Annotated in this window: 51 protein-coding genes and 1 tRNA gene (2 of these 52 only partly in view); 37 read left to right on the forward strand and 15 right to left on the reverse strand. The window is 67.6% G+C overall.

Translation table 11 applies throughout. The annotated features are described in order from the left end of the window. On the reverse strand, positions 1-280 hold the 5' end (the start) of the coding sequence (locus KHB019_RS12335; protein ID WP_337459097.1) for a GNAT family N-acetyltransferase. 323 nt of this gene lie to the left of the window's left edge; the window shows 280 of its 603 coding nt (coding positions 1-280); its start codon is at positions 278-280; the stop codon falls past the left edge of the window. 36 nt (positions 281-316) lie between these two features. Here KHB019_RS12335 and KHB019_RS12340 point away from each other — a divergent pair, with 36 nt between their 5' ends. After that, the gene (locus tag KHB019_RS12340) at positions 317-691 is read left to right on the forward strand and encodes a PLD nuclease N-terminal domain-containing protein (RefSeq protein ID WP_337459098.1); all 375 of its coding nucleotides are present in this window, start codon (positions 317-319) and stop codon (positions 689-691) included. A gap of 2 nt (positions 692-693) precedes the next feature. Then, positions 694-1,686, forward strand: coding sequence for an epimerase (locus tag KHB019_RS12345; protein WP_230103496.1), 993 nt, complete (start codon positions 694-696; stop codon positions 1,684-1,686). Here KHB019_RS12345 and KHB019_RS12350 read toward each other — a convergent pair. Genes KHB019_RS12350 through hrpA form a run of 4 tightly spaced genes read right to left on the reverse strand, consistent with a single transcriptional unit; the run spans position 1,667 to position 8,498 of the window. Continuing rightward, positions 1,667-2,614, reverse strand: coding sequence for an NYN domain-containing protein (locus KHB019_RS12350; RefSeq protein WP_337459099.1), 948 nt, complete (start codon positions 2,612-2,614; stop codon positions 1,667-1,669). The two genes, KHB019_RS12345 and KHB019_RS12350, sit on opposite strands and share 20 nt — an antisense overlap. Then, the gene (locus KHB019_RS12355; protein ID WP_337459100.1) at positions 2,607-3,602 is read right to left on the reverse strand and encodes a Gfo/Idh/MocA family protein; all 996 of its coding nucleotides are present in this window, start codon (positions 3,600-3,602) and stop codon (positions 2,607-2,609) included. Before KHB019_RS12355 ends, KHB019_RS12350 begins: the two co-directional genes overlap by 8 nt. A gap of 48 nt (positions 3,603-3,650) precedes the next feature. Further along, on the reverse strand, positions 3,651-4,595 hold the full coding sequence (locus tag KHB019_RS12360) for a quinone oxidoreductase family protein (protein WP_337459101.1): 945 nt from the start codon (positions 4,593-4,595) through the stop codon (positions 3,651-3,653). A 9-nt stretch (positions 4,596-4,604) separates the two neighbouring features. Beyond that, positions 4,605-8,498 (reverse strand): ATP-dependent RNA helicase HrpA, encoded by a 3,894-nt coding sequence (gene hrpA / locus KHB019_RS12365; protein WP_337459102.1) that lies wholly within the window; start codon positions 8,496-8,498, stop codon positions 4,605-4,607. Between the two features lie 55 nt (positions 8,499-8,553). Here hrpA and KHB019_RS12370 point away from each other — a divergent pair, with 55 nt between their 5' ends. From KHB019_RS12370 to KHB019_RS12380, 3 genes are all read left to right on the forward strand, one after another. Next, positions 8,554-9,390, forward strand: coding sequence for an aldo/keto reductase (locus KHB019_RS12370; RefSeq protein ID WP_230103491.1), 837 nt, complete (start codon positions 8,554-8,556; stop codon positions 9,388-9,390). Between the two features lie 76 nt (positions 9,391-9,466). Continuing rightward, on the forward strand, positions 9,467-10,033 hold the full coding sequence (gene msuE, locus KHB019_RS12375) for an FMN reductase (protein WP_230103490.1): 567 nt from the start codon (positions 9,467-9,469) through the stop codon (positions 10,031-10,033). 39 nt (positions 10,034-10,072) lie between these two features. Next, positions 10,073-11,875: a thioredoxin domain-containing protein gene (locus KHB019_RS12380; protein WP_337459103.1), complete on the forward strand. Its 1,803-nt coding sequence runs from the start codon at positions 10,073-10,075 to the stop codon at positions 11,873-11,875. 203 nt (positions 11,876-12,078) lie between these two features. Here KHB019_RS12380 and KHB019_RS12385 read toward each other — a convergent pair whose 3' ends face one another. Continuing rightward, entirely contained in the window at positions 12,079-13,620 is a 1,542-nt protein-coding gene (locus tag KHB019_RS12385; RefSeq protein WP_337459104.1) for a dolichyl-phosphate-mannose--protein mannosyltransferase, read from the reverse strand. A 47-nt stretch (positions 13,621-13,667) separates the two neighbouring features. Between KHB019_RS12385 and rsmI the strand changes: the two genes are divergently transcribed. The 4 genes from rsmI to KHB019_RS12405 are packed head-to-tail and all read left to right on the forward strand — an operon-like array spanning position 13,668 to position 17,866. Further along, the gene (gene rsmI / locus KHB019_RS12390) at positions 13,668-14,489 is read left to right on the forward strand and encodes a 16S rRNA (cytidine(1402)-2'-O)-methyltransferase (protein WP_337459105.1); all 822 of its coding nucleotides are present in this window, start codon (positions 13,668-13,670) and stop codon (positions 14,487-14,489) included. Between the two features lie 56 nt (positions 14,490-14,545). Next, positions 14,546-15,184, forward strand: a complete 639-nt coding sequence (locus KHB019_RS12395; RefSeq protein ID WP_337459106.1) for a class I SAM-dependent methyltransferase — start codon at positions 14,546-14,548, stop codon at positions 15,182-15,184. A 54-nt stretch (positions 15,185-15,238) separates the two neighbouring features. Continuing rightward, a complete protein-coding gene (gene metG / locus KHB019_RS12400) occupies positions 15,239-16,948 on the forward strand; it encodes a methionine--tRNA ligase (RefSeq protein ID WP_337459107.1) in 1,710 nt (569 codons plus the stop codon). 21 nt (positions 16,949-16,969) lie between these two features. Then, a complete protein-coding gene (locus tag KHB019_RS12405; protein WP_337459108.1) occupies positions 16,970-17,866 on the forward strand; it encodes a TatD family hydrolase in 897 nt (298 codons plus the stop codon). A gap of 101 nt (positions 17,867-17,967) precedes the next feature. On the opposite strand, the gene KHB019_RS12410 is transcribed toward KHB019_RS12405, so the two are convergent. Beyond that, positions 17,968-19,224, reverse strand: coding sequence for an MFS transporter (locus KHB019_RS12410; RefSeq protein WP_337459109.1), 1,257 nt, complete (start codon positions 19,222-19,224; stop codon positions 17,968-17,970). A 36-nt stretch (positions 19,225-19,260) separates the two neighbouring features. Between KHB019_RS12410 and rsmA the strand changes: the two genes are divergently transcribed. The 11 genes from rsmA to KHB019_RS12465 all read left to right on the forward strand — a co-directional run bounded on the left by rsmA (position 19,261) and on the right by KHB019_RS12465 (position 32,122). Continuing rightward, positions 19,261-20,121 (forward strand): 16S rRNA (adenine(1518)-N(6)/adenine(1519)-N(6))-dimethyltransferase RsmA, encoded by an 861-nt coding sequence (gene rsmA, locus KHB019_RS12415; protein WP_337459110.1) that lies wholly within the window; start codon positions 19,261-19,263, stop codon positions 20,119-20,121. Then, positions 20,118-21,185: an aldo/keto reductase gene (locus tag KHB019_RS12420; RefSeq protein ID WP_230103480.1), complete on the forward strand. Its 1,068-nt coding sequence runs from the start codon at positions 20,118-20,120 to the stop codon at positions 21,183-21,185. Before rsmA ends, KHB019_RS12420 begins: the two co-directional genes overlap by 4 nt. 4 nt (positions 21,186-21,189) lie before the next feature. Then, entirely contained in the window at positions 21,190-22,125 is a 936-nt protein-coding gene (locus KHB019_RS12425; RefSeq protein ID WP_443193214.1) for a 4-(cytidine 5'-diphospho)-2-C-methyl-D-erythritol kinase, read from the forward strand. Positions 22,126-22,251: 126 nt separating this feature from the next. Continuing rightward, positions 22,252-23,265: a LacI family DNA-binding transcriptional regulator gene (locus KHB019_RS12430; protein WP_230103478.1), complete on the forward strand. Its 1,014-nt coding sequence runs from the start codon at positions 22,252-22,254 to the stop codon at positions 23,263-23,265. Between the two features lie 179 nt (positions 23,266-23,444). Further along, a complete protein-coding gene (gene mmsA, locus KHB019_RS12435; RefSeq protein WP_290368268.1) occupies positions 23,445-24,965 on the forward strand; it encodes a multiple monosaccharide ABC transporter ATP-binding protein in 1,521 nt (506 codons plus the stop codon). Further along, positions 24,962-26,281 carry a multiple monosaccharide ABC transporter permease gene (gene mmsB / locus KHB019_RS12440; RefSeq protein ID WP_230103477.1) on the forward strand — a complete coding sequence of 440 codons (1,320 nt, stop codon included), beginning with the start codon at positions 24,962-24,964 and terminating at the stop codon, positions 26,279-26,281. The genes mmsA and mmsB overlap by 4 nt, the downstream gene beginning before the upstream one ends. Before the next feature lie 30 nt (positions 26,282-26,311). Next, a complete protein-coding gene (locus KHB019_RS12445; protein ID WP_230103476.1) occupies positions 26,312-27,436 on the forward strand; it encodes a substrate-binding domain-containing protein in 1,125 nt (374 codons plus the stop codon). Between the two features lie 82 nt (positions 27,437-27,518). Then, entirely contained in the window at positions 27,519-29,306 is a 1,788-nt protein-coding gene (locus KHB019_RS12450) for an ABC-F family ATP-binding cassette domain-containing protein (protein ID WP_325471855.1), read from the forward strand. A gap of 105 nt (positions 29,307-29,411) precedes the next feature. Continuing rightward, positions 29,412-30,308 (forward strand): MetQ/NlpA family ABC transporter substrate-binding protein, encoded by an 897-nt coding sequence (locus tag KHB019_RS12455; protein ID WP_230103474.1) that lies wholly within the window; start codon positions 29,412-29,414, stop codon positions 30,306-30,308. Between the two features lie 81 nt (positions 30,309-30,389). After that, the gene (locus KHB019_RS12460; protein ID WP_230103473.1) at positions 30,390-31,463 is read left to right on the forward strand and encodes a methionine ABC transporter ATP-binding protein; all 1,074 of its coding nucleotides are present in this window, start codon (positions 30,390-30,392) and stop codon (positions 31,461-31,463) included. Further along, complete coding sequence (locus KHB019_RS12465; RefSeq protein WP_337459111.1) at positions 31,463-32,122, forward strand: methionine ABC transporter permease; 660 nt, start codon at positions 31,463-31,465, stop codon at positions 32,120-32,122. Before KHB019_RS12460 ends, KHB019_RS12465 begins: the two co-directional genes overlap by 1 nt. 3 nt (positions 32,123-32,125) lie before the next feature. Here the strand turns inward: KHB019_RS12465 and KHB019_RS12470 are convergent, their stop codons facing one another. The 3 genes from KHB019_RS12470 to KHB019_RS12480 form a co-directional block, all read right to left on the reverse strand. Continuing rightward, positions 32,126-33,037, reverse strand: coding sequence for a pseudouridine synthase (locus tag KHB019_RS12470; protein WP_337459162.1), 912 nt, complete (start codon positions 33,035-33,037; stop codon positions 32,126-32,128). A gap of 34 nt (positions 33,038-33,071) precedes the next feature. Further along, positions 33,072-33,566 carry a MarR family winged helix-turn-helix transcriptional regulator gene (locus tag KHB019_RS12475; protein ID WP_230103471.1) on the reverse strand — a complete coding sequence of 165 codons (495 nt, stop codon included), beginning with the start codon at positions 33,564-33,566 and terminating at the stop codon, positions 33,072-33,074. A 77-nt stretch (positions 33,567-33,643) separates the two neighbouring features. Continuing rightward, positions 33,644-34,885 (reverse strand): HNH endonuclease signature motif containing protein, encoded by a 1,242-nt coding sequence (locus tag KHB019_RS12480; protein WP_337459112.1) that lies wholly within the window; start codon positions 34,883-34,885, stop codon positions 33,644-33,646. A 176-nt stretch (positions 34,886-35,061) separates the two neighbouring features. Between KHB019_RS12480 and KHB019_RS12485 the strand changes: the two genes are divergently transcribed. From KHB019_RS12485 to KHB019_RS12510, 6 genes are all read left to right on the forward strand, one after another. After that, positions 35,062-35,133, forward strand: a tRNA-Gln gene (locus tag KHB019_RS12485). A gap of 1 nt (position 35,134) precedes the next feature. Next, positions 35,135-36,583, forward strand: a complete 1,449-nt coding sequence (glmU, locus tag KHB019_RS12490) for a bifunctional UDP-N-acetylglucosamine diphosphorylase/glucosamine-1-phosphate N-acetyltransferase GlmU (protein ID WP_230103469.1) — start codon at positions 35,135-35,137, stop codon at positions 36,581-36,583. Between the two features lie 8 nt (positions 36,584-36,591). After that, positions 36,592-37,626: a ribose-phosphate diphosphokinase gene (locus tag KHB019_RS12495; RefSeq protein ID WP_230103468.1), complete on the forward strand. Its 1,035-nt coding sequence runs from the start codon at positions 36,592-36,594 to the stop codon at positions 37,624-37,626. Between the two features lie 72 nt (positions 37,627-37,698). Then, positions 37,699-38,154: an FMN-binding protein gene (locus KHB019_RS12500; RefSeq protein WP_337459113.1), complete on the forward strand. Its 456-nt coding sequence runs from the start codon at positions 37,699-37,701 to the stop codon at positions 38,152-38,154. Position 38,155: 1 nt separating this feature from the next. Continuing rightward, positions 38,156-39,013: an FAD:protein FMN transferase gene (locus KHB019_RS12505; protein WP_337459114.1), complete on the forward strand. Its 858-nt coding sequence runs from the start codon at positions 38,156-38,158 to the stop codon at positions 39,011-39,013. A 61-nt stretch (positions 39,014-39,074) separates the two neighbouring features. Continuing rightward, positions 39,075-40,586, forward strand: coding sequence for an FAD-dependent oxidoreductase (locus KHB019_RS12510; RefSeq protein WP_443193215.1), 1,512 nt, complete (start codon positions 39,075-39,077; stop codon positions 40,584-40,586). A gap of 13 nt (positions 40,587-40,599) precedes the next feature. Here KHB019_RS12510 and KHB019_RS12515 read toward each other — a convergent pair whose 3' ends face one another. Beyond that, on the reverse strand, positions 40,600-42,090 hold the full coding sequence (locus KHB019_RS12515) for a sensor histidine kinase (RefSeq protein ID WP_230103465.1): 1,491 nt from the start codon (positions 42,088-42,090) through the stop codon (positions 40,600-40,602). A gap of 14 nt (positions 42,091-42,104) precedes the next feature. Next, positions 42,105-42,833 carry a response regulator transcription factor gene (locus tag KHB019_RS12520; RefSeq protein ID WP_230103464.1) on the reverse strand — a complete coding sequence of 243 codons (729 nt, stop codon included), beginning with the start codon at positions 42,831-42,833 and terminating at the stop codon, positions 42,105-42,107. A gap of 164 nt (positions 42,834-42,997) precedes the next feature. Here KHB019_RS12520 and KHB019_RS12525 point away from each other — a divergent pair, with 164 nt between their 5' ends. Both KHB019_RS12525 and KHB019_RS12530 read left to right on the forward strand, forming a co-directional pair. Beyond that, entirely contained in the window at positions 42,998-44,449 is a 1,452-nt protein-coding gene (locus tag KHB019_RS12525; protein WP_337459116.1) for an ABC transporter permease, read from the forward strand. Between the two features lie 29 nt (positions 44,450-44,478). Beyond that, on the forward strand, positions 44,479-45,204 hold the full coding sequence (locus tag KHB019_RS12530) for an ABC transporter ATP-binding protein (RefSeq protein WP_230103462.1): 726 nt from the start codon (positions 44,479-44,481) through the stop codon (positions 45,202-45,204). A 13-nt stretch (positions 45,205-45,217) separates the two neighbouring features. Here the strand turns inward: KHB019_RS12530 and KHB019_RS12535 are convergent, their stop codons facing one another. Further along, positions 45,218-45,997 (reverse strand): FadR/GntR family transcriptional regulator, encoded by a 780-nt coding sequence (locus KHB019_RS12535; RefSeq protein ID WP_230103461.1) that lies wholly within the window; start codon positions 45,995-45,997, stop codon positions 45,218-45,220. A gap of 154 nt (positions 45,998-46,151) precedes the next feature. Between KHB019_RS12535 and KHB019_RS12540 the strand changes: the two genes are divergently transcribed. From KHB019_RS12540 to KHB019_RS12570, 7 genes are all read left to right on the forward strand, one after another. Beyond that, complete coding sequence (locus KHB019_RS12540) at positions 46,152-47,462, forward strand: ABC transporter substrate-binding protein (RefSeq protein WP_230103460.1); 1,311 nt, start codon at positions 46,152-46,154, stop codon at positions 47,460-47,462. A 67-nt stretch (positions 47,463-47,529) separates the two neighbouring features. Next, positions 47,530-48,456, forward strand: coding sequence for a carbohydrate ABC transporter permease (locus KHB019_RS12545; protein ID WP_230103459.1), 927 nt, complete (start codon positions 47,530-47,532; stop codon positions 48,454-48,456). Then, a complete protein-coding gene (locus tag KHB019_RS12550) occupies positions 48,453-49,334 on the forward strand; it encodes a carbohydrate ABC transporter permease (RefSeq protein WP_230103458.1) in 882 nt (293 codons plus the stop codon). The genes KHB019_RS12545 and KHB019_RS12550 overlap by 4 nt, the downstream gene beginning before the upstream one ends. A gap of 3 nt (positions 49,335-49,337) precedes the next feature. After that, positions 49,338-50,495: a galactonate dehydratase gene (gene dgoD, locus KHB019_RS12555; RefSeq protein ID WP_230103457.1), complete on the forward strand. Its 1,158-nt coding sequence runs from the start codon at positions 49,338-49,340 to the stop codon at positions 50,493-50,495. Positions 50,496-50,505: 10 nt separating this feature from the next. Next, the gene (locus tag KHB019_RS12560) at positions 50,506-51,147 is read left to right on the forward strand and encodes a bifunctional 4-hydroxy-2-oxoglutarate aldolase/2-dehydro-3-deoxy-phosphogluconate aldolase (protein ID WP_230103456.1); all 642 of its coding nucleotides are present in this window, start codon (positions 50,506-50,508) and stop codon (positions 51,145-51,147) included. Between the two features lies 1 nt (position 51,148). After that, positions 51,149-52,162, forward strand: coding sequence for a zinc-dependent alcohol dehydrogenase (locus KHB019_RS12565; RefSeq protein WP_337459117.1), 1,014 nt, complete (start codon positions 51,149-51,151; stop codon positions 52,160-52,162). A gap of 56 nt (positions 52,163-52,218) precedes the next feature. Beyond that, the gene (locus KHB019_RS12570) at positions 52,219-53,469 is read left to right on the forward strand and encodes an FAD-binding oxidoreductase (protein WP_337459118.1); all 1,251 of its coding nucleotides are present in this window, start codon (positions 52,219-52,221) and stop codon (positions 53,467-53,469) included. Between the two features lie 68 nt (positions 53,470-53,537). Here the strand turns inward: KHB019_RS12570 and gndA are convergent, their stop codons facing one another. Beyond that, a complete protein-coding gene (gene gndA / locus KHB019_RS12575; protein WP_337459119.1) occupies positions 53,538-55,007 on the reverse strand; it encodes an NADP-dependent phosphogluconate dehydrogenase in 1,470 nt (489 codons plus the stop codon). 93 nt (positions 55,008-55,100) lie between these two features. After that, positions 55,101-55,226, reverse strand: a complete 126-nt coding sequence (locus KHB019_RS12580) for a hypothetical protein (RefSeq protein WP_337459120.1) — start codon at positions 55,224-55,226, stop codon at positions 55,101-55,103. A gap of 250 nt (positions 55,227-55,476) precedes the next feature. On the opposite strand from KHB019_RS12580, the gene KHB019_RS12585 reads away from it, so the two are divergent. Then, the gene (locus tag KHB019_RS12585) at positions 55,477-56,106 is read left to right on the forward strand and encodes a 50S ribosomal protein L25/general stress protein Ctc (RefSeq protein ID WP_230103960.1); all 630 of its coding nucleotides are present in this window, start codon (positions 55,477-55,479) and stop codon (positions 56,104-56,106) included. A gap of 102 nt (positions 56,107-56,208) precedes the next feature. Then, a protein-coding gene (gene pth, locus KHB019_RS12590) for an aminoacyl-tRNA hydrolase (protein WP_230103959.1) crosses the window boundary here: on the forward strand, positions 56,209-56,515 show its 5' portion. It continues 275 nt past the right edge of the window; 307 of the gene's 582 nt are visible here — the first part of the coding sequence; it begins with the start codon at positions 56,209-56,211; its stop codon lies off the right edge, out of view.

The raw sequence follows: 56,515 nt of genomic DNA on the forward strand, positions 1-56,515 counted from the left end.
AGGCGTCGAGGTCGTAGAACGTGGTCATTCCGATCGCGCGACCGGCCGCATCGAACGCCGTGAACGGCACCATCTCGCCCGCATCGCTCAGGCCGAGGCGTCGATCGATCTCGTCCGCGACGCCGTCGGGCGCCGGTACGGACGTGTACCAGGCCGTCTGCCACAGGTCGCCCTCACGCACGGCATCCATGAGGCCGTCGACATGCGATCGATCCAGGGGGCGCAACTCGACGAGGGAACCGGTGAGGACGACAGGTGCAGGCGGGGTCAGAAATGCCACCTGCCCATTCAATCAGCCGTCGTCTACTCTGAAGGCATGCCGTTCGTCTCCATCCTCATCATCGCGCTGATGATCGGCGCGCTGATCGATGTCATCACGCGCGACGAGTCCCAGGTGAAGCACCTGCCGAGGATGGTGTGGATCATCCTCGTCGTGGTGCTCCCGCTGGTCGGCAGCATCCTGTGGTTCCTGCTCGGTCGCGAGTACGGCGGCGGCGGCGTCTCCCTACCGCGGATGCCGCGCCGTGAGGCCCGTCCGAGCGCCCCGGCAGCGGCCGCTCCGCAGTACACGGCTTCGGCTGATGTCCGAACGACGGAACAGCAGATCGCCGACCTCGATCGCGAGATCGAGGAGTGGCGGCTGCGCGAGGAGATCGCCAAGCGCAAGCTCACGGACGGTGAGACCTCCTGACGATGCCGAAACGGGCCGTGCTTGGCGGCGGATCAGGTTTCCTCGGCACGGCGCTCAGGTCAGCACTCGAAGCCGATGGGTACGAGGTCAGCATCATCGGCCGGTCTGGACCCGACGCACGGTGGGACGACCCGGTGTCCGTTCTGCGCGTCGTCGACGGTGCCGATCTCATCATCGGGCTCGCGGGGAAGATCGTCAACAGTCGCTTCACCTCCGCGAACCGCGACGAGATCCTGCGTTCACGGATCGACACGACCAGGCTGCTCAGCGACGCAATCGCACAGTCCGAGAACCCGCCGGCTCTGTGGATGAACTCCAGCAGCGCCACCGTGTACCGGTATGCGCTCGATCGCCCGCAGACAGAGGCTGACACCGAGTACGACACCGGTTTCTCTCCTGACGTCGCCCTGGCGTGGGAGGAGGAGTTCTTCCGTGCCGAGCTTCCTGGCACGCGTCGAGTGGCACTGCGCATCACGATCGTGCTGGGTGACGGCCCGGCGACGACCATGCTCTTCCGGCTCGCACGATTCGGGCTCGGCGGACCGCAGATCGACGGATGGTGGTTCCCGCATCGACGCTACCGGGGCATCGGCCCGCATCCGACCGAGCCGCGCAGCCCGCTCGGCGTGCGCTCGAAGGGGCGGCAGAAGTTCAGCTGGATCCACATCGACGACCTCGTGGGCGGCATCCGGTTCATCCGCGACACCCCGGCGCTCCGCGGTCCGGTGAATCTGTCAGCCCCGACGCAGACCGACAACCGCACCCTCATGGCGACGCTGCGCCGCATCGTGCGGATGCCCTTCGGCGTGCCGGCATGGCGCTTCATGCTGGAGCCTGCGATGTGGGTGCTGCGCACCGAGCCTGAGCTCGTGCTCAAGAGCCGGTGGGTGGCCCCGCAGGTGCTGATGGATGCCGGTTACCGCTTCCGCTACGACGAGCTGGAGCCGGCGCTGCGCGACCTCCATCGCGGGAGCATCAGCGGTCGCGGAGCCTGACCAGACGCTCGTGCCCCGTCTCCTCGAGCTCGGTGATCTGCTCCCGGGACTTCAGGAAGTCCGAGAACGACCGGTAGCCGAGGCCCTTCTCGCTGAATGAGGGGTCCATGCGGCGCATGTGCGTCTTCACGGCCGAGCTGTGCAGCCACTCGTCGGCATCTGCCTTGTCGTGGCCCAGACGCAGCGCCCGCTGGAGGAGCGCTGTCGCTTCGTCCTGGTCGCTGAGCTGCGAGGCCTCGGCATCCGGCTCCGGCTCGGCCGGCTTCTTCTTCGCGCGACTCCGGGTGGCTGTCCTGGTCTTCGTCGGGGTGTCCTCCTCGGCCTCTGCCGTCGCGGCCGGTGCGGGTTTCTTCTGCACTGGACGCGTGACGCCGGGGAGGGAGTCGTAGGATTCGAACTCGTCGCACGCGGCGGCGAGAGACTTCGCTGTCGACCCCGCGACGCCGACACCGATCACGTAGCGGCCCAGGCGCTTGCAGCGCTGGGCGAGCGGCACGTAATCGCTGTCTCCGGCGACGAGCACGACATGCGTCAGGTCGGACAGGCGGAACATGTCTTCCACGGCATCCACGGCGAGCCGGATATCGGCGCCGTTCTTGGCGTAGGCGGCCGCGGGGAAGAGCTGTACGAGGTCGACGGCGCGGGCGACCAGCTGCGTGCGGTACTCGGCATTCACCGGCGACGACCAGTCCGCGTACGCACGGGTGAGGACGAGCGTGCCGAACGATGCGGCGTAGTCGATGATCGCCCCGACCTCGATCATCGCGTCCTTCAGGCGCTCAGCGACCTCCGGGTCGTTCGGGTTCTCGGAGATGCGCTGCCGGTCCTTGCTGTAGGCGTTGCGCCCGTGGACCCGGTCGTACCAGGAGATGACGATGTTGTCGAAGTCCAGGTAGACGGCGACTCTGGCTTCCTGGGTCTCAGCCATCTGCGCGCTCCTCGCTCGGGTAGCGGACGCCGATCTGCGCCCGGATCTCGTCCAGCGTTCCCATGATCGCGACAGTCTCCGCGATGGGCAAGACATCGCCCTCGAGAACGCCGCTGTTCACCAGGCGCTCGGCGGCCAGAGCCTGATACTGCATCCCCCGCCCGTCGATGCGCGACTCGTAGGTCTCGCGAACGGTTCCGTCCGGCGCGACGACCCGGAACGTCGTCGGCGCGTACCAGACGCGGTCGATCTCGATCCGGGCTTCGGTGCCGATGATGACCGCGGCGTTCGGGCCTGCGGCACGCGAGGACGAGAGGCTCGTGGAGATCGCGCCACCCGCATGGGTCATGATCGTCGCGACCTCGGCATCGGCGCCTGTTTCGGCCAGCCGCGCCGTGGCGGTGATCGTCTCCGGAGCTCCGAGGACGTCCCAGATGAACGAGATCGGGTAGATGCCGAGGTCGAGGAGAGCGCCGCCCCCGAGCTCCAGGTTGTTCAGCCGGTGCGCAGGGTCGGAACTGATCAACTGCGTGTGGTCGGCGGTGACCGCACGGATCTCGCCGAGGGCACCGGTGTCGACGATCTCACGGATCCTGACCATGTGCGGCAGGTACCGCGTCCACATCGCTTCCATCACGAGCAGGCCGCGCTCTGCCGCGATTCGCTGCAGGTCCTCGGCCTCGGCGCGGTTGACCGTGAACGCCTTCTCGACGAGCACGTGCTTGCCGTGCTCGAGCGCCAGCTTCGCCGCCTCGTAATGCATCGGATGCGGCGTCGAGACGTAGACGATGTCGACATCAGGGTTCGTCGCCAGCGCCTCATACGTCGCGTGGGCGTGCGGTATGCCGAACTCCGCCGCGAACGCGTCGGCCGACGCCTGAGTCCGCGATCCCACGGCGACGAGGTCGAGCTTCGCAGTGCGAAGGTCGGAGGCGAAGGCGTGGGCGATCCCACCTGTTGCGAGGATTCCCCAGCGAAGACCAGTCATCTGTTCAGCGTAGAGCAGTCGTGTCGCGCCCCGGCGAATCAGGGCGCATCACGGCACGAGGGAGATCTTGCCGCGTGCCTGATGCTCTTCGATCAGCCGGTGCGCCTCGGCGGCATCGCTCAGCGGCAGCTCTGCGCCGAGCTCGACCTGGAAGTCGCCCTTCGCGATCAGATCGATTGCGATGCCGATGCCCTCGGCCCGCCAGGCGAGTTCCTGTGCGGTCAGCGGTTCGGGAGAGCCACCGCTGAAAGCGCGGATGCCGAAGCTCGCGGCATCCGCGCCGCGAACGATCGTCGCGATGCGGTTCCGGTCCGCGACGAGCTCGAGCGACGCCTCGATCGCCTCGTCAGTGCCGGCGCAGTCGAGCGCCACCGTGACCTCGCCGTCGACGGCCTCTCGTACGCGATCGACGAGACCGTCGCCGTAGGCCACCGGGGTGGCGCCGAGCTCACGGAGCTGCTCATGCCGTGCCGGACTCGCCGTGGCGACCACGGTCGCTCCGCGCGCGACCGCGAACTGGATCACGGCCTGACCGACGGCGCCGGACCCGGCATGGACGAGGAGTACGTCGCCGTCGCCGACCTCGAGAGAGCGCACGCACTGGTATGCGGTGCCGATCGGGATGCCGAGACCGGCGGCCTCCGCTGCGGTGACGGCATCCGGGAGCGGGTAGAGGCGGTCGGCTCCGATCGCGATGTGGGTGGCGTACGTGCCGACGGCGTCACGGACGGCGACGCGGTCGCCGACGGCGAAACCGGTGACCCCCTCGCCGACCGAGTCGATGACGCCTGCGCCGTCGAAGCCGACGCGGCGCGGCTCGGTGATCGGGGGCATGGGACGCTTGCCGCTTCGCCGCTTCGCATCGAGCGGGTTGACGCCGGCGACCTCGATGCGGACGACGACTTCGCCGGCGCCCGCGACAGGATCGGGGATCTCCACGAGCTGGAGGACGTCAGGGGAGCCGAGTTCTGTGTAGACGATCGCGCGAGCCATGCCGCCAGGCTACCCGCCGCGCAGGGCCTTCGCGATTCGCTGGGCGGACACCGGCTGGGCGGTGCCGAGACGCTGCGCGAACACGCTGACCCGGAACTCCTCGAGCAGCCAGCGCACCTCCACGAGCTCCGGCGGGGCGTCCGCCGGGAGGGGTATCGCGCCCCCGGCCTCCGTGAACGCCTGGGCGACGCGCTCGTACTCCGTCATCCGGGCCCGGTCCTTGCCCGGCTCGCTCGCCAGAGTCTTCAGACGGTCGAGCATTCCGTCCAGATACCGCGGGAGATGGGCGAGTCGTTCAGCGCCTGAGGCGGAGATGAAGCCCGGATGCAGAAGGCCGCTGAGCTGCGACCGGACATCGTTCAGCGGCCCGAGCAGAGCGAGTGAGTTCTGCGACTTGATCCCGCGTTCGACTTCGCGCGACTTCGTGAGGATGCGGGCGACCAGTGACACGGTCTGGAAGAGGTCGTCGACGAGCGTCGCGTTCACGGCGTCCCGCGCGCGGGTGAACTCGGCTTCTGTTCGGATGGCGCGCTCCGAGCCGCGCGCTCTGCGGATGGCATCGCGCACCACAGCGGTCCGTGCGTCCTCGATCAGTGCAGCGACGGTTTGGTACGGCGACGCCGCGAGCGCCAGTTTCTCCTGCGAGGTGAGGTGATCCTGCACGTACGAGGCGGGGGACGGCACATTCAGGAGCACGAGTCGCAGGACGCCGGCGCTGGTCGCCTTCTCGGCAGCATCCGCCGTCGCCTCGACACGCACCGAGACCGTCCTGCCCTGATCGACGATCGCCGGATAGCCGCGCACGACGCCGCCGGCGACTCGGGTATCGAGCACCTCCGGCAGATCGCCGAAGGTCCACGAGGTCAGACCGTCCTGCTCGATGGTCGCAGACGGAGATGCCGCCACCATGCGAGGGGAAGGCGCGTGCCGACGCGGCTCCTGGTGCGAGATCGTCCGCGCCACACTCGCCCTGGCGCGGTCGGATAGCGACCGTTGCAGTTCGCCGAGATCGCGTGCGGATCCGGCGACGCGCCCGCGCTCGTCGACAGCGCGGAAGTTCATGCGCAGGTGCCCAGGGACTCGGTCGTCCTCGAAGTCCGCAGCCGAGACCGGCTGATTCGCGAGCGGCTGGATGAGACGGGCGAGCGCTTCCTTGAGCGACCGCTCCGGTCGGCCCTCATGCGACTCGGGACCCTGCTCGGCCAGTTCGGCGCCGAACTTGTCCGCCCAGTCCGCGGCTGGGACGACGTGGCGGCGGATGGCCTTCGGGAGCGCACGCAGCAGCGCCGTGACGAGCTCGGCGCGAAGACCAGGCACCTGCCAGTCGAACCCGCGGTCCTCGATCTGCGCCAGCAGTGCGAGCGGCACGACAACACTGACGCCGTCATCCGGCGCACCCGGCTCGAACCGGTAGGCGAGCCCCAGAACCTGGTCGCCCTGTGTCCAGCGGGTCGGGAACTCGTCCTTGCCTGCGCGATCCTCGTCCTCGATGAGGTCGCTCTCGCGCATGACGAGCAGCTTCGGAGTCTGCTGAAGGGCCTCGCGCCACCAAGCCTCGAACGATCGGACGTCGAACACCTCGGCCGGGACGCGCTCGTCGTAGAAGCGGAACACCGCCTCGTCGCCCGCGAGGATGTCACGTCGGCGCTCGCGCTCCTCGAGCTTCTCGAGTCGTCGGCGCAGCTCGAGGTTGCTGCGCCAGAACGCGCTGACGCGCTTGTCGATCCGGCCCGGATCCCATTCGCCCTCGACGAGCGCATGCCGCACGAACAGCTCCCTGGACGCCGCGCGATCGATGCGGGCGAACTGGATGCGCCGGCGGGGCACGATCTCCACCCCGAAGAGCGTCACCTTCTCGTAGGCGACGGCGGCGCCGGCATCCTTCGACCAGTGCGGCTCCGCGACCTGACGCTTGGCCAGGTCGCCGGCGAGCGACTCCGCCCACGCCGGGTCGATCGCGGCGACGGTGCGGGCGAACGTGCGCGAGGTCTCGACGATCTCGGCGGCCATCACCGCGCGCGGGCTCTGCTTGCGGAGCCCCGACCCCGGGAAGATGGAGAATCGGACGCCGCGAGCACCGCGATATTCGACGATGCGGCGCTTGGGATCCTTCTGGCTCTTCGCCTGGCCCTTCGGCGGTGTCTTCGCGTTCCGCTCGTCGAGGATGCCGATCTGAGAGAGCAGGCCGGCGAGGAGCGACCGGTGGATGGCGTCGCCGCGCTCGCTCAACGCCCCGCGGGAGGAGACCTTCACCAAGGAGCGGAGCTGTCTGTGCACGTCGAACCACTCGCGCACGCGCACGTAGTTCAGATGCTCCGAGCGGCACAGCCGGCGGAAGGCACTCGAACCGAGCTCGCGCTGCTGCTCGCGCAGGTGGTTCCACAGGTTCAGGACGCCCAAGAAGTCGCTCGTCGGGTCGGTGAAACGGGCGTGCATCCGATCCGCGGCATCCCGCACCGCCTGCGGAGCGTCCTGCGACGGTCGCTCGCGAACATCCTGGATCGTCATCCCCGCGACGATCGCGAGCACCTCGTCGACGACGCCGTTGCGCTGCGATTCGAGCAGCATCCGTGCGAACCGCGGGTCGATCGGCATGCGGGAGACGTCGCGACCGATCTTCGTGAGGCGCGGGGTGTCGCGGGTGGTGTCGACGGCTCCGAGCTCGGTGAGCAGGTCGAAAGCCGCCTTGATGCCGCGGGAGTCGGGAGGGGTGAGGAACGGGAATGCGGTGATGTCGCCGAACCCGAGCGACAGCATCTGCAGCACGACCGAGGCGAGCGACGTGCGCAGGATCTCGGGCTCGGTGAACTCGGGCCGTTTCTCGAAGTCCTCTTCGGAGTACAGCCGGATCGCGATGCCGTCGCTGGTTCGGCCCGCGCGTCCTGAGCGCTGATTCGCGGATGCCTGGGAGACCGCCTCGATCGGCAGCCGTTGCACCTTCGAGCGGTTGCTGTAGCGCGAGATGCGCGCGGTTCCGGTGTCGATGACGTACTTGATGCCGGGGACGGTGAGGCTCGTCTCGGCGACGTTCGTGGCGAGGACGACGCGGCGACGCACGCCGGCGACGCGGCTCGGCTCGAACACGCGGTGCTGCTCGGCGGCCGAGAGCCTGCCGTAAAGCGGGAGGACCTCGACGGGAGCCGTCGCCGATGTGTACGCCGCGCGGACAGCGTCAGCGGCATCCCGGATCTCGGCTTCACCCGGGAGGAAGACGAGCACGTCGCCAGGAGCCTCCCGATCGAGCTCGCGCAGGGCGGCGACGATCGCGGAGACCTCGTCGGCCTCGACCTCCTCCTCATCGGCGATCCCGCGGTAGCGGATCTCGACGGGATACGTGCGGCCGGAGACCTCGATGACGGGCGCCGGGGTCCCGTCCGCGCCGGCGAAGTGCTTCGCGAAGCTCTCCGGGTCGATCGTCGCGGAGGTGATGATGACCTTGAGATCCGGGCGCTCGGGGAGGATGCGGGTCAGGTAGCCGAGGAGGAAGTCGACGTTGAGCGAACGCTCGTGCGCCTCATCGATGATGATCGTGTCGTAGCGTCGCAGCAGACGGTCGCGGTGGATCTCGTTCAGCAGGATGCCGTCGGTCATCAGCGCGATCTTCGTCTCGGCCGACACCTGATCGGTGAAACGCACCTTGTAGCCCACGACGCCGCCGAGCTCGACCTGCAGCTCTTCGGCGACGCGCTCGGCGATCGTCCGCGCTGCCAGGCGCCGAGGCTGCGTGTGCGCGATGCTCGTCCGCCCGAGCTCGAGGCAGATCTTCGGCAGCTGCGTGGTCTTCCCCGAGCCGGTGGCGCCGGCGACGACGACCACCTGGTTGTCGCGGATGGCATCGGCGATCTCCTCCCGCGCGGCGCTGACGGGCAGCTCGGGGGGATAGACGATCACGGGGGAAGACATAGCCCTCCATCGTATGACGCCCGAGCCTGTCATCACAGGTCGTAGGCTGGTCTGCATGACGATTCCCCTGATCACTCTCAATGACGGTCACACGATCCCGCAGCTCGGCTACGGCGTCTTCAAGGTCGATCCGGCCGACACGGAGCGCACGGTGAGTGAGGCCCTCGAGGTCGGCTACCGCCACATCGACACGGCAGCGATCTACGGCAACGAAGAGGGCGTTGGTGCTGCGATCGCGAAGAGCGGCATCGCGCGCGACGACCTCTTCATCACGACCAAGCTCTGGAACGACCGCCACGACGGCGACGAGCCGAACGCCGCGATCGCGGAGAGCCTCGAGAAGCTCGGCCTCGAGCACGTCGACCTGTACCTCGTGCACTGGCCGACACCCGCCAAGGACAACTACGTCCACGCGTTCGCCAAGCTCATCGAACTGCGTGAGCAGGGACTGACCCGCAGCATCGGCGTCTCGAACTTCCTCGTGGAGCACCTCGAGCGCGTCGTCGCCGAGACCGGCGTCACCCCGGCCGTGGACCAGATCGAGCTCCACCCGGCGTACCAGCAGCGCGAGGTCACCGAGTGGGCCGCCGGTCACGGCGTCCGCATCGAGGCGTGGGGTCCGCTCGGCCAGGGCAAGTACGACCTGTTCGGCACGCCCGCCGTCGCCGATGCCGCGGCATCACATGACAAGACCCCTGCGCAGGTCGTGCTGGGCTGGCACCTGCAGAAGGGGAACATCGTGTTCCCGAAGTCGGTGCGGATCGAGCGTCTGCGCGAGAACCTCGACGTGTTCGACTTCACGCTGTCCGACAGCGAGATCGCGGCGATCGACGCGCTCGACCCGCTGGACGGCTCCGGCCGCGTCGGAACGCACCCGAACGAATTCAACTGAGACGTCGCATTTCGTTCGATGACGCCCTGTGTCGCTTCGCGTGCCACAGGGCGTCATCGTGAGTAGCGTCATCGGCATGACAGCTCCCTATCGCGTCGTCGCCGTCTCCGGTTCGCTCCACGAGCCCAGCAAGACGACCGCCCTGCTCCGTGCGATCGCGGATGCCGTCGCCGCGCGCGCCGACGCGGAAGTGCAGCTGATCGAGCTCACCGTGATCGGCCCGTCGCTCGCCGGGGCCCTGCGGCGCGAGCAGCTGCCCGCGCACATCGAGGAGCAGCTCGTCGCGATCGAGCAGGCCGACCTGCTGATCGTCGGCAGCCCCGTCTACCGCGCCTCGTTCACCGGACTGTTCAAGCACCTGTTCGACTTCGTCGAGCAGTACGCCCTGGTCGGAAAGCCCGTACTGCTCGCGGCCACCGGCGGGGGAGAGCGTCATGCGCTGATGATCGAGCATCAGCTGCGTCCGCTGTTCGCGTTCTTCCAGGCGCTGACGCTGCCGCTCGGCGTCTATGCCAGCAACACCGACTTCGACGGGTACCGCGTTGCGTCGGACGTGCTCGAGGCGCGCATCGCGCTCGCAGCCGACCGCGCGCTGCCGCTGGTCGGATACGCGGCGACGCGCACGGTGGAGGCGCTCGTCTGACCCGCCGCCCCACGTCGGGTGGGGCGTAGCGTGTGAGGCATGACCAACCGCCTCGCCGAGACGCTCAGCCCGTATCTGCGCGCGCATGCCGAGAATCCCGTCGAATGGTGGGCGTGGGGGCCCGACGCCTTCGCCGAGGCGGAGCGACGCGGAGTGCCCCTGCTCATCTCGATCGGATACTCCACATGCCACTGGTGCCACGTCATGGCGCGGGAGTCGTTCTCCTCCGACGCCATCGCCCAGGTGATCAACGCGAACTTCGTGGCCGTCAAGGTCGATCGTGAGGAGCATCCGGAAGTCGACGGCGCCTACATGGCAGCGGCGTCGGCGTTCACACAGAATCTCGGTTGGCCGCTGACGATCTTCGCGACACCGCAGGGACGCACGTTCTACGCCGGAACGTACTGGCCCCCGGAGGCGCAGGGGCAGATGCCGGCGTTCCGCGACGTGCTCGCCGCGGTGCAGGAGGCATGGACGCTGCGCCGCGAGCAGGCCGTCGAGTCGGCGGATGCTGTCGCCGCGGCTCTCGCGGAGGCGGCTGTCGTGTCGCCGTCCGATGTGCCGTCGTCGTCTGCTGTCGTCGCGGCGGCCGAGGCGATCGCCGCGCGCGAGGACCGGATGTTCGGCGGGTTCGGCGGTGCGCCGAAGTTCCCTGTCGCGACGACGCTGAGCCTTCTGCAGCAGCCCCTCGTGCGCCGCGCGTCGCCGGGTGCCGCAGCCGCTGCCGACCGGGCGCTGGCGGCCATGGCCGCCTCTGATCTGCACGACGAGGACGGCGGCTTCTTCCGATACGCGACCCAGCGCGATTGGACTGTGCCGCACTACGAGCGGATGCTGACCGACAACGCGCAGCTGCTGGAGGTCGCGCTGCGCGCCGGCGATGAGCAGACGGCGCGCGGAGTCGCGGCCTTCCTCCTGACCGTGCTCCGCCGCGAGGGCGGCGGATTCGGCGCGGCGCAGGACTCGGAGTCGGTCATCGACGGCGAGCGCAACGAGGGCGGGTACTACCTGCGTCCCGTCGTCGAGCGCGCAGCGCTGCAGCCGCCCGCCGTTGACGGCAAGGTCATCACCGGCTGGAACGGCCTGGCGATCGCCGCGCTCTCGCGGGCGGGATCGGCGCTCGGGGAGTCGGCGTGGGTGGACGCGGCCGAGGACACGGCGCGATTGGTGCTGCGGGTGAACCGCGCGGCTGACGGCGGGATCGTGCGTTCATCCCTCGATGGCGAGGCCTCGACGGCCGTGGCGACGTCAGCGGATCTGGCTCTGCTCGCCGATGGGCTGTTCGCCGTGGCTGTCGCGACAGGCAGCGCTGGGTGGGCGGTGCAGGCCAGGGAGATCCTCGATGATGCGCTCAATCTCGGTGCCGTGACGGATCCGGTGCTCGCGGCACAGGGTGTGCCCGCAGCCGCGGATCAGACCGACGGCGATCTGCCGTCAGGAGTCGCGGCCGCGGCTGCGGCGTCGCTCACCGCCTGGCGTCTGGGTGCGGGGTCTCAGTACCGCGCGGCCGCCGAGGAGCAGGTGCGGGCGCACGCGGCATCCGCTCTGCAGCATCCGTTCGGACACGGGTCTCTCCTCGCCGTCGCGGCCGGTCTCGCACAGACGCCGCGTCAGGTCGTCGCGGTCACGGATTCCCGCGACGGCGCACTGGCGACGGCATCCCGACGGCTCGACGCCGACGTCATCGCCGTCGTCACTCCGGCGCAGGCGGGGGACTTCGAGGACGCAGGGTTCGACCTGTTCGCGGGCAAGTCCGCCGCAGCCGACCTGGTTTACGACTGCCGCGATTTCGTCTGCCGCCTGCCGGTGTCGGATGGCGGCGAACTGGTCCGAGAGCGTTGAGAGGAGATCACTCGTGGACAAGCGCGACCCGTTCTTCCACGGCACGAAAGCGGCAGCAGCGATCCGCTCCGCGTCGTCGGCGAGACCGATGACTGGGCCAGGCAGACACCGGAGGCGCTTGCCGCTTGGCACGAGCGTCTCACGGCCCTGCGGGCGGACGAGCGCGGCACGATCATCAACTGAGCGGGGTCGCCGCGCCGGGGCTACACCCAGGTCGGCATCCAGTTGTGGATGAGCCAGAAGTCGTACGGCACGTTCATGCCCGTCCACACCGGGTAGAAGAACGCCGAGACGAGCACGACGACGATCAGGAACACCAGCACGGTGCGCTCGCCCGCCTGTCGCCGATAGAGGGGATCGTCGCGTCGACCGGCGATGTCGCCCAGCGCGAGCACCAGCGCCAGCACGAGGAACGGCACCATCACGACCGTGTAGAACTGGAAGATCGTCCGCTCGGGGTACAGCAGCCATGGCACATACGTGATGGCTAGGCCGACCAGCGACAATCCGTACGTCCACGGCATCGGCGTGCGGTCGATGAGTCCGCGCACGAACCGGTAGAGCAGATAGATCGCGGCGGCGACCCCGGCGTACCAGATGAGCGGATTCGGGACCGTTGAGATCACCGACATGCAGTGATCGGAGCCGCAGGACTTGTCGTCGCCCACCCACACCGCGGTCGGCCGGATCAGGAACGGCCACTGCCATGCCGGGCTGGCGTAGGGGTGACCCGAGTCGAGGCCGACATGGAACGCGTAGATCGCCTCGTGGTACTTCCACAGCGCCACGAGCGGATCAGCGTCCGATTGCCGGTCGTAGCCGCCGGCGGTGAGGAGCCACCCGGTCCAGGAGGCGAGGTAGGTGAGCGCTGCCGCCGGCACCAGCAACAGGAACGACGCGGCACCCTGTCTGGCGACGGCATCCATCGGCCAGAACGCGACCCCGGCGCGGCGCCGGGCGAGCGCATCGGTGACGACGAGGTAGATGCCGAATCCGGCCACGGCGTACAGACCGGACCACTTGACGGCGGTGGCGGCGCCGAGGGCGACGCCCGCCGCGATGACCCATGGGCGGCGCCAGACGACCCGGCCCCATAGTTTGCCGCCGTCGGCATATTCCACGAGCGGAATGGAGCGCCGCCGATCGAGCAGCACGAACCAGAATCCGAGCAGGAGGAAGAACGTCAGGATGCCGTCGAGCAGGCCGATCCGACTCATGACGATGCTCAACCCGTCGATGGCGAGCAGCAGTCCGGCCACGGAGGCGACCACGATCGACCGCGTCAGCTCCTTCGCGACGAAGTACACGAGCAGGACCGTCGCCGTCCCGACGAGTGCGACCATTAGGCGCCACGCCGCGCTGTTGCCCGCTCCGAAGAGCCCCATGCCGAGCGCGATGATCCACTTGCCGAGCGGCGGGTGCACGACGAAGCTGCCCGTCTCGCCCAGCGCGCTCGTGTCACCGGTCAGGAACGCCTCGTTCGCGCCGTCGCCCCAGCTGCCCTCGTAGCCGAGCACCCACAGCGACCAGGCGTCCTTGACGTAGTACGTCTCGTCGAACGCGAGCGTGTGGGGGTGAGCGAGGTTCGCGAGCCGCAGCACAGCCGCGAGCGCGGTGATCACGAGCGGGGCGAGCCAACGGACGACACGGCTCCAGTCCGGATCGAGGAGCATCCGATCGCGCAGGCGGCCCCACACCGTCAGACGCTCGGCCGGAGGCGGGAGCAGGGGCACGGGCGCGGACACGGCATAAGCCTAAGGCGTGCGTGTTCTGCCGCACCTAAGCTGAACGGGTGATCATCCTCGCGGCGACTCCGATCGGCAATCTCGGCGATGCGTCCCGTCGTCTCATCGAGGTGCTCGAGAACGCGACCGTCGTCGCAGCGGAGGACACCCGCACCACGCAGCGACTGCTCAGGGCGCTGAACATCGAGAACCGTCCTCGGCTGATCGCCCTGCACGACCACAACGAGAAGCACAAAGCCGCAGAGCTCGCGGCGCTCGCCGCTGACGAGGACGTGGTCGTCGTCAGCGACGCCGGGATGCCCGCGATCAGCGACCCCGGATACGGGTTGGTCGCCGAAGCCGTTGCACAGGGCGTGACCGTCACCGCGATCCCCGGACCGAGCGCGGTGATCATGGCGCTCGCGATCTCCGGGATGCCCACCGATCGCTTCACATTCGAAGGCTTCCTGCCGCGTAAACCGGGGGAGCGGCGGCAGACACTGCGTGCCGTCGCCGCGGAGCCGCGCACCATGATCTTCTTCGAATCGCCGTCCCGACTCGCGTCCTCCCTCGCCGACATGGGGGCGGCCTTCGGCGACGACCGCCGCATCGCCGTCTGCCGCGAACTCACCAAGATGTTCGAGGAGGTCCGGCGGGGCACCGCACCTGAGCTCATCGAGTGGGCAGAGGCCGGCGTCAAGGGCGAGATCGTCATCGTCGTCGAGGGGGCGGCGCCCGTCGCGGCATCCGTCGAGGATGCGGGTGCACAGGTGCAGGCCCTCGTCGCCAGCGGCATGCGCCTGAAGGACGCCTGCGCCGAGGTCGCCGCGGCGACGGGCCTCAGCTCACGCGACCTGTACCAGCAGGCCCTCGCCTCCCGCACCCGATGAGCGCGGACTTCGCAGAAGCGCACGAATCTCGCAGACATTCCGCGGAACCCCGCGAAATGCTCGCACAACCGCGAGATTCCGACGACGTCGCGATCGCTGCGGCCTACGACTCGCGCGCGGCCGAGTACATCGAGCTCGCCGGCAGCATCGATCAGATGGATGCCTCGGACCGCCGCCTCATCGCCGGGTGGCGCGATTCCACCGCTGGGCCGCTGCTGGATGCCGGATGCGGCCCCGGCCCGTGGACAGACTTCCTCCACGACGGCAGCCGGGACGTCATCGGCGTCGACCTCTCTGAGAAGTTCCTGGCGAGTGCGCGCCGCACCTACCCGCATCTGAGGTTCGAGGCCGGCAGCTTCCGCACGCTTCCCGTCGCCGACGCTTCGCTCGGCGGCATCCTCGCCTGGTACTCGCTGATCCACACTGCCCCAGCCGAGGTCCCCGACGCGCTCGACGAGTTCTACCGAGTCCTGGCCCCCGGCGGCTCCCTCCTCCTCGGCTTCTTCGACGGACCTCCCCGCGAGCCGTTCGCCCACGCGGTCACCCGCGCCTACTTCTGGTCAGCGGAGGCGCTGGATGCTCTTCTCGCCGAAGCCGGCTTCACCGTCACGCACCAGGAACACCGCCAGCGAACCGCAGTTGAAGCCAGTACACGCCCGCACGCCGCTCTGACTGCGATCAAACGCGACAGTTGAGGCCGGAGCGACACACGAGCTCGCCGCCCCGGCATCCCGCCTAGAATTGGGCGCATGCCCGCAGGCGATTCCTTCTACATCACCACGCCCATCTACTACCCGTCCGATGTGCCGCACATCGGCCACGGGTACACGTCGGTGGCGGTCGACACGCTCGCCCGCTGGCACCGCCAGGCGGGCGATGACACCTGGATGCTGACCGGAACCGACGAGCACGGCCAGAAGATGCTCCGTGCCGCCGCGGCCAACGGCGTCACCCCGCAGCAGTGGGTCGACAAGCTCGTCTCCGAGAGCTGGTTCCCGTTGTTGGAGACGCTCGACGTCGCCAACGACGACTTCATCCGCACCACGCAGGAGCGCCACGAGAAGAACGTGCAGGTGTTCTTCCAGCGGCTGTACGACGCGGGCTACATCTATGCCGGCGAGTACGAGGCGCTCTACTGTGTGGGCTGTGAGGAGTTCAAGCCCGAGTCCGAGATCGTCGACGGAACCGGACCCTTCGAGGGTCTGAAGGTCTGCGCGATCCACTCCAAGCCGCTCGAGCTGCTGCAGGAGAAGAACTATTTCTTCAAGCTCAGCGAGTTCCAGGACCGCCTGCTCGAGCTGTACAAGAACGAACCGGACTTCGTCCGCCCTCATTCGGCCCGCAACGAGGTCGTCTCATTCGTGTCGCAGGGTCTGAAGGACCTCTCCATCTCGCGTTCGACCTTCGACTGGGGCATCCCGCTGCCATGGGACGAGTCGCACGTCATCTACGTGTGGGTCGACGCGCTTCTGAACTACGCCACAGCCGTCGGGTACGGCTCGGATGAAGAGACGTTCGCCCGCCGCTGGCCCGCTTATCACGTCGTCGGCAAGGACATCCTCCGGTTCCACGCCGTCATCTGGCCTGCACTGCTCATGGCGGCCGGCGTCGACGTGCCCAAGGGCGTCTTCGCACACGGGTGGCTGCTCGTCGGGGGCGAGAAGATGTCGAAGTCGAAGCTCACCGGCATCGCGCCGACCGAGATCACCGATGTGTTCGGCTCCGACGCGTACCGCTTCTACTTCCTCTCCGCCATCGCGTTCGGACAGGACGGCTCGTTCTCGTGGGAGGACCTGTCCGCCCGGTACCAGGCCGAGCTCGCCAACGGATTCGGCAACCTCGCCTCGCGCACGATCGCGATGACCTCGAAGTATTTTGATGGGGTGGTGCCGGACCCGCATGTTTACGACGAAGCCGATGTTGAGATTCAACGCATCGTGGAGCGGGCCGTGTCCGGAGCTGATGCAGCGATCGAGGCGTTCCGAATCGACGAAGCAATCCGAGAGATCTGGACGATTGTTGACGCGCTCAATGGATACATCACAGCGATGGCGCCGTGGGCATTGGAGAAGAACCGCGTCGCTGCGGAGAACGAGTCAGCAGAAGCAGCGGCGACTGTTCAGAGCGTTGGGGACGCGATCGCTGGTGGTGACGTAGAGGTCAATGCGGAGCTGAGGGCAGCGATCTTCGAACTGCAGGTCGCTGTTGAACACCAGCAGGCTCGGTTGGCGACGGTGATATATACGTGTCTAGAGGGCCTGCGTGCTCTCGCGGTATTGCTGTCGCCGGTGATTCCTCAGGCCACTCGCAAGCTGTGGGTGGCGCTCGGAGCCGAGCAGACGCTCGGCTCGCTGGCTGCTCAGCCGATTCGTGAGGCCGGTGCCTGGGGCAAGCTCGCTCCCGGCACGAAGGTGACGTCCCTCACCCCCCTCTTCCCCCGGGTCGAGTCCCAGCCCTGAACACCCCGCGAAACTTCAGTTATGTCATCAAAAGTGCCCGAAACAGAGACATATGTGAAGTCTCGCGGGGTAGAGGAGCGGAACAACCTCCGGTACCCGCCCGCGCCAGAACCGCTGACGGTGCCCGTCTACGACAACCATGCGCACCTCGAGATCACCGACGGGGATGACCCGCTCACGCTGACCGAGCAGCTCGATCGCGCGCAGGCCGTCGGCATCCTCGGCGTCGTGCAGGCATCGGGAGACATCGAGTCGTCACGGTGGGCCGTGGATGCCGCGGCATCCGATCCTCGCGTCCTCGCCGCCGTCGCGATCCACCCGAACGATGCGCCGGTATACGCCGAAGCCGGGCAGCTGGGTCACGCGATCGAGGCGATCGACGAGCTCGCCGCGCACCCGCGCGTGCGAGCGATCGGCGAGACGGGGCTGGACTTCTTCCGCACCGGCCCCGAGGGACACTCTGCGCAGTTCGAGGCGTTCGAGGCGCACATCGCCCTGGCGAAGAAGCACGCGATCGCGATGCAGATCCACGACCGCGATGCGCACGACGCGGTCCTCGAGACCCTCGCCCGGATCGGCGCTCCCGAGAAGACCGTGTTCCACTGCTTCTCCGGCGACGACGCCATGGCGCGCACCTGCGCGGATGCCGGCTACTACCTGTCGTTCGCCGGAAACGTCACGTTCAAGAACGCGCAGAACCTGCGAGATGCGCTGGCAGTGACTCCGCGCGACCGCATCCTCGTCGAGACGGATGCTCCGTTCCTGACTCCCGTGCCGCTTCGCGGTCGCCCGAACGCGCCGTACCTCGTGCCGATCACCGTGCGGTTCATGGCTGAGGAGCTCGGCGTGCACGTGGACGAACTCGCCGCGCAGATCGCCGAGAACACCCTGCGCGTCTACGGAGATTTCGCCGACTGAGCCCGCCTGCCCGCACACTTGCAGGGTGTTCGTACGCTTGCAGGGCGAGAACCTCGACTTTCGCCCTGCATCCGTGCATCGGCCCTGCAGGTGTATGCAAGTCAGTCCGTGGCCCCCGCCTCATCGACGACGACCGGCGCGTTCACGATGTGCGAGATCGGCTTCCACACGAGCAGAAGTGTGATCGCCGCGCCGACGAAAGCGAACCACCATGGCGCGGTCAGGCCCCACACCTGCGCGATCACGCCGCCCAGCGCCGGACCGATCACCATCCCGCCGAAGACGCCGACCATGTTGACCGAGGCGACCCGCCCCTGAAGCGCATGGGGCACGAGCCGCTGCCGTACGGTCGTCGAGATCGTGCCCCACACGAACGCGTAGGTGCCGAAGACGAACATGATGATCAGCGCCCCCCAGCCCGCCGTCGTGAGCGCGAACGCGAGGTGCATGAGCACCTCGAGCGACAGCGCCACTCGCATCAGGGTCGCGAAAGACACATGACGCTCGAGCCACCCGAACGTCAGCGTGGCGAGGATGCCGCCGGCCGCCGATGCCGTGGTGAGCGCTCCATAGCCGACCGCTCCCATGTTGAGATGCTCTGTCGCGTAGAGGACGAGCACGCCCCATGGAGCCGCCCACGTGATGTTGAACGTGAGGATGATCAGCACGAGCATCCGAACAGGCGGGTTGCGCCACATCCATCGAACGCCCTCGGCGATATCGGTGTGCACAGGCGTGCGGGCCTCGGCATCGCGCGGAGGCACAGGGGTCGATGCCATCCGCGAGATCAGCACGACCGCGAGCCCGACGCACACGACCTCGACGAGGAACGGCCAGGCAGCGCCTGCCGCGAACAGGAACGCGCCGATCGGCGGACCGGCGAACTGATTGGCCACCAGATATCCGGCCTGCAGTCGCGCATTGCCGATGCCGAGATCGGCTGGCTTGACGAGCATGGGCAGCAGCGTGCTCGCAGCCGTGTCGACGAAGACCTCAGCCGTGCCGTAGAGGAATGCGACGGCCAGCACGGCCCAGATGGTGGCGGTGCCGGTGACGATGAAGACGCACAGGGTCGCGAGCACGATCATGCGAGCGGCGTTCGCGAACATAACCAGCTTGCGCCGATCGAAACGGTCGGCGACGGCTCCCGCGTGCAGGCCGAAAACCAGCCAGGGCAGGAACTGCATGACGGCCCCAGCGGCGACGAGCACGGGGGAGGACGTCAGCGACGCGATCAGCAGCGGAGCGGCGGCCAGCGCGATGCCGTCGCCGATGTTGCTCGTCCACGACGACGCCATGAGCCAGCGGAAATCACGTCCCAGTCTGCGGGGTGCGATGAGCTCGCCGAGTGTGCGCACCCGTAAACAGTAGTCGGCATGGGGGACAATGGCAGGATGACCGTCACCCTGCTCGGCGCGACCGAGATCCGCCGCCTTGCCGCCGAGCTCGACGTCACCCCCACCAAGAAGCTGGGTCAGAACTTCGTCGTCGACGCGAACACCGTCCGCAAGATCGTGCACGTCGGACGCGTGCAGGCGGGGGAGCGCGTGGTCGAGGTCGGCCCCGGCCTCGGTTCATTGACCCTCGCGATCCTCGAAACCGGGGCATCCGTCACCGCCGTCGAGATCGACCATCGACTGGCTGCTCGTCTGCCGCAGACCGCCGCAGACCACGGCGTCCCCGGCGATGCGCTCACTGTCGTCGATGCGGATGCACTGCGTGTGACCGAACTGCCTGGCGACCCGACCGTACTCGTCGCCAACCTGCCCTACAACGTCTCCGTGCCCGTGCTGCTGCACTTCATGGAGACCTTCCCGAACCTGCAGCGCGGGGTCGTCATGGTGCAGTCCGAAGTCGGCGAACGACTCGCGGCCCCTCCCGGCGGCAAGGTCTACGGCGCGCCGAGCGCGAAGGCTGCCTGGTACGGCTCGTGGCGGCTCGCCGGAACGGTCTCCCGCCAGGTGTTCTGGCCCGTCCCGAACGTCGACAGCGTGCTGGTCGCCTTCGAACGCGACGAGCAGGAGCGCGGCGACGAGGAGCTGCGGCTGGCCACGTTCCGCATCGTGGATGCCGCCTTCCAGCAGCGCCGCAAGATGCTCAGGCAGGCACTCGCAGCCGTGCTCGGGGGGACGGCCGCCGAGGCATCCGCTCTGCTCGAACGCGCCGGCGTCGCGCCGACCGCGCGCGGCGAGGAACTGTCGATCGACGACTTCGTCCGAATCGCGCGCGCGCTGGCCGCTAACCTGGAGGCGTGACCGACTCGCCTCGTTTCCGCTCCGACGTTCCAGAGATCCATCGACCCTACGCGGCCGATGGCTCACGATACGAACAGTTCGCGTATCGGCAGGTCGGGTCGTCCGGGCTCTTCCTACCGCCGATCTCGCTGGGGCTGTGGTGGAACTTCGGCGACAACATCCCGCTCGACAATCAGCGTGCGCTTCTGCGCCACGCCTTCGACCGCGGCATCACGCACTTCGATCTGGCGAACAACTACGGCCCGCCGCACGGCTCGGCGGAGAAGAACTTCGGGCGCATCTTCCGTGAGGATCTCCGCCCCTATCGCGACGAACTGATCATCTCGTCCAAGGCCGGCTGGGACATGTGGCCGGGTCCGTACGGCGACTTCGGCAGCCGCAAGTACCTTCTTGCCAGTGCCGAGCGATCGCTGGCCGCGATGAATCTCGACTACGTCGACATCTTCTACTCGCACCGCGTCGATCCGGTCACTCCCGTCGAGGAGACCGTGGGGGCGCTGGACACGCTGGTGCGACAGGGCAAGGCCCTGTACGTGGGCATCTCGTCGTACAGCGCCGAGCGGACGTCTGAAGCTCTGGCCGTCGCGCGGTCTCTCGGTACGCCGCTCGTGATCCACCAGCCCTCGTACTCGATCCTCAACCGCTGGATCGAGCCGGAGCTCACCGAGACCCTGCGCTCGGAGGGCCTCGGCGCCATCGCGTTCACGCCGTTGGCGCAGGGGCTGCTCACCGACAAGTACCTCGGCGACGGCACCGCCCAGCGTGCGCAGAAGCGCGGGTCGCTGCCGGACAAGCCCCTCTCCGCGGAAGCCCTCGGCATACTGCGATCGTTGAACGAGATCGCCGGCGAACGCGACCAGACCCTCGCACAGATGGCGCTGCAGTGGACGCTGCGTGATCCGGTGGTCGCGTCGGCGCTCATCGGAGCATCCCGTCCGGAGCAGATCGACGAGAACATCGCCGCGGTGAGCGGTCCCGACTTCAGCGCGGAGCAGCTCTCGCGCATCGATGCGCTCGCCGGCAGCATCGACGTCAACCTCTGGTCCGTCTCCTCCTCCCTGTGAGCGCATCGTGACCCGCGAGGCCTTCGCCGAATCCGTGCACGTGCGCGCGCCGGGGAAGATCAACGTCTACCTCGGCGTCGGAGGCCGTCACGACGACGGGTACCACGCGCTGGCGACGGTGTTCCAGGCCGTCTCCCTGTACGAGGACGTCATCGCGACGGACGCGCCCGACTTCACGCTGAGCGTGACTGGCGTCGATGATCCGAGCACGGTGCCTGTGGATGATCGAAACCTCGCGATGCGCGCGGCCAAGATGCTCGCCTCGGCCACCGGCTACGAGGGCGGCGTGCATCTGGAGCTCCGCAAGAGCGTCCCTGTCGCCGGGGGGATGGGTGGAGGTTCGGCGGATGCCGCGGCCGCTCTCGTCGCCTGCGATGCGCTCTGGGGCACCGGGCTCTCGCCGCAGCGACTGCACGAGCTCGCCGCACGACTCGGAGCTGACGTCCCGTTCGCGCTGCATGGCGGAACAGCAGTGGGCACGGGGCGCGGCGACCAGCTCAACCCCGCCCTCGCCCGCGGTCGATTCGACTGGGTGCTCGTCACCAGCGAAGCCGGGCTGTCGACGCCCGAGATCTACGCGCGGCTGGACGCGCACCGCACCGAGATCGGCGCGCTCGCGGACGACCCGCCGATGTCTCTGGATGTGCCGATCCCGGTGCTGCAGGCTCTGCGCGCCGGCGATCCTCACTCGCTCGCAGCATCCATGTTCAACGACCTCGAGGTGTCGGCGCTGCTCGAGCGTCCTGCCCTGGACGACATCATCAACGAGGGCCTGCACGCGGGCGCGCTGAGCGGAATCGTGTCGGGCTCGGGCCCCACGATCGCCTTCCTCTGCGAGACGCCGGATAGCGCCCAGTACGTCCAGGGCGAGCTGCAGAAGAACGGCCGCACGGCGCTGCACGTTCACGGTCCTGTGCCGGGCGCGCGCATCATCTCCTGAGGGGCGGCAGCGACCCGGATCGTGCGGATCGGACAACGGTTCGCGGCCTGGCGCGTGCGCTGATTGTGCCCTGGGGACATAATGGAGAGATCGATGTGACCGTGCACACGCGAAGGAGGCGTTGCGATGGCAGCCTCCGGTGACCGGGCACGTGTGCCCAGCATTCGTGACGTCGCCCGGCTTGCGGGCGTCTCCCATCAGACCGTCTCCCGCGTGCTGAACGAGCATCCGAGCATCCGCCCGGAGACGCGCAAGCGGGTCGAGGACGCGATCTCCGTCCTCGACTACAAGCCGAATCTCGCCGCTCGCGCCCTCGTCACGAGTCGCACCCACACGATCGGCGTGCTCTCGGCCACCATCGGGGAGTTCGGCCCGACGTCGTCGATCGCGAGCATCGAGGATGCCGCGCGGGCCGAGGGCTACTCGGTGACGACGGTGAACCTGCCGGCGACGACGCCGGAGGCCATCGGCGACGCCATCCGGCAGCTGAGCCGTGAGCAGGTCAGTGGGATCGTCGCGCTCGCGCCTCAGGTGCGGGTCTTCAACGTCCTCCGGGGCATGGCCGTCGGCGTGCCGCTGGTCAGTCTGCAGACCGCGTCCGGGTCGGACGGTTTCACGCTCTCGGCCGATCAGGTCGCGGGTGCCAGAGCCGTCACCGAGCACCTGATCGACCTCGGGCACACCGACATCCTGCATCTCGCCGGCCCCCAGGACTGGATCGAGGCCGAATCGCGCATGCGCGGATACCTCGACGCGCTGAGAGAGGCCGATCTGCCGACGTTCCCGCCGATTCGCGGCGATTGGACCGCCGACTTCGGCCATTTCGCGGGCGGCGAGCTCGCGCGGCGACGCGACTTCACGGCGGTCTTCGCGGCGAACGACCTCATGGCGATCGGGCTCATGCACGGCTTCCGGGATGCCGGGATCGACGTGCCGCGCGAGGTCAGCGTGGTCGGGTTCGATGATATTCCGGTCGCGGCACATGTCTGGCCCCCACTGACCACGGTGCATCAGGACTTTCCCGAGCTCGGACGACGGGCCGTCGGCATGCTGCTCGCCGAGATCCGCGGCGAGCGGGCTCCGCAGTACGGCGCCGTCGTGCCCCAGCTGCGGCTGCGTTCATCCAGCGCTGCGCGCTGATTCCGGGGCCTTCCGTCTCGAATCGGCATCGACGACGGCGGTCCACTTGACACGGTGCCCGCATGAGCGCAAGATGGTGTCTCATGTGAACGGTCACATTGAGGGTGGCCGTCAGTTATCGAGGAAGATCCGTGAGCAGCACAGCGACGTTGCCGACCGTGTCAGGTCCGATCCTGGAGATGCGCAGCATCACCAAGGAGTTCCCTGGCGTGAAGGCCCTCTCCGACGTCTCGATCGCCGTACGCGCTGGAGAGATCCACGCCATCTGCGGTGAGAACGGCGCCGGCAAGTCCACCCTGATGAAGGTCCTCTCGGGTGTGTACCCGTACGGCAGCTACGACGGCGACATCCTGCTGTACGGCGAGGAGCAGCGCTTCAAGGACATCGCCTCGAGCGAGCAGGCCGGCATCGCGATCATCCACCAGGAGCTCGCGCTGATCCCCGAGCTCTCGATCACCGAGAACATCTTCCTCGGCAATGAGATCCGTCGCGGCGGCGTCATCGACTGGCGAGCCTCCAAGACCCGGGCGACCGAACTGCTCGCCCGCGTCGGCCTCTCCGAGGACCCCGACATCGCGATCAAGCACCTCGGCGTCGGCAAGCAGCAGCTCGTCGAGATCGCCAAGGCTCTGAACAAGGACGTGAAGCTCCTCATCCTCGACGAGCCGACGGCGGCCCTCAACGAGAACGATTCCCAGCACCTGCTCGATCTGATCCTCGGTCTCAAGGCCAAGGGCATCGCCTCGATCATGATCAGCCACAAGCTCAACGAGATCGAACAGATCGCCGACGAGATCACGATCATCCGCGACGGCCGCACTGTCGAGACGCTCGACGTCACCAGGGGCGAGATCAACGAGGACCGCATCATCCACGGCATGGTCGGCCGCTCCCTCGAGAGCCGGTACCCCGACCGCACGCCCGACATCGGCGATGTGTTCTTCGAGGTCAAGGACTGGTGGGTGCAGCACCCGACCGTCAGCGAGCGCATGGTCGTGAAGGGCTCCTCGCTAAACGTCCGTCGCGGCGAGGTCGTCGGCATCGCCGGGCTCATGGGAGCAGGTCGAACCGAGTTCGCCCGCAGCATCTTCGGCCGTTCGTACGGCACGTTCCTCGGCGGCCAGCTGTTCAAGGACGGCACGGAGATCGAACTCCGCGATGTCGCAAGCGCGATCCACCACGGACTCGCCTATGTGAGCGAGGATCGCAAGAGCCTGGGCCTGAACCTCCTCGACACGATCAAGCGCGCGATCGTCTCCGCCAAGCTGTCGAAGATCGCGAACAACGGCGTCGTCAACGATCGCGAGGAGTTCCAGGTCGCAGAGCGGTACCGCAAGGCGCTCCGGATCAAGACCCCCACCGTCGAGCAGGGCGTCTCGACGCTCTCCGGCGGCAACCAGCAGAAGGTCGTCCTCGCGAAGTGGATGTTCACCGACCCCGACCTGCTGATCCTCGACGAGCCCACCCGCGGCATCGACGTCGGAGCGAAGTACGAGATCTACTCGATCATCAACGAGCTCGCGGCATCCGGAAAGGGCGTCATCGTCATCTCCAGCGAGCTGCCGGAACTGATGGGCATCTCCGACCGCATCTACACCATCTTCGAGGGACGCGTCACCGACTGCATCCCCGCTGACCAGGCCACCCCGGAGGCGCTCATGCGCAGCATGACCTCCACGAATCAGAAGGCGAGCGCATGAGCACCAGCACGACCCCGGCTCAGAAGCACGGGTTCCAGTTCTCCGACATCAGGAAGATGTTCGGCGGCGGCGGGATGTCGTCGCTGCGTCAGTTCGGCATCCTCGGCAGCCTCATCGTCATCGTGCTGTTCTTCGAGATCTTCACGCTGATGCGCAACGGCGCGAACGGCGCGACGCTGACGCCGGGGAACCTCATCAACGTCGTCAACCAGTACTCGTTCATCCTGATCCTCGCCATCGGCATGGTCATGGTCATCATCATGGGGCACATCGACCTGTCGGTCGGCTCCGTGGCGGCCTTCGTCGGCATCATCGTCGCGAAGTCCATGGCCGAATGGAACCTCCCCTGGCCGCTGGCTATCGTGCTGGGCCTCGTCGTCGGCGCTCTGGTCGGCGCGTGGCAAGGATTCTGGGTCGCGTACGTCGGGGTGCCGGCGTTCATCGTGACCCTCGCCGGCATGCTCTTCTTCCGCGGAGCGAACCAGTGGATCGGCGACTCGCAGTCCATCCCGGTCCCGAAGGAGTTCGTCTACATCGGAGCCGGCTACCTGCCTGAGCTCGCGATTCCGCTGGACTTCAACGTGCTGACCATGGTGCTCGCACTCCTCGGCGTCGCCTGGGTGGTCTTCTGGGAGATGCGCACCCGACGCATCCAGCGAAAGATGGGCTCCGACATGGCCCCTGCGTGGGTCAGCACGGTCAAGGTCATCCTCATCTCGATCGTCGTCCTCGCCGCCGGATGGATGTTCGCGACCGGTCGGCCTGGCACCAGCTTCCCGGTCTCGGGCCTCATCCTGCTGGCGCTGGTCATCATCTACTCCTTCGTCACCAACAGCACCGTCTTCGGTCGCCACATCTACGCCGTCGGCGGCAACCGCCAGGCCGCTCGCCTGTCGGGTGTGAAGGACCGCTGGATCGACTTCTTCGTGATGATGAACATGTCGACCCTGGCCGCACTCGCCGGCATGATCTTCGTCGCCCGGTCCCAGGCATCCGGACCCGGTGACGGGAACGGCTGGGAGCTCGACGCCATCGCCTCGGTCTTCATCGGCGGAGCCGCAGTCGCCGGTGGTATCGGAACCGTCATCGGCTCGATCATCGGTGGCCTGGTCATGGGCTTCCTCAACAACGGACTGCAGCTGCTCGGTCAGGGCGCCGACGTCGTCTCGATGATCAAGGGACTCGTCCTGCTCGTCGCGGTCGGCATCGACGTCTGGAACAAGCAGCAGGGCCGGCCGTCGCTCATCGGCTTCATGATGCGCAGGCGGAACAAGGCCGATGCTCCGAACCTCACCGACTATCCCAGCTCAAAATAACCGCACCATCAACACAGAGAAAGAGATCGCATGAAGAAGATCGCACTCGCGGGGACAGCGCTCGTCGCCGCGGCAGCACTCGCACTCACCGGCTGCTCCGGGCAGCGCGGTGGCGGCGACACCGGCACCGACACCGGCTCAGAGGAGACCACCGGTTTCGAGGCAGGATCCACGATCGGCATCGCCCTTCCGGACAAGACCAGTGAGAACTGGGTCCTCGCGGGCAAGCTGTTCGAGGAGGGCCTCGCAGACGCCGGTTTCAAGGCCGACGTGCAGTACGCCCCGGCATCCAACACCGTCGCCGAGCAGCAGAACCAGATCCAGACCATGGTGCAGAACGGCGCCAAGGTCATCGTCATCGGCGCGAAGGACGGCAAGCAGCTGGCCACGCAGGTGCAGGCGGCGCAGGATGCTGGCGCCAAGGTGATCGCCTACGACCGTCTCATCGAGAACACCGAGGCCGTCGACTACTACGTCGCGTTCGACAACTTCAAGGTGGGCCAGCTCCAGGGTCAGGCTCTGCTCGACGGTCTCGCCGAGCGTGCGGGTCACGACGCGCCGTACAACATCGAGCTGTTCTCCGGCTCGCCGGACGACGCGAACTCGGCCGTGTTCTTCGACGGCGCGATGGAGGTGCTGCAGCCCAAGATCGACGACGGCACGCTGAACGTGGTCTCGGGTCAGACCAAGATCGCCCAGACCGCGACCGAGGGCTGGCTGGCCGAGAACGCCCAGAACCGCATGGACACCCTGCTCACCGGCTCGTACAGCGGCGACACGGTGATCGACGGCGTCCTCTCCCCGAACGACACCCTCGCCCGCGCCATCATCACGTCGGTGCAGCAGGCCGGAAAGCCGGTCCCGGTCGTCACCGGTCAGGACTCCGAGGTCGAGTCCGTGAAGTCGATCATGGAGGGCATCCAGTACTCCACGATCAACAAGGACACCACCCTGCTCGTCGAGCAGACCATCAAGATGGTCGGACAGCTCCAGAAGGGCGAGGAGGTCGACGTCAACGACACCGAGCAGTACGACAACGGCGCGAAGGTCGTTCCGGCGTACCTGCTCGACCCGATCATCGTCACGAAGGCGAACGCCGCTGAGGCCTACGCCAACGTGCCGAGCCTGCTGGAGATCGTCGAGTCCTACAAGTAAGTCGACATCGTGCACATGAGCCGTCCGGTCCTTCGGGGCCGGGCGGCTCGCTCGTTTCTGCGGCGGCTACCCTTGAGAGGACATGGCACATCTTCTCGGGGCCGAAGGCCTCCACCTGGAATACCCGACCAAGGTCGTCTTCGACTCGATCACCCTGGGGATCGAGGAGGGCGACAGGATCGGCATCGTCGGTCGCAACGGCGACGGCAAGAGCTCGCTGCTCGCTATGCTCGCCGGGCGCAAGGAGCCGGATGGCGGGCGAGTGACCGTCCGTGCCGGAACCACGATCGGCGTGCTCGACCAGGCGGACACGCTGGATGACTCTCTCACCATCGCGCAGTCCGTCGTCGGCGACGTGCCGGAGTACGAGTGGGCGGGTGACTCCCGAGTTCGCGACGTCATCCAGGGCCTGCTGGCGGACCTGGCCTGGGATGCTCCGGTGAAGGGCCTCAGCGGGGGGCAGCGCCGCCGTGTGGCGCTCGCAGCTCTGCTGGTGCAGGACTGGGACATCATCGCGCTCGATGAGCCGACGAACCACCTCGACGTCGAGGCGATCACCTGGCTCGCCGGTCATCTGAAGAAGCGATGGTCGGCGAACACCGGCGCGTTCCTCGTCGTCACCCACGACCGGTGGTTCCTCGACGAGGTGTGCACCGAGACCTGGGAGGTGCACGACCGCATCGTCGAGCCGTTCGAGGGCGGATACGCCGCGTACATCCTGCAGCGCGTCGAGCGCGACCGGATGGCCGCAGCGACCGAGGCGAAGCGTCAGAACCTCGCGCGCAAGGAGCTCGCGTGGCTGCGTCGTGGCGCGCCGGCCCGAACGAGCAAGCCGAAGTTCCGCATCGATGCGGCGAACGAGCTCATCGCCGATGTGCCCGAGATCCGCGACAAGGTCTCGCTGCAGTCGCTGGCCACGTCGCGGCTCGGCAAGGACGTCGTCGATCTGCTGGATGCCGGCGTCGCGTACGGTGACGTCGAGATCCTCCGCGACGTCGAGTGGCGCATCGCGCCGGGGGAGCGCACCGGCATCCTCGGCGTGAACGGTGCGGGCAAGTCCACTCTGCTCGGCCTCGTCGCCGGCACCATCGAACCCACCAGCGGTCGAGTCAAGCGCGGTAAGACGGTGCAGGTGCGCACTCTCACCCAGCGCATCGACGAACTCGAGCAGCACTGGAACGACCCTGTCCGCACCGTCATCGCCGGGCTCCGGACGGAGTACACCTTCGGCGCCGGATCCAAGTCGCAGGACCTCACGCCGGGGCAGCTCCTCGAGCGGCTGGGATTCTCATCCGCTCAGCTGTCGACGCAGGTCAAGGACCTCTCGGGCGGTCAGCAGCGGCGCCTGCAGCTGTTGCTCGTGCTGCTCGACCAGCCGAACGTGCTGATCCTCGACGAGCCGACCAACGACATGGACACCGACATGCTCGCCGCGATCGAGGACCTCCTCGACTCGTGGCCCGGCACGCTGCTCGTCGTCAGCCACGACCGGTACTTCCTCGAGCGCGTCACCGACCAGCAGTACGCCGTGATGGGAGGCCACCTGCGGCACCTGCCCGGCGGCGTGGACGAGTATCTGCGCCTTCGCGCGGCATCCGCCCCGGGTGAGGCCGCGAAGACGCCGGCCGCTTCCAAGACCCCGACGCTCTCCGGCGCAGACCTGCGCGCCGCCCAGAAGGAAATCGCGGCCCTGGAGCGGAAGATCCAGAAGCTCACGCAGCAGATCGACAAGGCCAAGCACGGCCTCGTCGACCACGATCAGTCCGACTATGCGGGCCTCGCCGAGAAGATGAAGAGCATCGCGGCGCTGGAGGCCGAGGTCGAGGAGAACGAGATGCGCTGGCTCGAGCTCAGTGAGCAGCTCGATTGAGTGTGTGACGCGTTCGTGACACCGTGACGCTCTGTGACAGCTGGATTCCGCATCGACACGGTCGCCTGCTTACCGTTGAGGCATCCCACCAGGAAGGTTCTGTCCATGTCTCGTCGTATCGTCTCCGCTGTCGCCGCGCTCGCCGCGCTCCCTCTCGTGATCGGCCTGGCCGGCTGCGCCACAGCCTCCGAGAACCCGGGCGGTGGCGAGAACGAGGTCGTCAAGATCGGCGTCGTCGGCAAGTCCGATGAGCAGTGGCCCGCATTCGTGGATGCCGCGGCCGAAGAGGGCATCACCGTCGAGCTCGTCGACTTCGGCTCGTACGAGCAGCCGAACCCCGCGCTGACCGAGGGCGAGCTCGACCTCAACCAGTTCCAGCACATCGTGTACCTCGCGCAGTACAACGAGGCCTCGGGTGAGGATCTCACCCCGATCGGATCGACCGCGATCTACCCGCTGGGCCTGTACTCGCAGAAGTACGACGACGTGAAGGACATCCCGAAGGGCGAGACCGTCGCCGTTCCCGATGACGCCTCCAACCAGGCACGCGCACTGCTCGTGCTGCAGTCCGCGGGCCTCATCGAGCTGAAGAGCGGCGGCACGATCTTCTCCGACCTCGCGGACGTCGACGAGTCGGCATCCAAGGTCAAGGTCCAGGCCCTCGAGGCCGCGCTCATCCCGACCTCGCTTCCCGACGTCGCCGCCGCGATCATCAACAACGACTTCGTCACACAGGCTGGTCTCTCCTTCGAGGACGCGATCGCGCAGGACGACCCGTCCGACCCGAACGCGCTGCCGTACGTGAACATCTTCGCGGCGCGCGCCGACGATGCCGAGAACGAGACATACCTGAAGCTCGTGGAGATCTTCCAGACCGATGAGGACGTGCAGGCGGGTCTGCTGAAGTCCTCCGGCGACACTGCGGTTGCGCTGCAGACGCCTGTCGCCGACCTCGTCGAGTCGCTGAAGACGGTCCAGAAGGACGTTGCGGCCAACGGCTGATCAGCACACCGTGAAAGAATCGGGCGGCGCCTTCGTGCCGCCCGATTCTTACGTCCAGCTCAGAGAACCACCGGAGAACCCATGCCGATCGTGACACTCGAGAACGTCTCCAAGGCGTATCCGCCGTCGAGCCGCGACGCGCAGCCCACCGTCGCGGTCGACGATGTGTCCCTGCAGGTCGAGAAGGGCGACGTCTTCGGCATCATCGGCTACTCGGGCGCCGGCAAGTCGACTCTCGTCCGCCTGATCAACGCGCTCGAGCCTGCCACCGACGGGACGATCACCGTCGACGGCACCGACATCACAGCCCTGAGCGAACGCAACCTGCGCGGAGTCCGCAGCGGCATCGGCATGATCTTCCAGCAGTTCAACCTGTTCGCCGCGAAGTCGGTTCGTGCGAACGTCGCCTATCCGCTCAAGCTCGCCGGGTGGTCGAAGCCCGACATCGACGCGCGCGTCACAGAGCTGCTGTCGTTCGTGGGGCTCAGCGACAAGGCCCGTGCGTATCCGGAGCAGCTCTCCGGCGGTCAGAAGCAGCGGGTCGGCATCGCCAGGGCTCTGGCCACCCGGCCGGCCATCCTGCTGGCCGATGAGGCGACCAGCGCCCTCGATCCGCAGACCACCCACGAGGTGCTCGACCTGCTCAAGCGGGTGAACCAGGAGCAGGGCGTCACGATCGTGATCATCACGCACGAGATGGACGTCATCCAGACCATCGCCACGAAGGTCGCCGTGATGGATTCCGGTCGCGTGATCGAGCAGGGCGAGGTCTTCGAAGTGTTCTCGAACCCGCAGCATCCGGCGTCTCAGCGGTTCGTCGGAACCGTCATCAAGGGCATTCCCTCGCCGGCGGAGAGCGCCGTGCTGCGCGAGCGGCACCGCGGCCGCATCGTCACCTTCTCGTTCCGTGACGGCGACTCATCCCAGGCCCAGGTCTTCCTCGACCTCGCCGCCGCAGGGCTGGAGTTCGAGCTGATCTACGGCGGCATCAACGACATCAGAGGTCGCGCGTTCGGTCACCTCACGCTCGCCATCCGAGGGGCGGATGCCGCGATCGACAGCGCCCTCGCCCAGATCGGCTCGCACGTGACGGTGACCGAGATCACGGAAGAGTCCGGATTCGACGGGGCCGGATTCGACGGGGAGGTGCGCTGATGGATCGCCTCATCGAACTGCAGAGCGAGTTCTGGCAGGCCGCTGTCGAGACGCTGTACATGACGTCGTTCGCACTCGTGCTCGGCGGCATCCTGGGCCTCGTCATCGGCGTCGCCACCTACGCCACGCGAGCAGGCGGCGTGCTGCCGAACCGCCCGGTGTACCTGGTGGTCAACCTCCTCATCAACTTCTTCCGGCCGATCCCGTTCGTGATCTTCCTCGCCGTGCTGCAGCCGTTCACACGGGTCGTCGTCGGGACGGGTATCGGCGTGACGGCAGGAGCGTTCGCGATCGGCATCGCCGCATCGTTCGCCATCGGTCGAATCGTCGAGCAGCATCTCGTCTCCGTGCCACCCGGTGTCGTCGAGGCGGCCCGGGCGATGGGGGCAGGGCCGTGGCGGATCCTCTTGACCGTCGTCATCCCCGAGGCGCTCGGGCCCCTGATCCTCGGCTACACGTTCATCGTCGTCGCGGTCATCGACATGACGGCGATGGCCGGAGCGATCGGCGGCGGAGGACTGGGTGCGTTCGCCCTGATCTACGGCTTCCGCCAGTTCGAGCCTGTGGTCATGTGGGCCGCGATCGTCCTGATCGTCGTGTTCGTGCACCTCGTGCAGATGCTCGGCACGTGGCTGGCGCGCCGGGTGATGCGCCGCTGAGCGTCAGCGGGGCGCGTACTGCAGAGTGCGGCGCGTGACGAACTCGCGCGGCTGACCGCTGAGCGGGTCGACGAAACGCAGTTCGCGGGCGAGAAGCTGCAGAGGGCGATCGTGGTCGTCCGGGCGTTCGTCCGTGAGGATGGGGTAGAGGTTGTCGTGCAGGATGCCGGCACCGATGCTCGCCAGGTGCACGCGCAGCTGGTGCATCTTGCCGGTGTGCGGATGCAGCAGGGTGTGGATGACGTCATCGTCGGCGTCGATGAGTTCGATCAGAGTCTCGGAGTTCGGCGCACGCGCGGGATCCACCTCGACGCAGACCTGCGCGCGGAGCTTCTCGATGTGCAGCCGCACCGTAGTGGGGAACGGGTTCACCCACCCGGCGGGCTTGGCCGAGACCGCTTCGTACACCTTCTCGATCGAACGGCGCTGGAACAGCATCTGGTAGGCGCCGCGCGTCTGCGGTCGCGTCGAGAACATCAGCAGGCCGGCGGTGTGACGGTCGAGGCGGTGGATCGGGGCGAGGTCGGGGTTGTCGAGCTCGCGGCGCAGCCGGATCAGCGCCGAGTTCTGCACGTACTTGCCCGCGGGGGTCGTGGGAAGGAAGTGCGGCTTGTCGACGACGAGCAGGTCGTCGTCCTGATGCAGGATCTCGTGCTCGAACGGGATCTCGAGCTCGATCGGTGGCTCACGGTAGTACCAGACGAACTCCTCGGCGCCCAGAGCGGTGTCGCGCGTCAGCGCCGAGCCGTCGAAGGCGACGATCTCGCCGCGGTCGAAGCGCTCGCGCAGGCGCTCGGAGTCGAGGTGGAAGAACCGCTCGACCATGTAGGCACTCACCGTCGGCCACGGGCCTGTGAGCGGCACGTGCAACCGGGTGGCGCCGACGCCGTCGCGTACTGGCAGCGGCGATCGCATCGCCATCAGAGTGCAACCATCACTAAACGTGCCATCACGAGTCGAAGCTCAGGCTGAGCTTGCGCAGCAGAGCGGCCATTCGCTCGCGATCGGCGCGGGAGAGGGCTTTGAGGAGCTCGGCTTCGACGTCGACGAGGCGGGTGATCGCGGCATCCACGCGGATGCGCCCGTCATCGGTGAGGGTGACCAGCACGCTGCGCCCGTCGCCGGGGTCGGCCTCGCGGCGCACGAAACGGCGCCCGACGAGCCGATCGATGCGGTTGGTCATGGTTCCGCTGGACACGAGGGTCTGCTGCAGGAGCTGCTTGGGGGACAGCTGGAACGGTGCGCCTGCACGGCGCAGGGCAGACAGCACATCCCACTCCCAGTGCTCGATGTCGCTGCGGCGGAACACATCGCGCCGCGCGCGGTCGAGATGCTTCGAGAGCCGGTCCATGCGCGAGAGAACCTCGAGCGGCGAGAAGTCGAGGTCGGGGCGCTGGGTGTTCCACGCGCCGACGATCCGGTCGACCTCGTCTGCTTCGCTCATCCCTCCATTATCCGATGCCCGGGTTCGACCACTCGACGGGCTCAGGGCTCGACGACGGCTCAGGGATCGAGCAGGGCTCAGACGAACATCACACGGGGTTCGGGGTTGTCGATGTATTCGCGCCCGAGGGGGCTGCGCCAGTGCAGGACGCCGTCCGGATCCTGTTGGACCGTCCACCGATGTCGTTCGTCGACGTCGGGGTGCTTGAGCGGGTGGTGGCTGTTGCAGAAGCAGGCGAGGTTGCAGAGTTCGGTCTTTCCGCCGAGTGCCCAGTCGCAGTTGTGGTCGAGCTGACACCGCGAGGTCTTGGCGCGGCATCCGGGGAACCGGCAGTGCTGGTCTCGGGCCCGAAGGTACTTCTTCATCCGGCTCGAGGGGACGTAGTTGTCGACGTTGGTGACCATGCCGTTCGGGTCGAGGAACAGTCGGGTGAAGCTGGGCGCCCGGCCGGCGAGGCTGCGGGCGATGTCGGGGTGGACCGGGCCGATGCCATCGATCTCGGCCATCATGTCGTCGCGTCCGGCGAGGGTGCTCGCGGCGATCGTCACCTGAACGGTCGGACGGAAGGAATCCATGTCGGTGCCGATGGCCGTCGAGGGGAGGGCAGTGAGAAGCAGGTCGCAGAACAGGTCGGCTCGGCGCTGATCCATCGTCCGGTCGTCGTCCATCGCCGCGGCCAACGCCGTGAGTCGGTCGAAGATCGCGTAGGCGAGGAGCTCGGGAATGACCGCGAGGAACTGTGCGATGGCGTCTGCCGTCGGTCTGACGCTCACTTCGCGTTCTTCGCGCGCCTCTCGGTGCGCTTCCTCCTGCGTGACGGGCTGCAGTCGCGCGGTCACCGCGCGGGCATGAGCCCGGGTGCGCGGCGCGGTCGTGTCGCTCGCGTAGGGGAGCACGTCGTGCTCGTACGCGGCCCGCAGTGTCGCGCCGTCATCAGCGGAGTCGACTTCACGCGGTGCGGCTTCGAGGATCACTTCGGCGTGACGGCGGCTGATGCGCCCCTCGCGCAGTGCGCGCATCGTTCCGGGGAACCCGCGCAACAGAGCGGCCGCATTGCCGAACTGCACGGACATGGTGCCCGGAGAGACCTGACCTGCCGCAGCGAACTCAGCGACCATCGATCGCTCCGCCATCGAACTGTGCACGATCTTCGGGCCGGCTTCGTACTCGAGCAACTCGGCCCGTTCGGCGAGCACCTCGACGCGGCGTGCTTCGAGGGCGGCGATCTGCGCACCGAGGTCGACCCATTCATCCAGCAGAGCCGCACGGCGCTCGTCGGCGTCGACGCCGTGCGCTGATTGCTCCGTGGTGAGGATCATACGTCTATTATCGAACAAAACTTCGATAAATGCAAGAGACATTCCGCGGAATTCCGCGGAATCCGTGACGTCAGCGAGACCGAGCCCATGCTTCGATCCAGTGGATCGCATTGACCTCGGTCAAAATGCCCCGGCTCACCCGTGGCAGACTTGTCTGGCAGCCCGATGGGCTGCGGTCCGCCGTGGTGTAATGGCAGCACGACAGCCTTTGGAGCTGTTAGGTCTAGGTTCGAGTCCTGGCGGCGGAGCATGACCGAGAACAGACTCGCCATCGTCGTCCTTGCTGCAGGACAGGGCACCCGGATGAAGTCCAGGCTGCCCAAGGTGCTGCACCCGATCGCCGGGCGCCCGCTCGTCGGGCACGTGCTCACCACGGCATCCCATCTGGGAGCAGAGCACGTCGAGGTGGTCGTCCGTCACGAGCGCGACCGCGTGGTCGAGGTGCTCTCGGAGCAGTATCCGGATGCCGTGATCGTCGACCAGGACGACATCCCCGGCACGGGGCGTGCCGTGCAGGTCGCCATCGACGCCCTGCCTGACGACTTCACAGGGGACGTGCTCGTCCTCTCCGGCGACGTGCCTCTACTCGAAGCAGGCACGCTGCAGGCGCTCGTCGACGCGCACCGCGCGGCCGCGGCATCCGCCACTGTTCTCAGCGCGCTGCTGGATGACCCGACCGGGTACGGCCGTGTCATCCGCGACGACAGCGGCACAGTCGCCCGCATCGTCGAGCAGAAGGATGCCACCGCCGACGAGGCGGCTGTCACCGAGATCAACTCCGGTGTGTACGTCTTCCGCGCGGCCTCGCTGCGCACCTTCCTGACGAAGCTCGACCAGAACAACGCACAGGGCGAGCTCTATCTCACCGATGTGATCGGACTGCTGCGGGGGGCGCAGGAGACCGTCGCCGCCGAGATCGCGGCCGACACCGCGGCCACGTTCGGCGTCAACGACCGCGTGCAGCTCGCCGAGGCCGGGCGCGTGCTCAACGATCGCATCGTCCGCCGCTGGCAGCGCGAGGGCGTCACGATCGTCGACCCGTCGACCACCTGGATCGACGACGACGCCAAGCTCGCCCCCGACGTCACCCTGCTTCCGAACACCTACATCGCCGGCGCCACCGTGGTCGAGTCCGGCGCAATGATCGGCCCCGACACGTCGCTGCTGGACTGCGAGGTGGGTGAGGATGCGGTCATCCGCCGCTCCGACGCGACGCTCGCCGTGTTCGGCGCCGGCGTCACGGTCGGCCCGTTCGCCTACGTCCGCCCCGGCACCGTGCTCGGTGCGAAGGGGAAGATCGGTACGTTCGTCGAGACGAAGAACTCTCAGATCGGTGCTGGAAGCAAGGTCCCGCACCTGTCGTACATCGGCGACACGACGATCGGTGAGCGGGTGAACCTCGGCGCCGGCGCCATCACCGCGAACTACGACGACATCGTCAAGCACCGCACCGAGATCGGCGATGAGGTGCACACCGGCTCGCACAACGTGTTCGTCGCGCCCGTTAGGATTGGTGACGGTGCGAAGACCGGAGCAGGAGCGGTCGTCCGCAAGGACGTTCCCGCCGGAGCTCTGGCCCTCAGCGTCGCCCCTCAGCGCAATGTCGAGGGGTGGGTCGAGAAGAATCGGGCCGGTACGGGAGCCGCTGAAGCAGCGGTTCGTGCCAGCAAAGCCGCAAACAGCGAAGCTGCAGAGTAAGGCAGGTCATGGGCCAGAAGAAGAAGACCGTTGCGCTTGATCGAGACAACGGTGTGGCCCCCGGCCTCATCGCCAAGACCAAGAAGCGCCTCGTCGTCGCCGGTGGCCGTTCGCACCCCGAGCTGACCCACGCGGTCGCCGCGGGCCTGGGCACTCAGGTCGCACCCGTCGAGCACCGCACGTTCGCCTCCGGTGAGATCTATTCGCGCTTCGAGGTCTCGATCCGCGGCTGCGATCTGTTCCTGATCCAGACCTTCGGCGAGCCGGTCAACGAGTGGCTCATGGAGACGCTCATCATGATCGACGCGGCCAAGCGCGCCTCGGCGAAGCGCATCACGGTCGTCGCGCCGTACTACCCGTACTCCCGGCAGGACAAGAAGGGCCGCGGCCGCGAGCCGATCAGCGCCCGTCTGGTCGCCGACCTGCTCAAGACCGCCGGTGCGGACCGCGTCATGAGCGTCGACCTGCACGCGGCTCAGATCCAGGGATTCTTCGACGGCCCCGTCGACCACCTGTTCGCCAAGCCGGTGCTGCTCGAGCACTTCAGGGCGAACCTGACGGCCGAGGACCGTGAGACGCTCACGATCGTCTCGCCCGACATGGGGCGCGTGCGCGTCGCCGACACGTGGTCCGACAGCCTGGACGCACCGCTCGCGATCATCCACAAGCGGCGCGACCCCAAGGTCGCCAACCAGGTCTCCGTGCACGAGATCGTCGGCGCGGTCGACGGCCGCACCTGCCTCCTCGTCGACGACATGATCGACACCGGTGGGACGATCGTGAAGGCAGCGCAGGCGTTGAAGGCCAACGGTGCCCGACGCGTGATCGTCGCCGCCACCCACGCCATCTTCAGCGACCCGGCCAGCGAGCGCCTGCAGGACGCCTCGATCGACGAGGTCGTCGTCACCGACACGATCCCGCTCACCGATTCGCGCAAGTGGGACAACTTGACGATCCTCCCGATCGCTCCGCTGCTCGCTCGGGCCATCCACGAGGTCTTCGAAGACGGCTCCGTGACGAGCATGTTCGGCGGCGACGCGTAGGCGTCGGGTCCGCACAGCGAAGCGAGACCAGGACACAGCCCGCGCATAGCGGCCCGACCTACGCTCGAACCCATGATCAGCCAGGCCGTATCCCCGACCGTTCGCAAGGGCGCCGCCGTCGCCGGCATCGCCGGGATCCTCGTGCTGGCCGGATGCTCCGGCGCAGCCGACGCCGAGGACGTGCCAGCCGACTCTGGCTCGACGGGCGACTCGACGGCATCCGCATCCGGCGAGTACGCCGACGGCACCTACACGGCAGAAGGGTCGTACCAGACCCCGGAGACGGTCGAGCAGATCTCCGTCACCCTCACCCTCGCTGACGGCGTGGTCACCGACGTCGAGGTCACCGGTGACCCTCAGGCGCGTGAGACGGAGCAGTACCAGGGGGAGTTCGTCGCCGGCATCGCCGAAGAAGTGGTCGGTGTGCCGCTGGACGAACTGAACGTCAGCCGCGTGGCCGGCTCGTCGCTCACCAGCGGCGGCTTCAATGCTGCGGTCGAGGACATCAAGGACCAGGCCGCGGCCTGACATGTCCACGTGGCGATTCGACGCGATCGGCACGCGCTGGGAGATCGACACCGTCGAACCGCTCTCGATTGAGCAGCGAGCACGCGTCGCCGCGGTCATCTCGGGGTTCGATGCGACATGGTCGCGCTTCCGCGCGGACTCTCTCGTGTCACGTCTGTCGGTATCCGGCGGTTCGGTCGAGACGCCGGCGGATGCCGCAGCCATGCTCGACGCGTACCGGGAGTTGTCCGACGCGACAGCGGGGGCGGTCAACCCGCTCATCGGCGAGAGCCTGAACGCCCTCGGCTACGACGCGGCGTACTCGTTCTCGGCGCACGAGCCCGCGCCGGCACCGGGTGATTGGCAGAGCGTCCTCAACTGGGACGAGGAGCGACTCGTCCTGGCATCCGCCGCGCTGATCGACGTGGGCGCGCTCGGCAAGGGTCGGCTCGTCGATCTCGTGACGGCGGCGCTCGACGACCACGACGGTGGTCTCGTCGTGGATGCCTCCGGTGACCTGACCGTCCGCGGGGATTCCAGGGTGGGGCTGGAGCATCCGTTCGACCCGTCGAAGGCCATCGGCATCGCGACGATCCGCGACCAGGCGCTGTGCGCGTCGGCGACGAACCGTCGCGCGTGGGGAGACGGGCTGCATCACGTGCTCGACGCGCGCACCGGGGTCCCTGCGCGGACCTGGGCCGCCACGTGGGCGTTCGCCTCCGACGCCATGCGGGCGGATGCCATCGCGACCGCGCTTTTCTTCGACGGCGGGCCGGCCCTCGCGGAGCAGTGGGGCGTCGAGTGGGTGCGGATGAGTACCGCAGGCATCGCCGAACGATCCCCGGACGCGCCGGTGGAGCTGTTCATGCGGAAGGATTGAGCTCGTGACTTCATTCACCTCGATACGTCAGCGGGTGCTCGCCGTCCTCGGTGCCGTCTCCATGTACCGGCTTGCTCTGACGGGCCTGGCCATCCTCGCCGGCATCGCGTTCGTCCTGTCGCTGTTCGGACTGGTCGGCCCCCAGCCGCTCGAACTCGTCGTCTCGTTCGTGGTGCTCGCGATCGTGATCTCGGCAGTGGATGCCGCGGCACAGCGTCTGCTGCGCCTGCCGTGGCGCGTGGAGTCCTCACTGGTGACGGCGCTGATCCTGCTGTTCGTGATGCGCCCCGGCGCGGATGCGGCAGCGCTGGTGGGGGTGGCGCTCGCCGGCGCGCTCGCCAGCGTCTCGAAGTACCTCATCGCCTGGCGCGGACGCCACATCTTCAACCCCGCGGCGTTCGGCGCGGCCGTCGTCTCGATCGCCGGATCATTCGGCGCGTTCGAATGGCTGGGAACATCCGCCTCCTGGTGGGTGGGCAGCCCGGCCATGACGATACCTGTCGCCCTTCTCGGGCTCACCCTGCTGTGGCGCATCGAGAAGGTGCGCGTCATTCTCGTGTTCCTGCTCATCGCCGTCGGCGCATCGGTGGTTCGTCAGGCCGTCCAGGCGCAGCAGTTCGGCATCGAGTTCGAGGTGTCAACGGCGCTGTCGTTCGCCGTGCTGCAGTCGCCGTACCTGTTCCTGGGCGCGTTCATGGTTTCGGAGCCGCTGACGAGCCCGCCGCGGCGCTGGCAGCAGTTCTGGGTGGCAGGCCTCGTCGGCGTCCTGGCCGGCTGGCCGATCGCCGTCGGCGATCTGTTCACCCTCGGCCAGGAGCGGGCGCTGCTCATCGGCAACCTGCTCGCGCTGACCTTCGCATTGCGCGGGTCGGTGCGCCTCACGCTCGAGAAGCGCGAGTTCATCACGCCGACTGCGCAGGAGCTCACGTTCCGCGCGAAGGGGAAGCTGCGGTTCCTGCCCGGCCAGTACCTCGAACTCGACGTGCCGCATCACCGCCCCGATGCGAGGGGCACGCGCCGCGAGTTCAGCATCGTCTCGGCGCCGGCGGATCTGCCTGCACTGCGGATCGCCTACAAGAACGGCGATCAGAAGCATCCATCGTCGTACAAGCGCGCGCTCGCGGACGCCGAAGCAGGCACTGTGCTCGCGGTCACCGGCACATGGGGCGACTTCCTGCTGCCGAAGAATGAGGCGCCGGTGCTTATGGTCGCCGCCGGCATCGGCGTGACCCCGTTCGTGTCGCAGCTTCGTCAGCTGCAGGCCGAGGGAATCAGCCGCGACGTGGTGCTCGTGTACGTGGCATCCGAGGCTTCAGAACTCGCATTCCGCGCCGAACTGGAGGCGACGGGCGTGCCGACGGTCGTGTTCACTCGCGACCGGCCGGCGGATCTGCCAGCGCACTGGACGTGGGCGGAGGGCATCCGTCTGGATGCCGAAGGCCTCGAACGCGTCGTGCCGGACATCTCATCGCGGCACACCTTCATCTCCGGTCCGCCGCGACTGATCGCCGACCTCGCACCCGCGCTGCAGAAGGCCCACTCGGTGACCACCGACGCCTTCGCCGGGTACTGAGTCCCGTTCGCTGCTAGGCGGTGGCCCGAGGGTTCAGCGGGAACCGCACGGTGAACGTCGTGTCTCCGGGCTCCGACTCGACGGCGATCGTGCCGTGGTGTCCCTCGACGATGGCCTTCGCGATCGCGAGCCCGAGTCCGGTGCCCCCGGTCTGCCGTGCTCGAGAACTGTCGCCGCGGGCGAACCGTCCGAACAGCTGATCGCGTACCGCCGGCTCGATCCCCGGTCCGTCGTCGTGCACGCGGATCACCGCCTGATCGCCCTCGCGCGCGACGCGCAGTGTGATCGCCGTGCCGGCGGGGGTGTGCGTCCTGGCGTTGGCGAGCAGGTTCGCGACGACCTGGTGCAGGCGGCCGGCGTCGCCGAGCATGAGGATGGGTTCGGCCGGCACATCGATGTTCCACACGTGCTCAGGGCCGGTCGGCCGGGCGTCCGACAACCCCTCCAGCGCCAACTGAGTGAGATCCACCGTGCCGTGCACGAGCTCCTGACCCTCGTCGAGGCGTGCCAGCAGAAGCAGATCCTCGACCAGGCGGGTCATGCGCAGCGACTGCGCCTGGATTCGCTCGAGCGCCGTCTCGGTGCCGGCGGCATCGGCCGCGGCATCCGTCGCCTGCGCCTGCCTGATCGAGCGCAGTGAGAGCTCGGAGTACCCGCGGATGGATGCCAGGGGAGTGCGCAGCTCATGGCTGGCGTCGGCGACGAACTTGCGCATGAGCGCCTCGTTCCGCTGCCGAGCCGCGAGCGAATCGTTGACGTGATCGAGCAGCTTGTTCAACGACGCGCCGACGATCCCCGTCTCGGTGCGTGGATCTGCCTCTGCCGCAGGGACGCGCTCGGTGATCTCGACCTCGCCGCGGTCGAGGGGCTGATTCGCCACCCGCGTCGCGGTCTGCGCCACCGCGCGGAGAGGGCGCAGGCTGTAGCGGATCGTCACGGCCGTCGTCAGCGCGAGCAGGATGAGCCCGCCGAGCGTCGCGAGCGTGATCACGGTGAGCAACTGGGCCATCGTGCTCTGGATCTCGGTGCGGGGGAGGCCGGTGACGATGCCGACGCCGTTGCGCTGGGTGACAGTGATGAGGAACGAGCCGACGCCCTCCAGGTTCACGGAGGCTTCCGGTGACGATTGCACGGCTTCGTTCAGCTTCAGGAGTTGATCCCTGGTGAGATCGATCGTCTTGTCCGACGTCACGACGACGCCGGTCGCGCCGTCCGGCGAGGCGATGGCCAGCAGCAGCCCGGGGCCCTGGAAATGCTGGCCGGACAGCGCCTTCTGCGCCGTCACCGGCTCGCCCGACGCCGCGGAGTAAAGCGTCTGCTGCGCGACGAGATAGGTGGTCTGGTTGGAGGTGGCCTTCACCTGGTCGAGCAGACGCCCCTCCAGCGCCGTCCCCAGCGTCGCGCTGGTGATGACGGCGACGATGATGAGGATGAGCGACACGAACCCGATGACGGCGGTCATCAGCCGCGTCTGCAGGGTCAGCGGACGGTGCATCCTCGTCATCGCGAAAGGCTTTTTCACTGCGGGGCCTTGATCATGTACCCGACGCCGCGGACGGTGTGCAGGAGCGGCGTGCGCCCCGCGTCGATCTTCTTGCGCAGGTACGAGATGTACAGTTCGACGACCGAGGACTTGCCGCCGAAGTCGTAGCTCCAGACGCGGTCGAGGATCTGCGCCTTCGACAGGACGCGCCGCTCGTTGCGCATGAGATAGCGCAGCAGCTCGAACTCCGTCGCGGTGAGCTCGATCTCGGTGCCGTCGCGCTCGACCTCATGGCTGTCCTCATTGAGCGTGAGGTCGCCGACGCGCAGGATCGACTGGCCGTCGTCGACCGTGGCGACGCCGGTGCGACGGATGATGGCGCGCAGGCGCGCGATGACCTCCTCCAGGCTGAAGGGCTTGGTGACGTAGTCGTCTCCGCCCGCGGTGAGACCCGCGATGCGGTCGCCGACGGCATCCTTCGCCGTCAGGAACAGAACGGGCACGAGGTTGCCCGACTCGCGCAGCCGCCGCAGCACGCTCATGCCGTCGAGATCGGGCATCATGATGTCGAGCACGAGGGCGTCCGGCTCGAACTCGCGGGCGACCTGCAGCGCCTCGAGGCCGGACGATGCCGTCCGCACCTCCCAGCCCTCCATCCGCAGGGCCATCGCCAACAGATCGGTGAGCATCTGCTCATCGTCCACGGCGAGGATGCGCAGCGGGGATCCGTCGGGGCGGTGGAGTTCGGGCAGCTCAGAGGTCATGACTTCATTCTGAGGAATCACCTATGCGATTTCTATGGAGAACGCTATGCGTGGTCTGTGAGTCCTCGCACTGATAGGAATCTCATCGTCCGATCATCTGCTGCCCATACGCGCCCTCCTTAACTTCAGATCGAGCCCGGGACGATCCCGGCCGAAGGAGTGAGATGTACGCAAGATATCTGCGGCGAGAGATCGCCGGACGCAAGAAGCAGACGGTGATCGTCGCGGTCGGTCTCGCGATCGCGATCGCCCTCGTGATCGTCGTGAATGCGCTGACCGCCGGGGTGCGCGATGCGCAGGCGCAGGCGCTGGAGTCGGTGTACGGCGTCGGCACCGACCTCACGGTCACCGGTGAGGCGACCGAGCCGGGCGAGGGCGGCGGTGCGCGCTTCGATTTCGAAGCGGATGCCGGCGAGAGCGCCGATGACACCACGACGATCAGCCAGTCGCGTCTGATGGCCGACATGATGCGCGGCACGCTGGACGCCTCAGTGCTCGAGGACGTCCTCGGCACGGAAGGCGTCGCCGCGGCATCCGCGGCACTGAGCCTGACCAATACGACGTTCACCGGTGAGATGCCGGCCGGCGGGGCTGCCGATCAGCCCGAGCAGGGCGCGCCCGGCGAGGGTCAGCCGCCGCAGGGCGGTCCGGATGGCAACGGCGGCAGCTCGTTCGGCGTCGACTCGTTCTCCGTCCTCGGAATCGACCCGACGGCGTCGGCGATCGGCCCGCTCGCCTCGGTCGAGGTGAGCGACGGCCGCGGCCTCGCCGCTGACGACTCTGATTCCCTCGTGGCCCTGGTCGACAGCTCGTACGCGACCACGAACGAGATCGCCGTCGGAGACACGATCGACGTCGCCGGCTCCGACGTCGAGGTGATCGGCATCGTGTCGTCGACGTCGGATGCCGCGGACACCGCAGCAGACGTGTACCTCCCGCTGACGACGGCGCAGAGCCTCGCCGATCTGGAGGGCGTCGTCTCCACGGTCTACGTGCAGGCGGACTCCGCCTCGGAGATCGACGGGGTCCAGACGGCGCTCACGGACTCGCTCGACGACGTCACGGTCAGTTCGCAGTCCGAGCTCGCGGCCACCGTCTCGGGCTCGCTCACGAGCGCGACCGCGATGATCACGAACCTCGGCACCTGGCTGTCGGTCATCGTCCTCGTGGTGGCGCTGCTGCTGGCGGTGCTGCTCACGATGTCGGGCGTCTCTCGCCGTACGAGGGAGTTCGGAACGCTGAAGGCCATCGGTTGGTCCGACGGCCGGGTCGTGCGCCAGGTAGCGGGCGAGTCCATGGTCCAGGGGCTGATCGGCGGGGTCGCAGGACTCGTACTCGGCATCTGCGGCATCGTCCTCGTGAACGTGATCCAGCCGACGATCTCGGCATCCTCCTCAGCGATGGAGAACGGCCCGAGCGGCGGCATGGGGCGTCCGACAGGGGGGATGTTCCAGCAAGCCGCCGCCGCTGACATCGTCCTGACGGCACCGTTCACCCCGACAGTCATCCTCGCCGCCGTCGGCATCGCCGTGCTCGGCGGCGTCATCGCCGGCGCATTCGGCGGCTGGCGAGCGGCACGTCTCAGCCCGGCAGAAGCACTGCGATCCGTGTCATGACCACCCCCGAACAGAATGGACAGACAACCATGACAGACACCGCAACCACGATGGCCGCGGCTCCTCGGGCGGAGCGCCCGTCGGTGTACCGACTCGAGGGCGCCACGCGCACGTATTCGCAGAAGGACCGCATCGTCAAAGCGCTGACCGGGGTCGACCTCGAGATCCAGGAGGGTGAGTTCGTCAGCATCCAGGGCCCGACCGGCGGCGGCAAGTCGACGCTGCTCCAGCTCCTGGGTGCGTTGGATCGTCCCAGCAGCGGGTCGGTCCACCTCGGCGACGTCGAACTGGCGACGGCATCCTCCGCGCAGTTGAACCGGCTGCGATCGGAGGAGATCGGATTCGTGTTCCAGGGATTCAACCTGATCCCGACGCTGACAGCAGCCGAGAACGTGGACATGGCACTCGAGATGGCCAGGCTCGACCGCGAAGAGCGTCGCCGTCGCGTCGCGCAGGCACTGGAGCACGTCAACCTCGCCGATCGCGGAGATCATCGGCCGAGTGAGCTCTCCGGCGGTCAGCAGCAGCGCGTGGCGATCGCCCGCGCTATCGTGAAGCGCCCGAGAGTACTCCTCGCGGACGAACCCACCGGCAATCTCGACGAGGGCATGCGCGATGAGATCCTCGTTCTGCTGGAAACGCTCTGCGCGGAAGGGCTCACGCTCATCGTCGTGACGCATGACTCGGCGGTCGCCGGTCGTGCCACGCGGAGACTCCGGCTCGCCAAGGGAGTGGTGACTGACATCACCCGGTGACGGCAGGCGCCAGTCAGGATGCCCCGGTCAGCGCCTCGCTGGTCGGGGTGTCGCCGTCTCTGTCCCAGATCGTGCTCATCTCGACGAGAGCCCGCTCCGTGATCGCGATCATCGACTGGGCGGCTTTGTCGGCGTTGCCGGTCTGGATCGCCGTGGCGATGTCGACGTGCCACTGCAGTGCCTCGGTGGCCGGATACTGCGGCATCAGGTTGTACTGCGCCCGGCTGAGCAGCACCTCTTCGACGAGATGATGCAGTTGCTCGAACATCTCATTGCCGCTCAGGCGCAGGATCATCTGGTGGAACTGCAGATCCAGGCGCAGGAACTCCTCGGCGTCTCCCTGTCTGCCCGCCGCCCAGAGGCGGCCGGCGAGCCCGACGAGTTCGCCGGCCTCGTTCAGCGGCACCCTGATCGCGGCGAGTCGGGCGGCGGCCGGTTCGATCGCCCCCCGCAGCTCTGTCAGGGAACGCAGCTGTGCGACCCGGCTGGGGCCGGCGAGGCGCCAACGGATCACCTGCAGGTCGTAGGCGTTCCAGCGGGTCGCCGGCATCACGCGCACGCCGACGCGGCGCTTCGTCTCGACGAGCCCCAGCGCTTCCAATGCCCGCAGGGCCTCGCGCACGACGGGGCGTGACACGCGGAATCGGCCTTCGATCGACTCCGTGGTGAAGATCGCCCCGACGGCGATCACGCCTGAGCAGATCTCCCGCCCGAGCGCGTCGAGGACGAGGTTGCGCAGATCGCGCGCCGGTGTGAGAGCGGGATCGACGTCGATGCCCGAGGGTGTGGCCATGGCTTGATCTTATCTTTTCGATATACAGGGTTGAAAAGTATTACTTGTCATCGCTATCTTGACCACTGGGCAGATATAACGACGGGCAGATGTGACGGAACATCGGCTTGCCCCCAGGATGCCGCGCGATGACGCACGGCAGGACGGAGTCACAGTGAAGTACGGATCCAAGACCGCCCGCTTCCTCGCGGCGGCAACGACAGCAGTGATCGCCGGTGCACTCGTCAGCTGCAGCGGAGGCTCGGACATCGATCCGGAAGAGGGGATCGAGGGAACGACCATTCGCGTCACCCTCGCGAACCACGTCTGGACGGAGACGATCAAGGACCTCATTCCCCAGTTCGAGGAGGAGACCGGAGCCAAGGTCGAGCTATCCCAGCTGGCCGAGGATCAGCTCTCCGACCAGTACAACGTCAAGCTCAACGCCGGAACCGATGAGATCGACGTCCTCATGTACCGCCCCTTGCAGGAGAACAAGCTGTTCGCGAGCAACGGCTACCTCTCGGACATCACCGAGCAGGTCGAGGGCGACTCCGAGTGGGACTGGTCCGACTTCCAGTCCGGCCCCGCATCGCTGACGTCGTACGAGGACGCCGTCGTCGGCGTTCCGATCATCACCGAGCGCACCGTGCTGTACTACCGCAAGGACCTCCTCGAAGAGGCAGGACTCGAGGTGCCGACCACACTCGAGGAGCTGGATGCCGCGGCGGCCAAGATCCACGAGATGCATCCCGACGTGGCCGGCTACATCGGCCGGACGGGGAAGTCGGCAGCGGTCACCCAGTTCAGCGCATTCCTTTTCAGCTCCGGCGGAAAGTGGATTAACGACGACGGCACCTCGGCGATCGACAGCCCGGAGGCCGTGGGCGCGTACAAGTTCTACGGCGACCTGATCCGCAACCACACCGACGCGACCATCAACCCCGAGATGAGCTGGGCAGAAGCGTTCGCGGTCTTCCAGCAGGGGCAGGCCGCGTTCATCGCCGACGCAGACAGCCTCTACAAGAACATGACCGATCCGTCGCAGTCGACGGTGTCCGACCAGGTCGGATTCGCCTCGTTCCCGGAGGGCTCGGCCGGCTCCAAGCCGTACAACGTCGCAGCCTGGGCGCTGGCGATCAACGAGTCGTCGGAGAACCAGTCCGCCGCATGGCAGTTCATCCGCTGGGCGACCTCCCAGGAGGTCACGCTCGAGATGTCGAAGCTCGGCGTCATGGGCGCTCGCACGTCGATCTGGGAGGACCCGGACGCGACAGCCGACTATCCGGCCGAGCTGGTCGAGGCGATCAAGACCAACGGCGAGAACGGCGTCGGCGAGGACCGGCCGCTGGTGATCCAGGTCGCTCAGGCCCGTGAAATCGTCGGCGACCCCATCGTCGCAGCCATCTCGGGCGGAGATGTGGATGCTGCCGCCAAGAGCGCGAACTCGGCGTTCGACGAGTTCCTCGTCGAGGACTCCGAATAAACCGGACCGCTCCCGTCGTCGCCCCGGCCCAGCCGGGGCGGCGACGCCCACCACCACGGAAGCACCCATGACTGCACTTCAGACCCCCGAGCAGGTCGGGGTGGGGGAGCGCTTCAGCCGCTGGGCCAACCGGCACCGCAAATGGCTGTTCGCAGGGCCCTCCATCGCCTTCACCGTCCTGCTGCTGGCCATCCCGCTCGGATGGACCCTGTTCCTCAGCTTCACCGACGCCAAGCGGTCGGTGCGCAGGAAATTCGACTTCAACGGCCTCGAGAACTACCTCGGGGTACTCACGGACACCGAGCGCTTCTGGCCGGCGGTCTGGCGCACCTTCGCATTCACCGGTGGCGCGCTGCTGTTCGAGCTGATCCTCGGGATGATCATCGCCCTGCTGCTGTGGAAGCCCTTCCGCGGTCAGGGCGCCGTGCGCACCATCATCCTGCTGCCGCTGGTCGCGACGCCGGTCGCGGTCGGCATGATGTGGCGGCTGCTGTTCGAGCCGAACATCGGTTTCATCAACGAGATGCTCGGCTGGGTCGGCATCCCGCCCCAGCCGTGGCTCGCCGACCCGTCGACATCGCTGGCGACGCTCACGTTCGTCGACATCTGGCAGTGGACCCCGATGGTCGCCCTCATCCTGCTCGCAGGACTCACGAGCCTCTCCGAAGAGCCGCAGGAGGCGGCTAAGGTCGACGGCGCCAACGGCTGGCAGAGATTCTGGTACGTCACGGTTCCGCTCATGCGACCGGTCATCGTCGCCGCCGTCCTGCTGCGCGGAATCGATGCGCTGAAGACGTTCGACATCCTGTACGCGACCAAGGGCAAGGGCGGTGGCGCCTTCCACGACGTGGAGACGCTGAACGTCTACGCCTACGGTCTGAGCTTCGACTACAACGAGTACGGGGTGGCTTCAGCGGTGCTGATCCTGTTCTTCCTGCTCATCCTGGCCGTGATCTGGGTGCTCCAGATGCAGAGGAAGGGGCGGGAATCATGACCGCGCTCGACACCCGCACCCTCGTGACCGGCGGGGGCCGACCGCCTCTGCGCCGTCGGCGTCGGATCCGCTGGACCGGCATCGGCCGATTCGTCGGGCTCGCCGTGATCGTGCTCGCCTTCCTCGGACCCATCGTCTGGATGGTGCTCGCGAGCTTGAAGCTCAACGTGCAGATCTACGACTCCAGCCAGGCGTTCATCTTCGAGCCGACGCTCGAGAACTACGGCACGGTGTTCGACCCGCGGCGTGGCAACTACCTCGTCTACATCTGGAACTCGTTCTTCGTGGCGTTCATGGCCACAGCGCTGTCGCTGGTCCTGGCCGTGCCGGCCGCCTACGCGATGAGTCGCTTCCTGATGAACAAGTCCGCGATGGTGGTGCTGCTGGCGCGCATCATCCCCGGCGTCAGCCTGCTGGTGCCGTGGTACTTCATCTTCGCCCAGTTGAAGATGACGGGCGGCTACCTGCCGCTGATCCTCTCGCACATGTTCGTCTCGCTGCCGCTGATCCTGTACATCATGATGTCGTTCTTCGATCAGCTGCCGGAGGAGCTCGAGGAATCGGGACAGGTGGACGGTCTCACGGCGATCGGCGCATTCTTCCGGATCACGCTGCCGCTGTCGATCCCCGGCATCGCGACGGCGACGATCCTGTCGTTCATCTTCTCGTGGAACAACTTCATGTTCGCCCTCGTGCTCTCCGGCAACTCGACCAAGACACTGCCGGTCGCGATCTTCGACTTCATCGGCTACGCCTCGATCGACTGGGGTGCGCTGATGGCGGCATCCGTCGTCGTCACGACACCCATCATGCTGATCGCGCTGTTCACGCAGCGGTACATCGTCTCCGGCCTCACCGCCGGTGCGACGAAGGGCTGAGCCGTGACCGAACGATCCGTGATCACACGTGTCGAATCGTTCCCCGTCGCACCGCGGTGGCTTTTCGTCCGCATCGAGACCGGCGACGGCCTCGTCGGGTGGGGAGAGGCGTCGCTCGAGGGTTACGCCGACGTCGTCCGGGCAGCCGTCGACCAGTTCGCCGCGTACCTCGTCGGACGCGACCCCGGGTTGATCGAGGACCACTGGCAGGTGCTGACGAAGAGTCAGTTCTACCGGGGCGGTGCAGTGCTGGCCAGCGCCGTCTCGGGTGTCGATCAGGCCTTGTGGGACCTCAAGGGCAAGCGACTCGGCGTGCCGGTGCACGATCTGCTCGGCGGAGCTGTGCGCGACCGCATCCGGGCATACGGCTGGGTCGGCGGTGACGACCCGGCGGAGGTCGCCGACCACATCTCGGAGCAGATCGAGACAGGGCTGACGGCGGTCAAGATGAACGCATCGGGCCGGATGAGCCGCAACGGATCGATGGCGGAACTCGACGGCGTGGTCGCCAGGGTCGCGAGCGCCCGCGAGGTGCTCGGACCGGACCGCGACGTCGCCGTCGACCTGCACGGGCGGTTCACCGTGGCGACAGCACGGCGTCTTGCGCCGATGCTCGAGCCGCTGCATCCGTTCTTCATCGAGGAGCCCGTCGTCCCCGAGAGCTCGCACATGATCGGCCGTGTGACCGACGCCACCAGCATCCCGATCGCGACGGGGGAGCGTCTCTACAACCGGCAGGAGTTCCTCCCCGTGCTCCAGGCGGGCGTCGCGATCGTCCAGCCCGATCTGTCGCATGCAGGCGGAATCTCCGAGACGCGCAGGATCGCGGCGCTGGCCGAGACCTTCGACGCCCTGCTGGCTCCGCACTGTCCCCTGGGGCCACTGGCGCTCGCCGCGTGCCTGCAGGTGGCCTTCTCGACGCCGAACCACCTCATCCAGGAGCAGTCGATCGGGATCCACTACAACACCGGGGCCGAGGTGCTCGACTACGTCGTGGACAAGGCCCCGCTGGCGTTCCAGGACGGATGCTTCCCGCTGCTCACCGGGCCAGGGCTCGGCATCGAGATCGACGAGACGGCGGTGCGCGAGGCGGCCTCTCGCTGGGAACGGTGGCAGAACCCGGTCTGGCGGCACGCCGACGGATCCGTGGCGGAATGGTGAGCTGATCGACATGACGACGGTGGACAACGACACCCTGCGCGACCGCATCGGCTCCGACCGCCTGATCGCCATCCTGCGCGGCACCGACGTCGACGCGACCGTCGCCGCCGCTCAGACGCTCATCCGCGAAGGAGTCACGACGCTCGAGGTCACGCTGACGCTCGCCGATGCTGAGGAGGCCATCGCCCAGATCGTGGCGGATGCCCCGGGTCACGCTCTCATCGGCGCCGGCACCGTGCTCACCGCGGCCGACGTCGACCGCGCCGTCGCCGCCGGAGCGCAGTTCATCGTGACTCCCACGCTGACGGCATCCGTCGAGCTCGCGATCGCCCAGGGGATCGGGGTGCTTCCGGGCGTCTACACGCCGACCGAGATCCAGCGCGGGCTCGACCTCGGTGCGGCCGCGGTCAAGCTGTTCCCGGCCTCGGCTCTCGGAGCCGGCTTCATCCAGGCCGTTCGGGATCCGTTCCCGGAGGCGCGGATCATTCCCGTCGGCGGCGTGTGGATCGAATCGATCCCGGCCTTCCTCGAGGCCGGCGCTTTCGGGTTCGGCGTCGGCGGCCCTCTGGTCGGGGACGCGGCGAGGCCCGGTGGCGACCTCGTGGCGCTGGCCCGGCGGGCGGCGGCGTTCCGGAAAGCCGTGAGGGGCTGAGATGGCCGACGCTACGACCATGCCCGCCGTCATCAAGAACGCTGACGGCGTCGAGGGGATCGAGGTCGGTCGGGTGCCGGTTCCCATTGCCGGGGCAGGGCAGGCGGTCGTGGACGTGCTCGCGACCGGGATATGCGGCACGGACGTGCACATCGCGCACGACGAGTACGCGCATGAGCGCCCAGTGGTGATGGGCCATGAGGTGCTGGGTGCGGTGTCGTCCGTCGGTTCGGCGGGCGACGGGGCGTGGGTGGGCGCCACGGTAGCCGTCGAGACCTACTTCTCGGCGTGCGAGAGCTGCGACATGTGCAGAGCGGGCAGACGCAATCTGTGTGCCGAGCGGCGATCGATCGGTTCCTTCCGCAACGGCGGATTCGCCACCCGGATGCTCGTGCCTGTCGCGAACCTGCACCGGATGCCGCCGACCCCGGGGGACCTCGACGGCGTGCTCAGCGAACCGCTGGCGTGCGTCGCGCACTGCCTGCTGGATCCGCCGGTCGTGCAGCCGGGCGATCGCGTGCTCGTCACAGGACCCGGTGCGATGGGACAGCTCGCCTCGCAGGTCGCGAAGGCCGGTGGCGGCGTCGTCACGCTCGCAGGCCTGCCCGCGGACGCCGGCCGTCTCGCGGTGGCTTCGGACCTCGGCATCCGAACGACCACCGAGCGCCCGCAGGAGGACGCGTACGACGTCGTGATCGAGTGCTCGGGGTCGGCGCCTGGCGCGGCGACGGCCATGCGGTCGGCGCGGCGCGGCGCACGTTACGTCCAGGTCGGCATCTTCGGTCGCGACGTGACACTGCCGCTCGACACGGTGCTCTACAAGGAACTGAGGGTGACCAGCGGCTTCGCGTCGACGCCGACGTCCTGGCGTGCGGCCATGCGGCTGATCGAAGCAGGAGATGTCGTACTGACACCGCTCATCACGAAGCGCGTTCCCCTCGACGAGTTCTTCGAGGCGCTGGATGCTGCAACGCGTGGCGAGGGGCTGAAGACCGTCGTGACACCGACGATGTGATCCGCCGAGAGTGAACACACGCGCGGATGTCGGATGCCGGGTCTACGGTTTTCGCCATGAGCGTTGACACCGTCACGACCCGTCCCACCACCGCCGCCGAGGTCGCCGACCTCGTTCGGCGTGCACAGCAGGAGTCCTTGCCCATCACAGTCGTCGCGGGAGGGCACGGCGTATGGTCGTACGGGCCGGGGGACGGACTGCGCATAGAGCTCGGGGAACTGTCGAGCATCGAGATCGACGGCCTGGCGCTCGACGGTGAGGACGCGCTCGTCCACATCGGCTCCGGAGCAGTCTGGGGCGATGTCGCGGCCGCTCTCGGCGCCGACGGCCTGGCGATCAGCTCCGGCGACACGGCATCGGTCGGCGTCGGCGGGCTCACCGTCGGCGGCGGCATCGGCTGGATGGTGCGGGCGTGGGGCCTCGCTGTCGATCAGCTCGTCGGTGCTGAGGTCGTGACCGCTGCGGGCGAGGTCGTGGAAGCCTCCGCCGACGAGAACGCCGATCTGTTCTGGGCGATTCGCGGTGGCGGTGGCAACTTCGGCATCGTGACCCGCTTCGACTTCCGCGCGCACCCGCTCGACGGAGTGGTGCTCGGCGAGCACGTCATCGGCGGCGACGCGGCCTCGGCGATGCGCGCGATGCGCGATGTGATGCGGGATGCTCCGCGCGAGCTCACCGTCACCTACATGGATGTGCCGGCGATGGACCCCAGCGCCCCCGCCGGGGCGCGGATCACGGCGGTTTGGGCGGATGCCGAGACGGAGCGGTTGCGGGAGGTCATGGCACCCATCACCGCTGTAGACGGTGTGGAGTCGGAGTACACGACTCCGGCCTACCGCGAAATTCTGCAGGAGATGCCTGACGCTCCCGACGGCGCCGAGCCGCCAGGATTCCTCGGCGGCAACGGCCTGTTCGTCGAGCTCGACGACGCGCTGATCGACCGGCTCGTCGCGTTCCGCGTTGCGTACCCGGTGTCGGTGGTGTTCCTACGATCGCTCGGCGGCGCGTTCGGTGATGTGCCGCAGGAGGAGACGCCGTTCCCCGGCCGCGACGCGAACTGGTTCATCATGGCGGGGGCATTCGACGTGCCGGGTGTCGTCGACGACGATATGCGAGCCCGGATCCTCGCCGACTGGGCCGGGATCAGTGCGGCGCGCGTCGCCGAGTACGGCAACTTCGTGCCCGTCGAGCGGTCGGACGGCGCCGCCGGTATGCACGCAGCGGAGGCGTACGAGCGCCTGCGCGCGATCAAGCGGGAGTGGGACCCGCAGAACCTCTTCGCCCGTAACCACAACATTGCGCCGTAGGGCGGGGTGAGAGAAGGAATTCTCGGCTTCAGAGTGGTCTGGAGCCGGGAATTCCTTCTTTCATCGGGTCAGTGGGTGTCGACGGCGGGGATTTCGGTGCGGTCGCCGGACCAGAGGGTGTGGAAGGTGCCTTGTTTGTCGACGCGCTTGTAGGTGTGTGCGCCGAAGAAGTCGCGTTGTCCCTGGACGAGGGCGGCGGGGAGGCGGTCCGCGCGGATGCCGTCGTAGTACGACAGGGATGAGCTGAATGCGGGGGCGGGGATGCCGGTGGTCGCGGCGGTGGTGACGACGCGACGCCACGCGGTCTGGGCGCGGGTGAAGACCTCGGCGAAGTACGGGGCGGCCATCAGCACCGGCAGGTCCGGGGTTTCGTTGTAGGCGTCGGCGATGCGGTTGAGGAACTGGGCGCGGATGATGCACCCGCCGCGCCAGATCTTGCTGATCGCACCGAGATCGATGTTCCAGTCGTACTCGGCAGCCCCGGCACGGATCTCATCGAACCCCTGGGAGTAGGCGACGATCTTCGACGCATACAGGGCCAGGCGGACGTCTTCGATGAACGCGTCGACGTCGTCGACCGCGAACGCGTCACCGGTGGCTGAGCCCGTGGCCGTGGGGCCGGGGAGGTTCGCGGCGGCGGCGCGCTGTTCGGGGTGGGAGGACAGGGAGCGGGCGAAGGTCGCCTCGGCGATCCCGGAGACGGGGACGCCCAGGGCGAGCGCGGTCTGCACGGTCCACGCACCGGTGCCCTTCGCACCCGCCTGGTCGAGGATCACATCCACCAGCGGGGCGCCGGTCTCGGCATCCACCTGGCGGAGCACCTCGGCGGTGATCTCGATCAGGTACGACTCGAGCTCGCCCCGGTTCCACTCCGCGAAGATCTCCGCAATCTGCGCCGGGGTCTTCCCGGTGCCGCGGCGGATCAGGTCATACGCTTCGGCGATGAGCTGCATGTCGGCGTACTCGATGCCGTTGTGGACCATCTTCACGAAGTGCCCGGCCCCGTCGTGCCCGACATGCGTCACACACGGCTCACCCTCCGCGACCGCCGCAATGGACTTCAGGATCGGGCCGAGGGTGACCCACGACTCGTCCGACCCGCCCGGCATGATCGAGGGACCGTTCAGGGCGCCCTCCTCACCACCGGAGATCCCCGCACCGACGAAGTTGATCCCCGTCTCGCGGACCTGCTTCTCCCGGCGGATCGTGTCGGGGAAGTACGCGTTGCCCCCATCGACGATGATGTCGCCCGGCTCGAACACCTCCACCAGCGCATCGATCACCGCATCCGTCGGGCCGCCGGCCTTGACCATGATGATCGCCGTCCGCGGCTTCACCAGACTGTCCGCGAACTCCTGGTACGTGGACGCCGCGACGAACCCCGCCTCGGGGTGCGCATCGAGCACCGCCTGCGTCTTCTCGAAACTCCGATTGAACACCGCCACCGTGTTCCCCTCACGCGACGCGAGATTACGCGCCAGATTCGAACCCATGACGGCGAGTCCAACAACTCCGATATTCGCTGATGCTTCGGGCACAGACTGCTCCTCGATCGTGAAGTAAGGGGATCACTTCAGCGTATCGCTGCGTACGGCGCGTCCGGGCACTGTGACAGCCCCGGCCCTGGATGCTCAGTCCTTGCGGTAGCCCGTGCGACCCATCGAGAACAGAGCGCCGATCGTGAAGACGGTGGCGCACACGGTCATGGCGCCGATCAGCCAGAGGATGGCGTGCGAGAGGAAAGCGCCGTCGATCATGCCGGACTCCGATTTCTAGGTGCGAGGTTTTCTGCGCGAGGTTTCTGCGTGCGAGAGGTCTGAGTTTCAGCCTACTGGGTCTTCGGGTACCATAGAGGAGTTCCTCGGCGAGGGATGCTTCGCGTGCGCGGCATCCGTAATCGACGCGGCGAATCAAGCCTCGTGGCTTTTTCGCACGTCTGCGTCCGGGAAGCCGATCACAAGACCACCACGCGGCGAGCTGTTCGCCGTGTGCCCCGAAGGAGAACCAATGTCTGAGGACACCAAGGTCCACGCCGAGGTCCGCGAGCAGTTCGGCAAGGGCTTCGCCCGCCGCCTCCGCGCCGCCGGCAAGATCCCCGCCGTCATCTACGGCCACGGCACCGAGCCCGTGCACGTCGCACTGCCCGGCCACCAGGTCTCGCTCATCATCCGCCGCGCCAACGCGCTGCTCGAGCTCGACATCGACGGCAAGGACCAGCTCGCGCTCGTCAAGGACGTCCAGAAGGACCCGGTGCGCCAGATCATCGAGCACATCGATCTTCTCGTCGTGCGCAAGGGCGAGAAGATCCAGGTGGACGTTCCCGTCGTCGTCACGGGCGAGCCCTTCGCCGGCACCGTCGCCAACCTCGACGCCACCTCGATCGCCGTCGAGGTCGAGGCCACGCACATCCCCGAGCACGTCGAGGTCTCCGTCGAGGGCCTGGAAGAGGGCCAGCACATCACGGCTGCCGACGTCAAGCTGCCCAAGGGCGCCACGCTTCTCGCCGACCCCGAGACTCTCGTCGTCGCGATCTATGTTCCGATCGAAGAGGCCGCACCCGAGGCTGAGGAAGAGACCGAGGCCGCCGAGGGCGAGGCTGCCGCAGAGGCTCCCGCCGAAGAGGCCGCAGCAGAGTAATCCACTGCTTTCACGGAGGGGACGCGATCAGATCGCGTCCCCTCCGTCGTATTCTGACCTGTTGAGACTCCCGACCCGCTGTGACGATGAGATGAGGGGCGCATGGCCGACACCTGGCTGATCGTTGGGCTGGGAAACCCGGGCCCGCGGTACGAGACGACCCGCCACAACATCGGGCAGATGGTCGTCGACGAGCTCGCCGGCCGCAGGGGCGAGGGGTTCCGCGAGCACAAGGGCGGAGCCCGAGTCGTGGAGACCTGGCTGCGCCCCGGCGCCGACAAGATCGTCCTGGCCAAGCCCAACTCGTTCATGAACGTCTCCGGCACGCCGGTCGCCGCCCTGGCCCGGTTCTACTCGGTGCCGCCGGAGCGCACCGTCATCGTCCACGACGAGCTCGACATCCCGTACG

The sequence above is a fragment of the Microbacterium sp. KHB019 genome (genome assembly GCF_037285405.1).
GTDB lineage: Bacteria > Actinomycetota > Actinomycetes > Actinomycetales > Microbacteriaceae > Microbacterium.

Excerpts from the sequence above, each read along its gene's own strand:
- KHB019_RS12340 (WP_337459098.1), top strand. The coding sequence starts at position 317 with ATGCCGTTCGTCTCCATCCTCATCATCGCGCTGATGATCGGCGCGCTG.
- KHB019_RS12345 (WP_230103496.1), top strand. The coding sequence starts at position 694 with ATGCCGAAACGGGCCGTGCTTGGCGGCGGATCAGGTTTCCTCGGCACG.
- KHB019_RS12350 (WP_337459099.1), bottom strand. The coding sequence starts at position 2,614 with ATGGCTGAGACCCAGGAAGCCAGAGTCGCCGTCTACCTGGACTTCGAC.
- KHB019_RS12355 (WP_337459100.1), bottom strand. The coding sequence starts at position 3,602 with ATGACTGGTCTTCGCTGGGGAATCCTCGCAACAGGTGGGATCGCCCAC.
- KHB019_RS12360 (WP_337459101.1), bottom strand. The coding sequence starts at position 4,595 with ATGGCTCGCGCGATCGTCTACACAGAACTCGGCTCCCCTGACGTCCTC.
- hrpA (WP_337459102.1), bottom strand. The coding sequence starts at position 8,498 with ATGTCTTCCCCCGTGATCGTCTATCCCCCCGAGCTGCCCGTCAGCGCC.
- KHB019_RS12370 (WP_230103491.1), top strand. The coding sequence starts at position 8,554 with ATGACGATTCCCCTGATCACTCTCAATGACGGTCACACGATCCCGCAG.
- msuE (WP_230103490.1), top strand. The coding sequence starts at position 9,467 with ATGACAGCTCCCTATCGCGTCGTCGCCGTCTCCGGTTCGCTCCACGAG.
- KHB019_RS12380 (WP_337459103.1), top strand. The coding sequence starts at position 10,073 with ATGACCAACCGCCTCGCCGAGACGCTCAGCCCGTATCTGCGCGCGCAT.
- KHB019_RS12395 (WP_337459106.1), top strand. The coding sequence starts at position 14,546 with ATGCTCGCACAACCGCGAGATTCCGACGACGTCGCGATCGCTGCGGCC.
- metG (WP_337459107.1), top strand. The coding sequence starts at position 15,239 with ATGCCCGCAGGCGATTCCTTCTACATCACCACGCCCATCTACTACCCG.
- KHB019_RS12405 (WP_337459108.1), top strand. The coding sequence starts at position 16,970 with ATGTCATCAAAAGTGCCCGAAACAGAGACATATGTGAAGTCTCGCGGG.
- rsmA (WP_337459110.1), top strand. The coding sequence starts at position 19,261 with ATGACCGTCACCCTGCTCGGCGCGACCGAGATCCGCCGCCTTGCCGCC.
- KHB019_RS12430 (WP_230103478.1), top strand. The coding sequence starts at position 22,252 with ATGGCAGCCTCCGGTGACCGGGCACGTGTGCCCAGCATTCGTGACGTC.
- mmsA (WP_290368268.1), top strand. The coding sequence starts at position 23,445 with ATGCGCAGCATCACCAAGGAGTTCCCTGGCGTGAAGGCCCTCTCCGAC.
- mmsB (WP_230103477.1), top strand. The coding sequence starts at position 24,962 with ATGAGCACCAGCACGACCCCGGCTCAGAAGCACGGGTTCCAGTTCTCC.
- KHB019_RS12445 (WP_230103476.1), top strand. The coding sequence starts at position 26,312 with ATGAAGAAGATCGCACTCGCGGGGACAGCGCTCGTCGCCGCGGCAGCA.
- KHB019_RS12450 (WP_325471855.1), top strand. The coding sequence starts at position 27,519 with ATGGCACATCTTCTCGGGGCCGAAGGCCTCCACCTGGAATACCCGACC.
- KHB019_RS12455 (WP_230103474.1), top strand. The coding sequence starts at position 29,412 with ATGTCTCGTCGTATCGTCTCCGCTGTCGCCGCGCTCGCCGCGCTCCCT.
- KHB019_RS12460 (WP_230103473.1), top strand. The coding sequence starts at position 30,390 with ATGCCGATCGTGACACTCGAGAACGTCTCCAAGGCGTATCCGCCGTCG.
- KHB019_RS12465 (WP_337459111.1), top strand. The coding sequence starts at position 31,463 with ATGGATCGCCTCATCGAACTGCAGAGCGAGTTCTGGCAGGCCGCTGTC.
- KHB019_RS12470 (WP_337459162.1), bottom strand. The coding sequence starts at position 33,037 with ATGCGATCGCCGCTGCCAGTACGCGACGGCGTCGGCGCCACCCGGTTG.
- KHB019_RS12475 (WP_230103471.1), bottom strand. The coding sequence starts at position 33,566 with ATGAGCGAAGCAGACGAGGTCGACCGGATCGTCGGCGCGTGGAACACC.
- KHB019_RS12480 (WP_337459112.1), bottom strand. The coding sequence starts at position 34,885 with ATGATCCTCACCACGGAGCAATCAGCGCACGGCGTCGACGCCGACGAG.
- glmU (WP_230103469.1), top strand. The coding sequence starts at position 35,135 with ATGACCGAGAACAGACTCGCCATCGTCGTCCTTGCTGCAGGACAGGGC.
- KHB019_RS12495 (WP_230103468.1), top strand. The coding sequence starts at position 36,592 with ATGGGCCAGAAGAAGAAGACCGTTGCGCTTGATCGAGACAACGGTGTG.
- KHB019_RS12500 (WP_337459113.1), top strand. The coding sequence starts at position 37,699 with ATGATCAGCCAGGCCGTATCCCCGACCGTTCGCAAGGGCGCCGCCGTC.
- KHB019_RS12505 (WP_337459114.1), top strand. The coding sequence starts at position 38,156 with ATGTCCACGTGGCGATTCGACGCGATCGGCACGCGCTGGGAGATCGAC.
- KHB019_RS12510 (WP_443193215.1), top strand. The coding sequence starts at position 39,075 with ATGTACCGGCTTGCTCTGACGGGCCTGGCCATCCTCGCCGGCATCGCG.
- KHB019_RS12515 (WP_230103465.1), bottom strand. The coding sequence starts at position 42,090 with ATGACGAGGATGCACCGTCCGCTGACCCTGCAGACGCGGCTGATGACC.
- KHB019_RS12520 (WP_230103464.1), bottom strand. The coding sequence starts at position 42,833 with ATGACCTCTGAGCTGCCCGAACTCCACCGCCCCGACGGATCCCCGCTG.
- KHB019_RS12525 (WP_337459116.1), top strand. The coding sequence starts at position 42,998 with ATGTACGCAAGATATCTGCGGCGAGAGATCGCCGGACGCAAGAAGCAG.
- KHB019_RS12530 (WP_230103462.1), top strand. The coding sequence starts at position 44,479 with ATGACAGACACCGCAACCACGATGGCCGCGGCTCCTCGGGCGGAGCGC.
- KHB019_RS12535 (WP_230103461.1), bottom strand. The coding sequence starts at position 45,997 with ATGGCCACACCCTCGGGCATCGACGTCGATCCCGCTCTCACACCGGCG.
- KHB019_RS12545 (WP_230103459.1), top strand. The coding sequence starts at position 47,530 with ATGACTGCACTTCAGACCCCCGAGCAGGTCGGGGTGGGGGAGCGCTTC.
- KHB019_RS12550 (WP_230103458.1), top strand. The coding sequence starts at position 48,453 with ATGACCGCGCTCGACACCCGCACCCTCGTGACCGGCGGGGGCCGACCG.
- KHB019_RS12560 (WP_230103456.1), top strand. The coding sequence starts at position 50,506 with ATGACGACGGTGGACAACGACACCCTGCGCGACCGCATCGGCTCCGAC.
- KHB019_RS12565 (WP_337459117.1), top strand. The coding sequence starts at position 51,149 with ATGGCCGACGCTACGACCATGCCCGCCGTCATCAAGAACGCTGACGGC.
- KHB019_RS12570 (WP_337459118.1), top strand. The coding sequence starts at position 52,219 with ATGAGCGTTGACACCGTCACGACCCGTCCCACCACCGCCGCCGAGGTC.
- KHB019_RS12580 (WP_337459120.1), bottom strand. The coding sequence starts at position 55,226 with ATGATCGACGGCGCTTTCCTCTCGCACGCCATCCTCTGGCTGATCGGC.
- KHB019_RS12585 (WP_230103960.1), top strand. The coding sequence starts at position 55,477 with ATGTCTGAGGACACCAAGGTCCACGCCGAGGTCCGCGAGCAGTTCGGC.